Source organism: Bradyrhizobium sp. MOS003, from assembly GCF_003020125.1.
In the GTDB taxonomy this organism is placed as follows: domain Bacteria; phylum Pseudomonadota; class Alphaproteobacteria; order Rhizobiales; family Xanthobacteraceae; genus Bradyrhizobium.
This window is the reverse complement of record NZ_PYFW01000006.1, coordinates 1-57,671: the sequence shown is the minus strand read 5'-3', so window position 1 is coordinate 57,671 and position 57,671 is coordinate 1. Positions and strand designations below refer to the sequence as shown.

The following is a 57,671-nucleotide window of genomic DNA, read 5'->3' as shown; positions in this document are numbered from 1 at the left end:
AATATGTCCGCGCTCGCGTGCCGGTGCCGGGATCGCTGATCTGGCGGGCGCTGCGCCGCTTCCACGCGCCCAGCCGCGCTGTGATGGCGGCGACGCCCGCGCTTGCCTGCGAACTGACCGAGCGCGGTTTCGGTAACGTCGTGCTGTGGCCGCGCGGTGTCGACACCCATCTGTTCCACCCCCGCGCCATCGACCTCTGCCTGCCGGCGCCGGTGTTCCTGTCGGTCGGCCGCGTTGCGGTGGAGAAGAATCTCGAGGCCTTCCTCGATCTGGATCTGCCCGGGACCAAAGTGATCGTCGGCGATGGCCCCGCGCGCGCCTCGCTCGAAGAGGCCTATCCCGACGCGATCTTCCTCGGCGAGAAGCACGGGGAGGAACTGGCCGACATCTATGCGGCGGCCGATGTGTTCGTATTCCCGAGCAAGACCGACACGTTCGGCCTGGTGCTGCTCGAAGCGCTCGCGAGCGGCCTGCCGGTCGCGGCCTTTCCGGTGAAGGGCCCCCGCGACGTGATCGGCGATGCGCCGGTCGGCGCGCTGGATCACGACCTCCGCACCGCCTGCTTTGCGGCGCTCGACGTCCCCCGGCAGGACTGCGTCGAATTCGCCGCCAGTTACACCTGGGAGGCCTCGGCCCGGGTTTTCGTGGACAGCATTCTGGCGGTTGGCGCGGTGTTGCCGGGCCGGAATGGGACGGAACAGCCACGCTTCGTCGCCTGATCTCGCGGAGGTGTCTTGCCCGGGCCTCACCGGCCGCGATAAGGTCTGACATGACCGAACAGCTCCTCCCGATCGGCCCAGCCGACATCGACGCCGCAGCGCGCGTGATCGCGCCCTACGCCATCCGCACCCCGCTGTTGTCCTTTCCCGTGCTCAACGAGCGCGTCGGTGCAAAAGTGTTCCTGAAGCCGGAGATGCTCCAGCGCACCGGCTCTTTCAAGTTCCGCGGCGCCTTCAACAAGGTCGCCTCGATCCCGCAGGACAAGCGCGCCGGCGGTGTCGTCGCGTTCTCCTCCGGCAACCACGCCCAGGGCGTGGCGGCGGCGGCCAAGATCCTCGACATGCAGGCAACTATCGTGATGCCTGCGGATGCGCCGTTGTCGAAGCGCGAGCGCACCAAATCCTACGGCGCCGAGGTCGTGCTCTATGATCGCGACAAGGACGACCGCGAGGCGATCTCGCGCGGCATCGCCGAGAAGCGCGGCGCGACGCTGGTGCGGCCCTATGACGATCCCTTCGTGATCGCAGGCCAGGGCACCGCCGGCCGCGAGATCGCGGAAGACATGGCGGCGCTGGGTCTCAGCCCCGACATCGTGGTGGCTCCAGCCTCGGGCGGCGGCCTGATTGCAGGCGTGGCGACGGCGGTGAAGGCGCGCTTTCCGCTGGCCGAGATCGTGGTGGCCGAACCCGAGGCGTTCGACGATCACGGCATTTCGCTGAGCGCAGGCCATCGCGAGCCGCACGGGCCAGCGGGCCGCACCATCTGCGATGCGCTGATGGCCCTGATCCCCGGCGAGATGACCTTTGCGATCAACAGCAAGCTGCTCGCGCGCGGCGTCACGGCGTCGGACAAGGAAGTCGGCGCGGCCGTCGCGTTCGCCTATCGCGAGCTGAAGCTCGTGGTGGAGCCGGGCGGCGCCGTGGGCCTCGCCGCGCTGCTGGCCGGCCGGCTCGATGTCGCCGGCAAGAACGTCGTCATCGTGCTCTCCGGCGGCAATGTCGATGCGGATCTGTTCGCCGAGCTGGTCGCCTAGCCGTCATTCCGGGGCTCGCGAAGCGAGAGCCCGGAATCCACTTCTCCGCCGTCTCCGCCGCACAATGGAATCCGGGCCTGCGCCTCACGGCGCATCCCGGAATGACGATCTTCGAGGGTCGACATGAAGAAGGGGCAAAGCGTTTCCGCTCTGCCCCTTCTTGTGTCTGCTGATCTTGTGGATCGCACTTGCGGCTTGCTCGGTGCAACCTCTCCCGCTTGCGGGGGAGGTCGGCGCGAAGCGCCGGGTGGGGGCTCGTTCCTCATCGGGAGTGTCCCGTTGCGGAGAGACCCTCTCCCCAGCCCTCCCCCGCAAGCGGGGGAGGGAGCGCACCTTCTTCGTGGCATCAGCGCATGAAGCCGCCGCGGTGATTGCCGCCATTGTTGTTGCCCTGCGACTGGTTCATCGACTGGCGGAAGTTGTTGTTGCCGCCGTTGTTGACGACCCGGTTGGTCGTGTTGAACTGCGGGCCGCTGTTCTGCACCTTGTTCACCTGGGTGTTGTTGATCTTCGCACCGTTGTTGACGCGGATCGGGTTGTTCTGCGTCTGAACGGTCACCGGCTTCGCATCGACGTTCGAGCCGCCCTTGCCGACATTCACCGGCATGCTCACGATCTTGCCAGGCCTGCCATTGGTGGTGCCGGCATTGTTGTTGCCGCCATTCTGGTTGTTGTTGGTCGCCGGCAGCGTCACGATCTTGCCGATGCCGCCATTGCCGTTGGTCGTGTTGGTCGGCGCAGGCAGCGTGACGATCTTGCCCGGGGTCTGCGACGGCGTGCCGTTTTGCTGGTTCTGCTGGTTGTTGCCAGCCGGCAGGTTGACGATCTGGCCGCCATTGCCGAGCTTGCCGATGACGCTGCCGTCGACCGGCTTCTGCACGATCGGCAGATTGCCGCCCATCTGCGAACCACCATTACCCTGCTGCAGCGGCATGTACTTGGGCTGGCCGAGATTGCCGATCTTGAAGCTTGGAGCAATGTTCTGCGGGGCCAGGAACTTGGTCGCCTGCATCAGGGGGATCTGCTTGGGCTGCACCTGGAGCTTCAGCGCCATCTGCGCATACGGGCTGTTGCCGTAGCTGTCATAGAAGGTCTTGTAGCCGAACGGTGAGTTCACGAGCACCGCCTTGTGCCAGGCCTGCGAGAGCAGGATGTTGTTGAGCAGCCAGCGGACGTGGTCGCACAGCGGGTCGTGCGGATACATCCGGATGAACTCCTGATAATATTCCGGCCGGCCCTCGGACACGACGTAATCATAGGCCTGGCGCGTCGAGCGGCTCGGCAGGTTGGAGGCCATCTGCACCACAGGCGCATTCACCGGCGCGCGGTTGGCCGCGACCGCGGTGTCGCCGAAGAAGGTGAAGTCCGAGGTGAGCGAGGAGCTCTCCCACGGGATCTGCGCGCCGCTGGTGGACTGGTTCACCTGCAGGCGGACGCGCTTGAACAGCTGCTCGATCGGCACGTTGGGTTCGCGCGCCACGTTCAGGAAGGCTTGCGTGTAGGGGCTGTGGCCGCCAGTGCCGTCGAGCGCCTCGGCGCCCGGCGCGGTCGAGTAGCCGACGATCGAGCCGTTCGGCGCATCGACGATGGCGAGGCCGCGGCCGGCGTCGTTGACGTCAGGGAACGGGTTGTTGCGGCAGGCATCGAGAATGACGATGCGCATGCGGCTCGGAATCGTCTCCAGCGTCGACATCACGTCGACCAGACGCACCGAATTGTTGACGAGCTCGGTCTGGCTCGACACCTTGGCGTCGACGGGAACGAGATAGTTCTCGCCGGCGAGCTGCACGCCGTGACCGGCGTAATAGACCATCGCCACCGTGTTCGGGCCGCGCGCAGACACCTTGGCGGAGAAGTCCTGCACCACGCGCAGCATGTCGTTCTGGGTCAGGTCGGTTGCAGCAACCACCTCGAAACCGGCGGAGTTCAGGAACTTCGCCATCGACTCGGCATCATTGTCCGGATTGGCGAGCTGCGGTGCGTTCTGGTAGTTCGAATTGCCGATCACCAGCGCCACCCGCTGCTCCGGGCCTTGCAACGCGGTGGGGGCCGGCTGGACCGGGGCGACTTGCGCGGAAACAGGGCCGCAGGCGAAGCCGAACAGGCTTCCCACGAGGCCGGCTGTCATCAGCAAAGGCTTTAGGCGGAACATGGCGTGCTCCTTTGGCACTGATCTCGATGCGAGATTGGTTGCCGGGGAGCCTCGCCGCGTTCGAGCGCGACGTCCGTGATCCCCCTCACCCTGGTGTCTTGCGTGATCTGAGTCACGCCCGGAACCTGCTATGGTTAGCGATCGATAAGGGGAACTGCCGTCTCATGTTGAAATCGATCGATCCGATCCTGACACCCGACCTGCTCTGGCTGCTCGCCTCCATGGGCCACGGCGACGATCTCGTGGTCGTCGACGCCAACCACCCGGCCACGCACATCGCCCGCTCCACGTCGTCGCAGCGCCTGATCCAGCTGCCGGGCATGACGATGGAGACGGCCGTCCGCGCCATCATGTCGGTCTACCCGCTCGACGATTTCGATCCCGACCCGGTGCGCGTGATGGCGCCGGTCGACGATCCCGACCGCGTGCCCGACGTGCAGCGCGCGGTGCTGGCCGAGATCGAACGCGCCAGCGGCAGCCCGGTCAGTCCCGGCAAGCTCTCGCGTGCGGATTTCTATCGCGCGGCGGCGATGGGTTTTGGCATGGTGCAGGTCGGCGACATCAGAGGCTACGGCTGCTTACTGATCAGGAAGGGCGTGATCAGCTAGGCGGATTGCCGCATCAGTTCCGAGGGCCAGCCAACCCGGACGAGAAGGCCCTCGGGGCCGTTGATGCCGACTTCATACATGCCCCATTCGCGGTGACGCAGCACGCCGCCGGGCCGGATGATGAGGTCGTCCACGCGCGCCGCAATGGCCTCGACCTCGGGCGTGCGAATGAAGATGCCGAACGGATTGTGCTCCGGCACGCGCCACGGGCCATTGCCGGCCTGCGTGAGATGCACCTCGCATCCCCGGCCCCTCACGATGACGTAGCCGTCATCGCCGCCGGTACGCGCGAAGCCGAGCCGTGCCCAGAATGGGATCGCTGCTGAAAGATCGTTGCAGGGAACGATGGCGAAGGCGCCGACGTGTGGCGTTGCAGGCATTCGTTGACTCCGGCATATGCACGCGTCCGCGCCGCGTTCACGCTGCACGTTGCAAGTCCTATCAAGAGCGACCGCTCGGCAAAAGCGGCGAAACGTCCCGCACTCGAAATTGAATGGCGCGCCGGGAACTGACTGTCTATGGTCCCTCCATGTCCCGCTCTATGTGTCTATTCGTTGCCGTCATCCTCTCGCTGCTGCCGGCCGTCGCATCCGCTGACCCCGTTCAAAAGCGCCCCAAGCAGGCCTTTCATGGCTACGGCTTCCTGCCGGGCTATCGTCAACCGCTGAGCAACAGCATTCCGCTCTACAAGCAGAAGGAAGCGATGCGGCGCATGTCGCGCAGCGACCGCCGCCACTGGTACATCGATCCGGTTCCGCAATATTACGGCTGGGACGGCGAGTGGCGCTATTTCGGGCGCCCCGGCTTCAACGGCGGCCGCTACAACGGCGGCAGCTTTGGTCCGTGTTGGACGCGCACGCCGATCGGCGCGGTGTGGAATTGCGGGTGACGGGGCGCTGACCGCGCCGTCGGCACGGTGAAGAGAAAGCCTACGCCGTATTTCGGTGTCGTGCCCCGGACGCAGCGCAGCGCTTCTTCAGCGGTGCGCTGCTGAGCCGTGGTGCATGTTGCAGAGGAGTACGCCGCCCGCCGGGTCCCGGCTCTGCGCAGCAACGCCAAGGGCGTTGCAGCGCGTCCGGGACACGAGAGCGAATGCGCAGCACCCCCTTACGAGAAGAACGCGATCTTCTCGGCCTGGGTCATGCGGCGGATCGGGGCGAGGGGATCGTTGGCCGGCGCGCGGGGCTTTTGCAGGATCCCGCTGGCCAGGATGGTGGCGCCGAGCGAGGTCTCGGACAGGGAAGCAGACAAGGGCGAGGGCATCGGCAGCGTCGCAGTCGGGCCTGCGCCGAATGATGCTGCGGCCGTCATGGCCTGGGCCGGCTGCTCCATCACCTCGGCGGCGGCCTCCGCGATGGCGTCGGTGAGGCGCGCAAGCGAGTCCATCGCAATTGGCGCGTCGGCAGCGGGCTCCTCGGCAGTTGCTGCGACGACCGGCTGTGCTGCGATCGGTTCGGGAAGCTCCGCAGCAATGGGTGCCGGGCCCTCCGCCACCATCGGCTCCGCAATGGCCGTTTCCATCTCGACCGGCGCGATGATCTCGTCGAACTCAGGATCGGGCGCGGCCATCTCGAGCGCGATGGCCTCGAGCACGGCGTCGTCCTCGGCTTGCGCGGCAGCGTCGAGCGCGAACGCGTCGGCGGCTTCCGCGAAGGCGGCGGGCTCCGTGGCCGGCTCATCAAACGAGACGGCTTCGGGCGCGACGTCTTCCGGCGCGACTTGGTCCAGCGCTGTGCTCTCGACAGCGATCTGGCTCTCTGCCGCAATCTCCGGCGCGACGACGGCGTCCATTGCCTGCTCGGGCTCGGCGACCCCTTCGCTGGCGAGGGCCGCTTCAGGCTCGGCAGCCGCGGCGAGATCCTGCGGCGGCTCCGTAAAAGCCACGGGTGTTTCGCTCACCATCGCCGCGGGCGCGGTCTCGACAGGCGGAGCTTCGGCGGGAGACGCCGACTGCGGCGTTGCGCCGCCGTCGGTCTGCTCGACCCGATCCCTCAACAGATCGAATGCGGCCTTGAGCTCGACGCGGGGGTCGATGATCGAAATCTGTCCGCAGGCGGCCTCGATCGAGGCGAGCTGCGAATCAATGAGGTCGCAGATCCGCCCGTCGGCGCCGATCTCGCGCCAGCGCCAGGAGATCTCCTTGATGATGCGCACGCCGCGCGGGATCGCGGCGAGGCTCGCCTCGATCGCGGTGGGATCGAAGGCGGCGATGGCGCTCGTCTCGGCCTCGTGGATCGCGCGGCGGATCTCGACCAGGGCTTCGGGCAGACGATCTTCGACGACTGGTTGCCGCTGCGCCGCAAGGGTTTCTTCGATTTTCGCGACCGCATCGAGCACCATGCTCGTGTCGGCGTTGCGGTTGCGCCTGGCATATTCGCCGAGGAACCAGCGGCCGCGCGCCGTCTCCATGAAGGCTTCGCGGATCGCGTCGTAATCCTGCTCGTTCGGCTCGGCCGCGCGGGCAGACATGGGCGAAAGGGCGAATGCTTCGTTGGCCATTGTGATCTCGTCGCGCAAATCACCGCGCGTTACAGTAACGATCATCACGATATCGACCGAATCGCAATTGGTTTGATGGCACCCGAATCACAAATCCCCACGCCAGCATCGGCGAAACGGCGATTCGCCGTCAGCCTCGCCCTGTTCTATTCGGCCGTCTTCGCGGTCTCGGGCACGCATCTGCCGTTCTTCCCGGTGTGGCTGAAGGCGATCGGCGTCGACGCGGCCTGGATCGGCCTCATCAACGCGCTGCCGGCGATCACGCGCTTCACGACGCTGCCGCAAGTGACCGCCTTTGCCGAAAAGCGACATGCGATTCGCGCCGGCATGATGGTGTCGGTGCTGGCGACCGCGATCGGCTTTACCGCGGTAGGCTTGCAGCAGCAGCCGCTGGCGTTGTTCCTGATCTACGCGGTGACCTGCATGATGTGGACGCCGACGATGCCGCTGACGGATGCCTATGCGCTGCGCGGCGTCGCCCGCTATGGGCTCGATTACGGACCCTTGCGGCTGTGGGGCTCGGCGGCCTTCGCCGCCGGCTCGCTCGCCTGCGGCTATCTCGTCGACCACATCGCCGCGCGCGATCTGATCTGGGTCATCGTCGCATGGGCCGTCGTTGCGGTTGCAGCCGGCCTGCTGCTTCGGCCGCTGGACGATGTCAGGCGCAAGGCGACGGAGAGGCATGCCGGCCAGGCGCTGCTGCGCGATGCCGGGTTCTGGGCCGTCATCGTCTCGGCGGCGCTGATTCAGGGCAGCCACGTCGCCTACTACACCTTCTCGGCCATCAACTGGCAGCTCCATGGCATCAGCGGGCTGACGATCGCGGGCCTGTGGACACTGGGCGTGATCGCCGAGATCGTGGTGTTCGCGCTGTCGCCGCGCTTTTCGCTGCATCCGTCCACCATGATCGCGATCGGAGGGCTCAGCGCCGTGCTGCGCTGGATCGTCACGGCCAATGAGCCGCCGCTCGCGCTGCTCGCGATCGTGCAACTCGGCCACGGCCTCAGCTTCGGCATGACCGTCGTCGGCACCATGAATCTCCTGGTGCAGCGCGTGCCTTCGCATCAGATCGCGCGGGGGCAGGGTTACCTTGCCGCGTGCAGCGGACTGCTCAGCGCCGCAACCTCGATCGCATCGGGCGCTATCTATGCCCGTATCGGCGATGGCGTGTATTACGTCATGGCTGCGATGGCCGCGGCCGGCGCGCTTCTGATCTGGTCGGCGCGGCACCGGCTCACGGCTCAGCCCCAGAGCGAAGCGTCCGGCGGATAGACCAGGCTGTCGTCATAACGCAGGGCGTGGTCGCGGTCGCGTGCCAGCAGCAGCGGCCCATCGAGATCGACGAAGCGCGCCTCCGGCGTCACCAGCATCGCAGGCGCCATCGACAGTGAGGTCGCGACCATGCAACCGATCATGATCTCGAAGCCGAGCGCCTGCGCCGCGTCCGCCATCGCCAACGCCTCGGTGAGGCCGCCGGTCTTGTCGAGCTTGATGTTCACGGCGTCGTAGCGTTCGCGCAAGGCAGCAAGCGAAGACCGGTCGTGGACGCTCTCGTCGGCGCAGACCGTCAGCGGGCGCCTGATCCGCGCCAGCACCTCGTCCTTGCCTGCCGGCAACGGCTGCTCGACCAGCGTGACGCCGACGGCGGCGCAGGCGGCAAGATTGTGCTCCAGATTGGCCTCGGTCCAGGCCTCGTTGGCATCCACGATCAGTTCGGATTCGGGCGCGGCCTTGCGCACCGCCATGATCCGTTCCGGATCGCCCTCGCCGCCGAGCTTGATCTTGAGCAGGGGGCGGTGCGCAGACCTTGCGGTCGCGGCAGCCATCGCGTCGGGGGTCCCTAACGAGATCGTGTACGCCGTGGTGCGCTCACCGGGTACCGGCCGGTCGAGCAGGTTCCAGGCCCGTAGGCCCGCCGCCTTGGCCTCCAAATCGATCAGGGCGCAGTCCAGCGCGTTGCGGGCCGCTCCGGGCGCCATGGCGGTCTGGAGGGCTTGCCGCGTCAGGCCGTCCGCCATGGCCTGCTGCATGGCCTGGATGGCGGCAAGCGTCGCCTCGGGCGTCTCGCCGTAGCGGGGGTAGGGCACGCATTCGCCGCGGCCGGTCAGCCCGTCCCGGCTGACCTCGGCCACGACTGTCACGGCCTCGGTTTTGGCCCCCCGGCTGATGGTGAAGCTGCCGGCGATCGGGAAGCGCTCGATTCGCGCCGCCAGGGAAGCAAATTTCATGGAAGTCATTTTGAACTCTGGCGAAATCTGAACCTGCTAGTTACCTCTAGCAACTAACATTAACCACTTGGGGATACCTTCTCTGGGTAAGGGCGCGTGCGCAACACTCTGATTTTCTCCGCCCCGTACGGGAGCGGGACATCTTGAATAGCGATCCGAAGCTGGAACGGATTGCCAAGGGCAATGCGCTGGCACTTTGCGCCACCGGAACCTGGACCGCGAGCTTCGCGCCGGTCCTGGAGCGGATGGTGGCCGACGCCGAGAAGCTCGCGGGCGGCCAGCAAAGCATCTTCATCGACGTCTCCGAAGTCGCCAAGCTCGACACATTCGGCGCCTGGCTGATCGAGCGGCTGCGCCGCAGCCTGACGCAAGGCGCCGTCGAGGCGCAGATCGCGGGTCTCTCGGCGAACTATTCGAGCCTCGTTGACGAGGTGCGCCGGGTCCGGGCGAACCCCGTGATCGACGGCAGCACGATCACCATCACCGGCATGCTCGAGCAGATCGGCCGCGCCGTGGCCGGCGTCGCCGGCACGGTCGCGGGCCTGGTCGACATGCTCGGCGCGGTGCTCGCCGCGGGCGCCCGTACCCTGATCCACCCCCGCTCGTTCCGCCTGACCTCGACCGTGCATCACATGGAGCAGGTCTGCTGGCGCGCGGTGCCGATCGTGGTGCTGATCACTTTCCTGATCGGCTGCATCATCGCGCAACAGGGCATCTTCCATTTCCGCCGCTTCGGAGCCGATCTCTTCGTCGTCGACATGCTCGGCGTGCTGGTGCTGCGTGAGATCGGCGTGCTGCTGGTCGCCATCATGGTCGCGGGCCGTTCGGGCAGCGCCTACACCGCCGAGCTCGGCTCGATGAAGATGCGCGAGGAGATCGACGCGCTCCGCACCATGGGCTTCGACCCGATCGAGGTGCTGGTGTTGCCGCGCATGCTGGCCCTGGTGCTGGCGCTGCCGATCCTGGCCTTCCTCGGCGCGATGGCCGCGCTCTATGGCGGCGGCCTCGTCGCCTGGCTCTATGGCGGCGTGCAGCCCGAGGCTTTCCTGCTGCGGCTCCGCGACGCGATCTCGATCGACCATTTCATCGTCGGCATCGTCAAGGCGCCGGTGATGGCTGCGGTGATCGGCATCGTCGCCTGCGTCGAGGGGCTTGCCGTGCAGGGCAGCGCGGAATCGCTCGGGCAGCATACGACGTCGTCCGTCGTGAAAGGCATCTTCTTCGTCATCGTGATGGACGGCGTGTTCGCCATCTTCTTCGCCGCGATCGGGATGTGACGATGGCGAAAGAAATTCAAAGCGAAATCCAGAACCCCATTATCCGCGTCCGCGACATCACCGTGCAGTTCGGCGCGACGCGCGTGCTCGACGGCCTCAACCTCGACGTCAAGCGCGGCGAGATCTTGGGATTCGTCGGTCCCTCGGGCGCGGGCAAATCGGTGCTGACGCGCACCATCATCGGCCTCGTGCCGAAGCTCGCAGGCTCCATCGAAGTGTTCGGCGTGGACCTCGATTCCTCCAACACGTCGCAGCGCCGCAATGTGGAGCGGCGCTGGGGCGTGCTGTTCCAGCAAGGCGCGCTGTTCTCTTCCCTCACGGTGCGGCAGAACATCCAGTTTCCGATGCGCGAGTATCTGCGCGTGTCGCAGCGGCTGATGGACGAGATCACCATCGCCAAGCTCACCATGGTAGGCCTCAAGCCTGAGGTCGCCGATCGCTTCCCGTCCGAACTCTCGGGCGGCATGATCAAGCGCGTTGCGCTGGCGCGTGCGCTCTCGCTCGATCCCGACCTCGTGTTCCTGGACGAGCCGACCTCAGGCCTCGATCCGATCGGCGCCGGCGATTTCGACGAACTGGTCAGAACGCTCCAGCGCACTTTGGGGCTGACCGTTTTCATGGTAACCCACGACCTCGACAGCCTTTACACAGCATGTGATCGCATCGCCGTTTTAGGGAACGGTAAGATCATAGCGGCAGGGTCGATCGCCGACATGCAGGCCTCGCAGCATCCCTGGCTGAAGCAATATTTCCATGGCAAGCGCGCCCGCGCGGTCATGGGTTGAGTGGCTGGGATGAGCAGCTGTGATGAGTAGCCGGAGCACCTGATGGAAACGCGGGCAAACTACGTCTTGATCGGGTCGTTCACGCTGGCGGTGATCGCCGCGGCGATCGGCTTCGTGCTGTGGTTCCAGTCGCTGCACACCACCAAGCAGCGCAGCCCCTTGCGCGTCGTGTTCGAGGGCCCGGCCGCGGGCCTGCGCAACGGCGGCAGCGTCAATTTCAACGGCATCCGGGTCGGCGAGGTGGTCTCAGTGAAGCTGGACAACCCGCGGCGGGTTGTCGCACTCGCCATGATCGAGAACAACGCCCCGATCCGGAAAGACACCCTGGTCGGCCTCGAATTCCAGGGCCTGACCGGCGTCGCCGCGATCTCGCTCAAGGGCGGTGAAGAGGCGGCGGCCCCGCCGCCGCTCGACCAGGACGGCATCCCGACGCTGACCGCCGACCCCAACAAGCTGCAGGACGTCACCGAGGCGATCCGCGGCACGCTGCAGAACATCAACAAGATCGTCGCCGACAATCAGGAATCGGTGAAGAACTCGCTGAAGAACCTCGAGACCTTCACCAATTCGCTCGCCCGCAATTCCGAGAAGATCGACGGCGTGATGGCCAAGGTCGACGGCGTCATGCTCAAGGCCGACAATCTCATGCTCGGCCTCAACACGCTGGCCGGCGGCAAGGACGGCGGCGAGCTGTTCCAGGCGGTGAAGTCGATCCGCGAACTCGCCGACGATTTCGACAAGCGCTCCGGCGCGTTGATGGCCGACGGCCGTCGTACCCTGGGCGACATCAGCCGCGCCGTGAACAATTTCGACCGCAACCCCACCCGCGTCCTGTTCGGCGCCAGCAACAGCAGCGCCCCACCGCCTGCACCGCCGCCCGAGCCGCCGAAGCCGGCGCCGGGTCCGGCGCCTAGGCGGCAGTAGGTGTGTCGTTCGCGTCTCTCTCCTGCGTCATTGCGAGCGAAGCGAAGCAATCCAGACCGTCTCAGCAAGAGCAGTCTGGATTGCTTCGTCGCTTCGCTCCCCGCAATGACGAGCTTGTGGAGATTGCGCAATTCGTCAATGCGCAGTGACCTGCTGGCGTCGTCTGGTAGTCCGGATGGAGCGAAGCGCAATCCGGTCTCTGTCCCGCATTCCGCGGCGCTCCATGCGGGCTACGATCGTTCCTCGAAATGACGAGCTCAAACAAAAACGGAGGCCGTGAGGCCTCCGTTTCCTAATTCGTCATTCGCTATCTGCGCCTCACCCCAGCCGACCCGCTGCATGCGCGAGCAGCGTGTACACCAGACCCGTTTCCGAAGTCAGGTGATTACGCAGCTCCTGCGGACCGCGGCCGTCGCGAGCGACTTCGTCGAGCAGGCGCTCGAACTCGGCGACGTAGCGGTCGACCGTGCCCTTGAAGTTGCGGTCGGCGCGGTACTTGCGGGCGACCTCGTCGAAGGCCTTCTGGCCGGCGGGCGTGTAGAGGCGCTTGGTGAAGGCCTTGTTCTCGCCGCGCTGGTAGCGGTCCCACATCTCGGCGGCGAGGTTGCGGTCCATCAGCCGGCCGATGTCGAGCGACAGCGATTCCAGCGGATTGCTGCTGCCTTGCGGAGCCTGCGGTTGCGGAGCCGGGGCAGCCTGGCGGCCACGCGGAGCCTCACGGCCGGTCGGGGCGCCCTGATTGGCGTCGGTCCGGTTGAGCAGGTCCGACAGCCAGCCGTCACGGCCCTGGTCGTTGCCGGCAGGCGCGACCGGCGGCGCTTCGGTGCGGCGCGCGGCCGGCACGCCGAGGTCCGGCGGCGGGAGCGTCGAAGCGCTGCCGGTGTCGCGCATGCGGGTTTCGGTGGCGCGGCCGCCTGCACTTGCCATGACCGGCTCTTCCTGGCGTTGGACGGCGACGGACGCGCGGCCCGTCGTGGTGACGTCGAGGCCGCGGCCATGCTGGGCCACGATGCGATTGAGCTCGGCGAGGGCCTCGATCTGGTCGACGATCACCTTGCGCATCTGCGCCGTGCTCTCGGCGGCCTCCTGCGGCATCTCGAGCACGCCGCGGCGCAGCTCGTTGCGGGTGGCTTCGAGCTCGTTGTGCATCTCGAAGGCCATCTGCTTCATGCTGGAGACGAGGTTGGTGAACTTCTCGGTCGACTGCTTGAACATCGCGTCCGCTTCGTCGGTGGTGGAGCGGTAGATGTCGTGCATGGCCTCGATGGTCTGGCGGTGCTCCTCCTCGGAGGCCACGCGCACCGCCTCGAACTGGCGGGTGATCGCGGCCGAGCCTGCGCCGGCGGTCTCGGCGACGACGCGCGCGATGTCGCGGGCGCGCTCTTCGGCTGCGGCCAGCGATTCATCGAGCAGGCCGGTGAAGCGCGACAGCCGCTGGTCGAGATCGGCCGTGCGCAGGTCGATCGTGGTGACGAGCGATTCCAGCGCCTGCTTGCGCTCGGCGAGCGAGGCGGTGGTGTTCTTGTTGCTCTGCTCGACGACCTGCGCGGCTTCGACCAGCGCCTTGCCGTGCGCGTCGAACTGGGTCGACAGTTCGCCGAGATCCTGCAGCGCCTTCGTGGTCTTGCTGTTGAAGACGTTGAGCTGCTCTTCCAGGTTCTGCGTCGCCGCGCCGTTGCGCGAGGTGACGTCGTTCATCGCCGAGACGAAGTCGGCAACACGCGTCACCAGCGCCCGCTCGAGCGAGTTGAGGTTGTCGTGCGCACCGGTCAGCACCTCCTGAAGCAGGATGTTGCCTTCGCGCAGACGCTCGAACAGCGCCACCGTGTCGGTGCGCAGGATCTTGCTTGTCTCCTGCATCTCGGTGACGGCCGCGATCGAGACCTGGCGCGACTGGTCGATCGCCGAACGCGAGGCCTGCTCCAGGTCCTTGAGGGACTTGCTTACCGCCGTCGTGGCGATCTCGCTCGCCGCGTTGATGGTGCGCGCGACTTCCGATCCGTTGCCCATCATGGTCTGCGAGAACGCGTGTCCGCGCGTCTCGATCGACTTCAGCGCGTCCGAGGTGACGCGGTCGATGTCGAGCGTCAGCTGGCTGGTCTTGGAGCCGATCGCGTCGACCAGGGAGCCGCGCTTGGCGTCGATCATGTTCGACAGGCGGTCGGCCTGCTGCTGCACGTAGGTGACGATCTCGTCGGTCTTGCCGGTCATGGCCTGGCCGAAGCTGGAGCTGGCGGCGAGCACCGAGCGCTCGACGTCGGCGGAGCTCGTCTTGACCCGCGAGCTAGCCTCGTTGGAGGCGGTGATCAGCGCGTTCTGGGCGTTGAGCGCGCTGGTTTGGATGTCGTTGGTCGCGTTCGCGGTGGCTGCGCTCAGCGTGCGTTCGATCTCGGTCGAGATCGTGCGGATCTGGCTCGCGGCGTCCGCCGAGGTCGAGGTCAGCGAGATCTGGGCCTCACGCGCGCTGCCGAGGATGGTCGAGGCGGTGTCGGCGCCGACCGCGGTCAGCGTGCGCTCGATGTCCGTGGTCAGCGACTTGATCTGGCTGGCCGCGTCGGTCGACGCGGAGATCAGCGTGCCCTGGGCCTCGCGCACGCCGCTGGTGAGCGCCTCGATGGTGGCGCCGCCGGCGGTTGCCAGTGCGCGCTGCATCTCGGCCGCGAGCGAACGAACCTGGCTGGTCTGTTCGGCCGAAACCGTGAGCAGGGTGCTCTGGGCGTCGCGGGCGCTGGTGGTGATCGTCTCGGCGGTCGATTGGCCGACCTGGGAGAGCGAACGATGCACTTCGGCCGCGAGCGACTTGACCTGGTTGGCCGCCTCGGAAGACGCCGTGACCAGCATGTTCTGGGCCTCGCGCGCGCCGGCGGTGATGGTCTCGGCGGTCGAGGTGCCGGCCATCGAGAGCGAGCGCTGCACGTCGGCGGTGAGCGACTTGACCTGGGCCGCCGCATCCGAGGAGCCGGCAACCAGGGTGTTCTGAGCCTCGCGCGCGCCGCTGGTGAGGATCTCGGCGGTCGAGGTGCCGGCCATCGTGAGCGAACGCTGCACGTCGGAGGAGAGCGCCTTGATCTGGTTGGCGGTCTCGCTCGAGGCCGCGATCAACGCACTCTGCGCGTCGCGGGCGCCGGCGGTGATCGATTCCGCCGTGGTGGTGCCGGCCAGCGACAGCGAGCGCTGCACGTCGGCGGTGAGCGTCTTGACGTGGTTGGCCGCATCCGACGACGCCGTGACGAGAGTGGTCTGCACCTCGCGGGCGCCGGCCAGGATCGAGGCTGCCGTCGCCGAACCGGCTGCGGACAGCGTGCGCTCGACGTCGGCGGCGAGCCCCTTGATCTGGTTCGAGGCCTCGCCCGAAGCCGTGACCAGGGTCGACTGCGCTTCGCGGGCACTGGTCAGGATCGAGTTTGCCGCACCGGTGCCGACCGCGGTCAGCGCCTGCTCGACTTCGGCGGAGGTCATCTTGAGCTGGGCGTTGACGTCGGAGGAGACCGTCATCATCGACTGCTGGGCAGTGCGCGCACCGGTCTGGATCGTCTCGCTGGTGTTGACGACGAGGTTGGTGAGCGAGCGCTCGGCATCCTCGACATGCGAGCGGATCGCCGTCGAGATCATCTCGGCGCGGGACATCATATCCTCGCTGGCCTGGCGGCCGCTGCTTTCGATGCGGCCGGCGACGGCCTCGACGCGCGAGCCGAGCAGGTCCTCGAACTGCGCCACGCGCACGTCGATGTCGCTCGCGACCGAGCCGACCCTGGTCTCGATGACCTGATGGATCTCCTGGAAGCGCGCCGTGACCGTGTCGGTCAGGTGCGTGCTGCGGCCGTCGATGATCTCGGTGACGCCGGTGATACGACGGTCGACCGCCTCGATCGCCTGCGCGGTGCCGTCCGTGAGGGTGGAGGTCAGCAGCGTCAGGCGGGTGTCGATCGACTGCACCGCCTGCGAGGCGCCGTTCGTGACCGCGGTGGTCAGGTAGGTGAGACGGGAGTCGATGGATTCGAGCGCCTGTGTCGCGCCGCCGGTGAGCGTCGTGGTGAGGTGGGTCAGCCGCGTATCGATCGACTGGATGGCCTGCGAGGCGCCGTCGGTCAGCGAACTCGTGAGGTTATTGAGGCGCGCATCGATGGTTTCGATGGCCTGCGATGCACCGCCGGTCAGCGACGTCGTGAGGTGGGTGAGACGGGAGTCGATCGACTGGATCGCCTGCGCGGCACCGTCCGTCAGCGAGGTCGCGAGCGTGTTGATGCGCCCGTCGATGGTCTCGGTGACCGACTTCGCGCGGGTGTCGAACGACTGTTCCAGCGCGGCGACGCGGCCGACGAGCTGTTCGTCGAAGGTCTTGATGTGGCCATCGATCGTGCCGTCGAGGCTGGCGATCTTGCCGTTCAGCGAGGTGTCGAAATTGCTGACGCGTTCGCCGATCGTGGTCTCGAACTGCACCAGGCGCTGGTCGAGAATGGCGGTGATCTCGCCGCCGTTGGCGGTGAAGCGGGTGTCGAAATTGTCGACATAGGTCTTCAGCGAGTCGTGGATGTCCTGCGTGCGCTGGCCCATGCGCTCGACGATCTCGCCGCCGAAGGTCTTCACGGTGCGGTCGAACTCGGAGATGTGGCGCGTGATCAGGGCGCCCAGCGTACCGCTGTCGCGGGCGAACTTCTCGACCAGCTCGGTGCCCTGGTTCCGCACCAGCTCGTCGAAGGCGCTCATCTGCAGCGACAGCGAATCGTGTGCGGTCTCGGTCTGGCTGACGACCTTGGCGACGAGGGTGTTGACGGTGGCGTCGAGCGCCTCGCTCGCCTTGTCGCCGCTCGTCAGGATCTGGCCGGCGAGGCGGTTGCCGGCGTCGTCGATCTTGGCGGAGAGGTCGTTGGAGCGCAGCTCGAGCTCGAGCAGCAGCGAGTCCGAGGAATTCTTCAGGCTGTCGTGCACCTGCTCGGTGCGCTCGGAGATGCCGTCGACGATCGCGGCGGAGCGCTGCTCGAACTCGCCGGTGATGCGGTCGATGCGCTCGTTGAGCATCTCGTGGACGCGGTCGGCGAGGTCGACGAACTCGTCGTGGACGTGGCCGGTCTTGAAGTTGAGGCTGGTGGTCAGCCGCTCGCTGGCGTCGAGCACGGCGCGCGTGGTCTCGTTGCTGGCTTCCTCGAGACGGTCGAGCAGGTCGCCGCCGCGCTCGCCGAGCGCCAGGATCATGTTGTCGCCGGCATTGCTCAGCGCGCCGGTGATGTGGGCGCCACGCTCTTCCAGCGCGCCGGTGATGGACTTGGCGACTTCGTCGACGCGCGAGGCGATCGCATCCGAGATCAGCGCGATGTCGTGGCGCAGATCGATCTGCACGCCGGAGATGGCGCTGCGGACCTGCTCGGCCTGGCCGACCAGATTGTCGCGCTGATGGGCGATGTCCTGCAGCAGGGCGCGGATGCGCACCTCGTTGTCGGAATAGGCGCGTTCGAGCGCGGCGACCTCGTTGGCGACCAGCGTCTCGAGTTCGCCGGCGCGCGCGATGGCGCGCTCGATGCCGTCGCCCATCGCCGCGACCTCGCGGCGGATGGCCTGGCCGACCGTGACCATGGAATCGGAGGCCGAGCCTTCAGGCTCGGAGAAGCGGATCGCGACCTGGGCCATCGCCTGCGCGACCGAGCTCATCTGCTGGCCGCGCCAGACCAGGCTCGCCAGGAAGTAGAACAGCATGATGGGCGCGAAGAACATGGTGACGAGGCCGGCGATGGCCAGCACGCCGCCGCTCTGGCCCATGGCGGCCTGGATCGAGGGCAGGAAGCCGACGGTCAGCGCGGCACAAGCCGCGAGCCAGATGACGGTGAAGATCGTCGCGCCGGTGTAGATGCTGCGGGCAGGGCGACCCGTCTGCAACGCCTGGAGCAACTGGCCGATGGTCTCGCGGTCGTCATTGGCGGCGCGGCGCGAAGCGCGCGGCTCTTCGACCGGGTCGAACACATTTGCCCGTTCGTTGGCGGCAGGACGCGGCTCGAAGCTCGGCTCGTCGAAGATCGGGGGCGGCGGCGCCATCGAAGGCGCGGTTTCGTTACGCATCGCGGCGTTGCGGCTGGTGTCGGCAGCCGTGTCGCTGATGTTCAAGGCTTCCTGGATCGCAGAAAGCGCAACTTCTGTGGGGTCTTTGACCTTTTTCGGAGTGTTCGCCATGTTCAGTCCGAGCCCTCGTTACTTGTACGCGTCCCCCCGCGAGCCCTGCGCGCTGCGCAAGCCCACAGACCGGATCATGCCGCTTGCGCGGGTCTCCGAGCCGTCCCCACCCGGACGGCTTGTCCGCCAATTTCCGAAACATCCTATTGGCAGAGCGTCGCGAATGAAATGCCTGCGATTAAGACAATCTTAATCATCGTTAACAGGATCGCGCCGTAACGCCTTAGCAATAAATGCAATTCTCCACCGGACTCGGCCGATTGCGGCAACTTTTCGTCAATAAACCGGCAGATTTGCGTTTGGGACCCCAAACATTTCGTTAACCATTTCCATGCTTGGGTGGGGCGAACTTACCGCCGAACCGGCGGAACCGTCGCGCGATGCCGGGGCCTGCGCCATGACGCCTGAACTGCAACGGATGGACTGGATGCCCTCGCCCCCGCTTGCGCCCATCGACAGCCCGCTCGACCTCGACCATCTCTTCCGAATGACGCTCGGCGACGCCGAGCTGGAACAGGAAGTGCTGGCCATGTTTGCCGAGCAGGCGGTCCGCCTGGTAGCAACGATGGCGGCGGTGCCGGCCGAGGCGGGCGCACTGGCCCACAAGCTCAAGGGCTCGGCCCGCGGGATCGGCGCTTTCGCGGTGGCGGATGCCGCCGCAAGCCTGGAGATCGCGATCCAGACCGGCCATGACCAGCGCCACGCCTTCGCCGCGTTGAAAGAGGCGGTGACCGAGGCCCGCGCCGCCATCGAGGCGATCCTGAAGGCCTGAGGCCGCGCTGCCGAGCCGGACCGTAGCGTCTTGTTTTGACGCGTTTTCTTCCCGCAAAGCGGGATTCAGTTCGCCTTAAAACCCTATGGCGCCGGCCTGATCGACCCGTTATAGGACAGCCCGGACCCTCCTTCATTCCCAGCACCGCGGCAGCACGAGCACACATGGCCAAGATTCACTTTGTCGACCACAAGGGCGAAACCCGCACGGTAGAAGTCGAGAACGGCGCAACCGTGATGGAAGCCGCGATCCGCAACAGCATTCCCGGCATCGAGGCCGAATGCGGCGGCGCCTGCGCCTGCGCAACCTGCCACGTCTATGTCGACGAAGCCTGGCGCGAGAAGGTCGGCAGCCCGACGCCGATGGAAGAGGACATGCTCGACTTCGGCTTCGACGTGCGCCCGAACTCGCGCCTGTCCTGCCAGATCAAGGTCTCCGACGAGCTCGACGGTCTCGTCGTGGCGACGCCGGAACGCCAAGCCTGATCCTTGCAAGCCTGATCCTTGCAAGCCTGATCTTGCAAGCTTGATCCCTTGCAGGTCTGATCGTCGCAGACTTGCCTCTTCTGGACTGAATTAGATGTTCGGCGTCGCGACCTCGACGCCGCGCTTGTGCCAGGGTCTGAGCTTCTCGACGATCTCCGCGCTGAGCGGTGCTGGCCGCCGCGTCGCCTCGTCGAGCATGACGCCGACCGACATCGCCGAGGCGATGCACTTTCCTTGCGAGAACACGACCTGCTCGAAGGTCACCGACGTCCGTCCGAGCTTCACCACCCCGAGGCCGAGTTCGATCGTGTTCGGCCAGTGCAGCTCGGCGCGGAAATGGATGTCGAGCCGCACCATGATCCAGGCGAGCCCTGGCGGCGTCAGTCCGTACTCGGGCAGCTTCATCAGCGTGACGCGGCCGGTCTCGAAATAGGTGGCGTAGACCGCGTTGTTGACGTGATGGTTCGGATCGAGATCGCCGAAGCGGACGTTGTCGCTGAGGCGGAAGGGATAGTCCTCCAGGCGCGGCGTCGTATCGAGGCGGCTTGGTGCGTTCACCGATTGATCTCCGTCATATCCTTGCTCGTTACAGCCCAGTTATTCTGACCCGGCAAGTGGGCGCGGCTGCGGGGCGCTCCCGCTTTTATGCCTTCCCTGATCCATCCCCGTTGGCTAGACAGGCAGGGTCACCTCTGCCCGCGGGGCGCCGTCCAACCGATAACGACCGATAAAGAGACGACATGAGCGATGTGATCAAAACCGATGTGCTGATTATTGGCGCCGGCCCCTGCGGTCTGTTCGCCGCTTTCGAGCTTGGCCTTCTCGACATGAAGACGCATTTCGTCGACATCCTCGACAAGGTCGGCGGGCAGTGCGCCGAGCTCTATCCGGAAAAGCCGATCTACGACATTCCCGGCATTCCTCAGGTTTCGGGGCAGGGCCTCACCGACGCGCTGATGGAGCAGATCAAGCCGTTCCATCCGACCTTCCATCTCGGCGAGATGATCGAGACGGTCGAGAAGATCGGCGATCCCCTGTTTCGCTGCACGACCGATGCGGGCAAGGTGTTCGAATGCAAGGTGCTGGTGATCGCGGCCGGCGGCGGCTCGTTCCAGCCCAAGCGTCCGCCGGTGCCGGGCATCGAGGCCTATGAAGGCACTTCGGTCCATTACGCCGTGCGCAAGATGGAGGCGTTCCGCGACAAGAACGTGCTGGTCGTCGGCGGCGGCGATTCCGCGCTCGACTGGACGCTCAACCTGCATCCGATCGCGAAGCGCATTACGCTGTTGCACCGGCGCGACGAGTTTCGCGCGGCGCCCCACAGCGTCGAGCAGATGCGCGCGCTGGTTGCCGGTGGCAAGATGGATCTCCGGCTCGGCCAGGTCACCGCGCTCTCCGGCGCCGAAGGCAAGCTCACCGGTGCCACCATCAAGGGCAACGACAACAGCGTGACGGACATTGCCTGCGATACCATGCTGCCGTTCTTCGGGCTGACCATGAAGCTTGGTCCGGTCGCCAATTGGGGCATTGCGCTGGAGAACAATCTGGTGCCGGTCGAGACGTCCGCGTTCGAGACCAATGTTCCCGGCATCTTCGCGATCGGCGACATCAACACCTATCCCGGAAAGATCAAGCTGATCCTGTGCGGCTTCCACGAGGGCGCGCTGATGTCGCAAAAAGCCCATCGCTACGTCTATCCGGAGAAGCGGCTCGTGTTCCAGTACACGACCTCGTCCTCCAGCCTGCAAAAGAAGCTCGGTGTCAACTGACGGCGGCGCGCCGTGAGGGCAATGCCCCATGTTTCTGGTGCTGGAACCGTTCGCGAAATCGCCGTAGTCTGCGGCCATTCCGGTCGTGGAATAACAAGGTGATCTAATGCGGAATTTTTCCAGCTCTCGGCTGCTTCCCTTTCTCGCGCTTGCATTGTCGCTCGCGATGGTGACGCCGTCTGCGGCGCAAACCGCCGAGCCCACCGCGGCGGGCCTCTGGCAGAAGGTCGAAGACGGGAAGACGGTCGGATGGTTTCTCTTCATCGACCACAACGGCATCTTCGAAGGCGTGATTGCAAAGACCTTTCCGAGGCCCGGCGACGATCCGAACGAGATCTGCGCCAAGTGCACCGACGATCGCAAGAACGCGCCGGTGCTCGGCATCTCCTTCGTCCGCAACATGAAGCGCGAGGGATTGAAGTACGAAGGCGGCAACGTTCTCAATCCGCGCGACGGCCAGATCTGGAAGGCCAACATGAAGGTCAGTCCTGACGGCCAGACCTTGACCCTGCGCGGCTATCTCGGCATCTCGCTGCTCGGCAAGGACGAGACCTGGACGCGCCTGCCCGACACCAACATCGCCCAGGTCGATCCCGCCATCGTCGCGAAATACTTGCCCGCGCAGGCCCCGGCCACCAAGCCGCCGGCACCCGCGGCGAAGAAGGGCGGCGGCATGATGATGGCGCCGGCGCCCAAGCAGTAAGGGCCTCTGCCGATCAACTTGGCCGCCTGATCGGCCGTAGCTTCACGCATCGTCATCCTCGGGAAGGCGGAACGTCGGCGCCGGCCATCTCCGCCGAAAGACCAATGCGCCGCGGACGGGCTCCAGTAGTTGCCCGGAATGCACGCTGGCGCCGGATTTGCATAGCTATCCGCAGAGCTGCTGGGGGAATGAGTCGCTGCCTCCGCGCCTTTCGCGAAAGTTGCGGAAGGCGGGCAGTGCGCATTGTCCCGCGCGGCAATCATGTCGACCCGCGGAGACGATATGCGACTTCCAAGATCGCGACCTTCAAGATTGTACGCGGCGCCGTTACTGGGTCTCGCCGCGTTCGTGACGACATCGGCGCTGGCGCGTGATGACGGACGCTACGCCAACTCGCCGTTAAAGCCCTGGTTCGAGAGCCTCCACAGCGAATACGGGCAATGCTGCTCGGATGCGGACGGCTATGTCGTCGCCGACGTCGATTGGGAGTCCAGCCAGGGGCGCTACCGCGTGCATCTCGACAATGAGTGGGTCGTGGTGCCCGACGGTGCCGTCATCACCGAGCCGAACAAGATCGGCCGCACCATGGTGTGGAAGCACTATATCGACGGCCACCCGCGGGTGCGTTGCTTCATGCCGGGCAGCATGACCTGAAACGCTGACGGCGCCCGCATCAGATGCAGGCGCCACAAGCGATGCGAAAGGGCTCAGTGCGATTCGCTGCCCGAACCGGCGCTCGCGAGCCGCTTTACGCGCGGCGACAGCACCGAAACCTGCGCGGGCGAGGCGGGCATGCCGGCGACGATCATCGAGGGCGCGCTCGACTGCTCCTCGACACCGGCGCCGCCGAGCACCTGCACCTGTGTCGCCGAGATCGGCAATGACTTCACTTCGTAAGTGGGTAGTTCACTGGCGAAAGCACCGGTCGAGCCCGCAATCACGGCGCTGGTGACGGCAATCATTGTGAGAACGCGCATTGGAAAATCTCCGTTGAAGATGTCAATCGGAGGTTTGGTCGTGATCGTGGAGCAGCAGGTTCGCTCGTATATGGACATTCGTGTGTCCGCAAACGAACCGATTGATTGCGTGATGCGACAGCACGAAACGATGACGAAGTCTTCGTCACGACTGTTTCCGGACGGTTTCGCTAAGTCACCGGCGCCGGATTGAACAGCGTCAGATCGTTGTGGATGCCCCAGCGGTCCGACCATGGCTTGATCCGGCCGGAGGCGACATCGAGGATGAGGCGGAACAGGTCCCAGCCGGTCTCCTCGATGGTCTTCTCGCCGGTCGCGATGCGGCCGGCATCGAAGTCGATCAGGTCCTTCCAGCGGCGGGCGAGCTCGGTGCGGGTCGCGACCTTGATCACGGGCGCGGCCGCAAGGCCGTAGGGCGTGCCGCGGCCGGTGGTGAACACTTGCAGCGTCATGCCGGAGGCGAGCTGGAGCGTACCGCAGATGAAGTCGGAGGCCGGCGTTGCCGCGAACAGCATGCCCTTTTGCGTCGCCTTCTCGCCGGGCGCGAGCACGCCGGTGATCGCGGACGAGCCGGACTTGACGATCGAGCCCAGCGACTTCTCGACGATGTTGGCGAGGCCGCCCTTCTTGTTGCCGGGCGTGGTGTTGGCGCTGCGGTCGGCGCCGCCGCGGGCCAGATAAGAATCGTACCAGGCCATCTCGCGCACCAGCGCGCGGCCGACGTCCTCGTTGATGGCGCGGCGCGTGAGCAGCTGGATCGCATCGCGCACCTCGGTCACTTCCGAGAACATCACGGTGGCGCCGGCGCGCACCAGGAGGTCGGCGGCAAAGCCGACGGCGGGATTGGCGGTGACGCCCGAGAAAGCGTCGCTGCCGCCGCATTGCAGGCCGATGACGAGATCGGAGGCCGGGCAGGTCTCGCGGGTGCGCTTGTTGAGGATTTTCAGGCGGGCTTCCGCCTGCGTCATGATCGCATCGACGATGGCGCCAAAGCCGTCGAAGGCTTCGTCCTGCATTCGCACGATGGCGTCGCTGACGCCTTCCGGCACCAGGCGCTCGGGTGCGAGCTTTTCGCATCCGAGGCTGATGACCAGAATCTCGCCGCCGAAATTCGGATTGAGCGCGATGTTCTGCAACGTGCGGATCGGCACCACAGCGTCCGGCGCGTTGATCGCGACGCCGCAGCCATAGGCGTGCGTCAGCGGTACGACGTCGTCGACGTTCGGGTACTTCGGTAATAGCTCCGCGCGGATGCGCTTGACCGCATATTCCATCGTGCCCTTGACGCATTGCACCGAGGAGGAGATACCGAGGATGTTCTTGGTGCCGACCGAGCCGTCCGAATTGCGAAAGCCTTCGAAGGTGAAGCCTGAGAGCGGCGGCAGCGGCGCGGGGACCGCGGTCGAGATCTCGAGCTTGTCGAGGTCGGGGGCCTCCGGCATGCGGATGCGGGCTTCGTCGACCCATTCGCCGGCCAGGATCGGGGAGAGCGCGTAGCCGATGATCTCGCCATAGCGGATGATCGGCGCGCCTTCCGCGATGTCGACCAGCGCCGTCTTGTGTCCCTGCGGCACGAAGGCGCGCAGCGTCAGTCCGCTGGCAAAGCGCGAGCCAGCGGGAAGCCCGAAATCATTGACCACGATCGCGACATTGTCGCGCTCGTTGAGCTTGATGTAGCGGGGCTGCTCTTTCGCCGCGACGTCCTGGTCCATTTGCGCTTGCCTCCGAAGCCGTAGGGTGGGCAAAGGCGCAACGCGCCGTGCCCACCATGCTTCATACCGAACGTCAGCGGTGGGCACGCTTCGCTTTGCCCACCCTACGATGTCAGCCTGTCAGCCGGGAAACGTATAAGCCGTCTTCACCGTGGTGTAGAACTCGCGCGCGTACGAGCCCTGCTCGCGGGCGCCGTAGCTCGAGCCCTTCCGGCCGCCGAACGGCACGTGATAGTCGACGCCGGCGGTCGGCAGATTGACCATCACCATGCCGGACTCGCTATTGCGCTTGTAGTGCGATGCGTATTTCAGGCTCGACGTGCAGATGCCCGAGGCGAGGCCGAACTCGGTATCGTTGGAGATCGCCAGCGCTTCTTCGTAGTTCTTGGCGCGGATGACGGCGGCAACGGGTCCGAAGATCTCCTCACGCGCGATGCGCATGTTGTTGTTGGCTTCGGTGAACAGCGCCGGCTGCAGGTAGTGGCCGGGCGTCTCGCGCTTGAGCAGCTCGCCACCGAAGGCGAGCTTGGCGCCCTCGTCCTGGCCGATCTTGATGTAGCGCAGGTCCTGGTCGAGCTGGCTCTGGTCCACGACCGGTCCGATATGCACGCCGGCCTTGAGCGCGTCGTCGACCGACAGGCCGTTCAGGCGCTCGGCCATCGCCGCGACGAAACGGTCGTGGATGCCTTCGGTGACGATCAGGCGGGACGAGGCGGTGCAGCGCTGGCCCGTCGAGAAATAGGAGCCGTTGACGGCGACCTCGACGGCGGTCTTGAGGTCGGCGTCGTCGAGCACGATCAGCGGATTCTTGCCGCCCATCTCCAGCTGGAACTTCTTCATCGGGTTCGACAGCACGCAGGCCTGCGCGATCTTGCGGCCGGTCTGCACCGAGCCGGTGAAGGAGATCGCGGCCACGTCCGGGTGCTCGAGCAGCGTCTGGCCGACCACCGAACCGGAGCCGACCACGAGGTTGAAGACGCCGGCGGGAATGCCGGACTTGGCGATGATCTCGGAGAGCGCATGCGCGCAGCCGGGCACCAGCTCGGCCGGCTTGAACACCACGGTGTTGCCGTAACAGAGCGCGGGCGCGATCTTCCAGGCCGGGATCGCGATCGGGAAATTCCAGGGGGTGATCATGCCGACGACGCCCATCGGCTCACGCGTGAGCTCGACGTCGATCCCCGGACGCACGGAGGCGCCTTTTTCACCGATCAGCCGCAGCGCTTCGCCTGCGAAGAACGCAAAGATCTGGCCAGCACGGGCGACCTCGCCGACTCCCTCGGGGAGTGTCTTGCCTTCCTCGCGCGCGAGCAGGCGGCCGAGCTCTTCCTTGCGGGCGAGGATCTCGAGGGAAATCTTGTTCAGCACGTCGAAGCGCGCCTGCGGCGTCGACTGCGCCCAGGCCGGGAAGGCGGCCTTGGCTGCGGCAATCGCCTTCTCGGTCTGCGCCTTGTCGGCCTTGGCGTATTCGCCGACGACGTCGTTGGTGTTGGAGGGGTTGATGTTCCTGGTGACGCCGGAGCCGTCGACCCATTCGCCGCCGATGAAGTTCTTCAGGATCGCAGTCATGTATTCCTCCAGAGTTTCTTAGCGAACGAGGCAGGGACGCTTGTCGTCGAAGGTCCAGCCCGGGATCAGGTCCTGCATCGCAATAGCGTCATCGCGGGCGCCAAGTCCATGCTTCTTGTAGAGCTGATGCGCTGCCTCGATAGCCTCCCTGTCGATCTCGACGCCGAGACCCGGCCTGTCCGGGACCGCAATCTTGCCGCCCTTGATCGGAAGTGGCTCCCTGGTGAGGGCCTGGCCGTCCTGCCAGATCCAGTGGGTGTCGATCGCGGTGACCTTGCCAGGGGCGGCGGCGCCGACATGGGTGAACATGGCCAGCGAAATGTCGAAATGATTGTTGGAGTGCGAGCCCCAGGTCAGGCCGTTGTCACGGCAGGTCTGGGCCACCCGCACCGAGCCCTGCATGGTCCAGAAATGGGGATCGGCGAGCGGAATGTCCACCGCGCCGAGACGCAACGCATGGGAGAGCTGCCGCCAATCGGTCGCGATCATGTTGGTCGCGGTTGGCAGGCCCGTGGCGCGGCGGAACTCGGCCATGATCTCTCGGCCGGAGAAGCCGGCCTCGGCGCCGCAGGGGTCCTCGGCATAGGCGAGGATGCCGCGCATGTCCTTGCAGAGGCTGATCGCCTCGTCGAGCGACCAGGCACCGTTGGGGTCAAGCGTCACGCGGGCGTTCGGAAAACGCTTTGCGATGGCGGTGACGGCCTCGATCTCCTGCTCGCCGCGAAGCACGCCGCCCTTCAGCTTGAAGTCGGCGAAGCCGTAATGGTCGTGGGTGGCCTCGGCGAGCCGCACCACGGTCTCCGGCGTCATGGCCTCCTGATGGCGAAAGTTGAACCATTCGGGTTTGCCGGGCTCGCCGCTGACGTAGTTCATCTTGCTCTTGCGCCGGTCGCCGACGAAGAAGAGATAGCCGAGCGTCTCGACGCTGCTGCGCTGCTGGCCCTCGCCGAGCAGCGCGGCAACGGGCAGGTTGAGATGCTGGCCGAGCAAATCGAGCAGAGCGGACTCGATCGCCGTGACCGCGTGGATCATGACGCGAAGATCAAACGTTTGCTTGCCGCGGCCGGCGGCATCGCGGTCGGCGAAAGCGGAGCGGACGTCGGCGAGGATGTTGTTCATCGCGCCCACGGCCTTGCCGATCACGAGATCGCGCGCGTCCTGCAGCGTCTGCCAGATCTTCTGTCCGCCCGGGACCTCGCCGACGCCGGTGTGACCGGCATTGTCGGTGAGGATGACGATGTTGCGAGTGAAGAACGGCGCGTGCGCGCCGCTGAGATTGAGGAGCATGCTGTCGCGGCCCGCGACCGGGATCACCTGCATCGCCGTGACGACAGGTGCGCCGGAAATCTCGGTCAGGGCCATCGTTCTCTCCTCGCTGTTGTCGTCCTTATTCTGCCGCTTGTTGTGTCGATCGGATGGCGGGCAGATTCTTCACCAGCGCGGTCACCTCGGCGATCTCCTTCTCGGTGAGTTCGGTGAGGGGCGGGCGGACCGGGCCGGAATCGCGGCCGATCACCTTCATGCCGGCCTTGATGATCGAGACGGCATAGCCCTTCTTGCGATTGCGGATCGCGATCAGCGGCAGGATGAAGTCCTTCAGCCCGGCCTGGATCGTGGCATGGTCGCGCTTGCGCACCGCGGCGTAGAAGTTGGTGGCGAATTCCGGCACGAAGTTGAACACCGCCGAGGAATAGGTCGTCACGCCCATGTCGAGATAGGGCAGCGCGAAGGTCTCCGCGGTCGGCAGGCCGCCGATATAGGTCAGGCGATCGCCGAGCTTGGTGTAGACGCGGGTCATCAGCTCGATGTCGCCGATGCCGTCCTTGTAGCCGACGAGATTCGGGCAGCGCTCGGCGAGCCGCGCGAGCGTGTCGGGCTGCAGGATCGCGTTGTCGCGATTATAGACGATGACGCCGATCTTCACGGCGGCGCAGACCGCCTCGACATGGGCGGCAAGGCCGTCCTGCTCGGCATGGGTGAGATAGGGCGGCAGCAGCAGCAGGCCGTCGGCGCCGGCCTTCTCCGCACCAACGGCGATCTCGCGGGCGATCGCGGTGCCGTAGCCGGTACCGGCGAGCACGGGCACGCGGCCTTTGGTCTCGTCGACCGCGATCCTGACGACTTCAGGGACCTCGGTCGGCGTCAGCGAGAAGAACTCGCCGGTGCCGCCGGCGGCGAACAGGCCGGCGACATCATAGCCGCACAGCCAGTCCATGTTGGCGCGATAGGTTGCCTCGTCGAAGGAGTAATCAGCCTTGAAGGGCGTGACGGGGAAGGAGAGGAGGCCCGATCCGATCTTCTGGGCCATTTCCTGCGGGGTCATCTTGCTCACGGGCGCTGCTCCGTCATCGCGTGCTGTGGAGGACGCCACCGACATCTGCGCGTCCATGCGCCGTGGTTTAGGAGACCGTTCGATGCGGGTCCAAGCCAAACCCTATATCGACCGATGCGAAATCAGCATCAATCTTCCGTTGGCTCCGCCGAGGCCAGCTCGCCGGCGATTTTGACGAGCGCCGACAGCAGCGGATTCTCGTCGTCGCGGCGCCAGACCATGAACAGCTCGACGGGGACGCGCGTGCGCAGCTTCAGCGGGCGCAGGCGCACGTCGGAGATCTTCAGGCTTGCCGCCGCCGCCGGCACGATGGCAAGGCCGAGGCCGGCGCGCACCATGGCGAGGATCGAGTGGATCTGGCTGAGATGCTGGACATAGCGCGGCAGCACGTCGGCGCGGGTGAACAGCGCCACCAGGAGATCGTGGAAGTAGCGGCTCTCATAGGGCGAATACATCACGAAGGGCTGGTCGTCGAAATCCTTGATGGTGATGCTGTCCGCGTTCGCGAGCGGATGCTTCTTCGGGATCGCGGCAAGCAGCGGCTCGGCGACGACGCGGCGGCTGGCGAGCTCGGGGCGCGCGATCGGCGGCCTGAGCAGGCCGGCGTCGATTTGGCCCGAGGTCAGCGCCTCGAACTGGTCACCCGACACCATCTCCTTCAGCGAGAAGTCGACCTCCGGCAGCTTGGCGCGGCAGGCCGCGACGAGCTCGGGCAGGAAGCCATAAGCCGCGGCCGCGGTGAAGCCGATCTTCAGCGAGCCGGTCTTGCCGAGCGCGATGCGGCGGGCGACCTGCGAGGCGCTTTCGGCGAGCTTGAGGATGCGCCGCGCCTCCGGCAGGAAGCTGCGCCCCGCCGGTGTGAGGCGCACCGAGCGGCTGGTGCGCTCCAGCAAGGGCGCATCGATGATGTGCTCGAGCACCTGGATCTGCCGGGACAGTGGCGGCTGGGTCATGTTCAGCCGCGTCGCGGCGCGGCCGAAATGCAATTCCTCCGCCACCGTGACGAAACAGCGGAGCTGATTGAGGTCGAACATCGATACATGCCTTAGATGGATAAGGCGTTTCCCCGGCACTTCTAGCATCGATCATCCCCAAAACAAAGACGGCGGCTTTTGGGCCGCCGTTGAGTTGCCTGGTCAACTCCCATCGGGAGTCCTCAGGAGGAACGTTTGAGCGTCACCCGCTCGATCTCGCAGACGACCACCAAGGCGAGTCGTAGAGGTCCACGCGGCGAGGTGTCCAAGTTCAAGGCAGCATTGATTGATGCCGTTTTTGGATCGATGGAGCGAAGGCCGGGGGAGATCCGCGATTGCGCGGCAGCGCGTAGCCCGCATGGGCAAAGCGGTATTTGTCCCGGATGTCGCGACGATCCCGTCGTCTTCGCTACTGCTGCGCGCCGCCCGGCAGCGGCGCGAGCAGCCCGCGCGTAACGCCCGGCGGCACCGCATCGAGCCCGAGCACGGTGCTTGCGGCCGGCAGCGCCGCGTCCGCCATCGCCGCATGCCCTTCCGCGCTCGGATGCACCGCGCCGCCATAGACTGCCGAGAGCACGCCCCAGGTGGCGTCGTGGATGTCGGTCGGCTGGCTCGCCGCCGGTAACCCTTGCGGATAGGTCATCGCGGCGAAATAGCTGTCATTGGCGTCGCGGATCCAGCGCGCGCGGGGCAGATAGGCGCGATATTCCGAGGCGCCGCGGCCGCACAGCATCGGCTGGCTCGCCGCGCTCACGATGTCGGGATTGAAGCTCTGGCCGTTTTCGGCAAAGCAGCTGCGGTCGAATTCGGGGTCGTTGCCCGAATGGGCGCAGAAGCCGTGATCGGCGAATGCCGCCTGGTGAGCGTCGACGAAGGTCATGCGGTCGGCTTCGGGATCGCGGCACAGCGCGCCGCGGGTGCAGGTGGCGAGCCCCTTCAACTGCGGAAGGAACTCGGTGTCGACGAAGGTCGAGACGCGCGCCAGGCGCTGCGGATCGGCGTTGAAGGCCGGATGGATGTCGAAGCCGGCCTTGCCGCCGCGGCAGGGCACGCCGCCGTCTGCCAGCGCCGGGTTGGCGTAGGAGACATAGACGACGTGCGAGAGGTCGCCGCCGACCAGCGGCTTGAGCGCCTCGCGCAGCTTGACGAACTTCTGCGGCAGTTCGCGCGCCAGCGCGTCGCGGGAATCGTCGACGGTCGCCATCACGCCGGAGCGGCGGAACAGCGCGCGCTCGGTTGCGGTCTCGACGATCACGTCGGCGACGAGACCGGAGAAATAGACGTCATTGGCGCCGACCGACAGCAGCACGAGGTCGAGCGTGCGGTCGGGCTGGCGCTTCTTGGCCGCGGTGAGCGCCTCGCGCAACTCGGCGACTTGCGCATTCACGCTGGTGTTGCAGACACCGGTCTTGCCGGGCGGGCATTCGCGGGCACGCTGCGAGCCGAGCAAGCCGTCGCCGATGCTGGCGCCGGTGCAGGCGAGCGGAAGATAAGTCACGGCGATGTGGGTGTAACGCACCGCGAGCGCCAGCGCGGTGCGGGTCTGGTAGCTGTAGAGCGAGCGGTGGCACGGCGAGTTGAACCAGAGCGCGCTGTAACGCTGCCAGTTGGCGAGCGTATCCGGCGCCTCGCAGGCACGGCCGCCCTTGAAGCCGTGGCGGCTCGGCCGGTAGTACTGCGCGCCGGCGGTGCCCAGATAGGAGCGGAAGCAAAAGCCTTCGTCCGACAGCGCCAGCGGCCGGTCCGGATTGCCTTCGCCGGAGGCGATGCTGTCCCCGAGGCCGGCGACGAAGATGTCGCGGACCTGGATCTCGGTCTGGACACGCTGGGTCGGATCGGAGCCGGAGGAGACGTCGACGGTCGCGACCGTCTGCTTGCCGTAGCGAACGCGCAGATTGATCGGCTCGGCACAGTCGAAGGTCGATTGCTGAGGCCCGTCGCCGTCGTCGAACGACCATGCGCAGGTGGCGCCGACCGGCACCGCGCCGACGAGGCGCACGGTGACGGGATGGTCGATCGGGGTCAGGTAGTTTTCCTTGGTATTGTCACGGGTGCAGGGCTGGTTGACCCGGCCCTGCAGGTCGATGCAGAGCCGGTTGACCATGTTGCGGGCCCAGCCGCGGCCCTCGCTCTGGAGCTCGAGCGATTGCTCGGCGGCCAGGATGCTGCGGTTGCGGGCGTTCTCGACATGGAGCAGGAAGTCGCGCTCCTCGCGGAACAGCCGGAAGCGGTTGCGCACCTCCCAATTGATCTGCAGGGCGCCGGAATCCTGAGCGCTGGCGCGCTCCGGCGGCATGGCAATCAGAGTCCCGGCAAGCAGCAGGGCGCTTGCGGAGAGGGTGCGAAGGAATGAGGGGATCATGGCCCGCGTCTTCAACGGCAAAGTTGAGGCGGAAATAAGAGAGCATTGCTCTGCCGCCCGCAACCCCTCCGGATTCAGATCGTGACCTACCGCTTGTTGGCCTGCCGGAGCGCCCGCTCGCGTTCCATTGTCGCCACCTGCTTTGGCAGATTGGCCTGCGCGCAGGCCTCCGCCAGCCGCCGCCGCTCCTGCCAGGGCTCGACCACGTTCATCCAGAGCTCGCGCGCGCCCATGATGGAAATGGCGAGGCCGAACGGGATCATGAAATAGAGGATGCGGAACACCAGCAGCGTCGCCAGAAGCTGCTCGCGGCCGAATTCGGGTAGCGCCAGCAGCATAGCGGCATCGAACACGCCGATCGAGCCGGGGGCGTGGCTGGCGAAGCCGAGAAGCGTCGCCAGGATGAACACCACGGCCAGTGACATGAAGTCGATCGGCGGGTTGGCCGGCATCAGCAGGTACATCGCCGTGGCACAGAAGCCGAGATCGACCACTCCGATCAGGATCTGCACCAACGTCAGCGGCGCCGACGGCAGCACCACCTTCCAGCCCTTCTGGCCGAGCTCGCGCCGCTTCTCGCCCATCGTGAGCCAGACCAGATAGGCGCCGATCGAGGCGAGCCCGCCAAGCGCGATCAGCCGGTTGATCGAGGAGGGGAGCTGATCCATCGAGGACGCCGCATCCGGATGGATGGCCATGCCGATCGACAGCACGAAGATGTTACCGAGCCAGAAGGTCAGGCCCGACAGGAAGCAGATCTTGGCGACGTCGATCGCATTCAGCCCATAGTCCGAATAGATCCGGAAGCGGATCGCGCCCCCGGTGAAGACCGTGGCGCCGATGTTGTGGCCGATCGAATAGGACGTGAAGCTGGAGAGCGCCGCAATGCGGTACGGCACGTGCTTCTTGCCGATCGTTCGCAGTGCAAAAAAGTCGTAGAAGGTGAGCGTACAGAACGCGAAGAACACGCAGATCGCCGCCAGCCCGATGCTCCCGCGGGGAATCTCGGTCAACGCGGTCAGGATCACCCCGGTATCGATGCCCTTGAGGGTTCGCACCAGCGAGGTGATCGCGAAGGCGATGATGAAGATGCTCGCGGCGACTCCAAGCCGTCGCCAGCCGATCCATCTCTTGAACCCGCGCTTCAGCGCTGGCAGCAGTCCGTGCATTCATCCTCCCGGCGGGGGGCAAAGACCGTCCGGGCCAGGCATTGGCCGGTCGGGTGCGATCATGGCCAAAGGCAGGCATCGATCGCTAGGCATGATCCAGATCATTTAAGGCATAAACAGCGGCTTGTGCAGCCCTTGACAACAATAGGTTCTGCGCCGGACCGGTCCCTTTGTCATACGTGGTTCACATCGCTGGCGCGTTGAGCATATGAGTCGTGAGCCTGGTCCGGCTCGCGCTTGACGTATGTCGATACGATCTTCGACCCCGCCGCCATCCGCATTGTTCCAGCGCAAGTCATACGGGTCTTTTTGGAACGCCGATGCCGCGCGCTCGTTGGGCCCCCATCAGCAACCGGACACGGCGGAACAAGCGGCTTTTCGAGCAAGCCGCTGCCTTCGTGTTCCAGAAATCGGAAGAGGATGGAACGATGGGACTGTTCACAAAAGACATCAAGACCATGAATGACCTGTTCGTGCACCAGCTCCAGGACATCTATTACGCCGAGCAGCAGCTGACCAAGGCGCTGCCGAAGATGGCCAGCAAGGCCACCGATCCGCAGCTGAAACAGGGCTTTTTGACGCACCTTGAGGAGACGAAACAGCACGTCGCGCGGCTCGAGCAGGTCTTCAAGATGCACGGCGTCGCCGCGAAGGCGGTCGACTGTCCGGCGATCGATGGCATCATCGAGGAAGCCGAGGAGACCGCCGGCGAAGTCGCCGACAAGGCGGTGCTCGACGCCGCCCTGATCAACGCGGCGCAGGCCGCCGAACATTACGAGATCGTGCGTTATGGCAGCCTGATCGCCTGGGCCAAGCAACTCGGCCGCAACGACTGCGCCAGCGTGCTCGCCAAGACGCTGGAGGAGGAGAAGGCAACCGACCAGAAGCTGACCGCGCTTGCCGAGAGCAAGGTGAATCTGCGCGCGGCGAGCTGATGAAGGTGTCGTGATCGAAGCGCCGCGCGGTCATCCGCGCGGCGTTTCCCTGACCACGGGAGCCGTCCATCATGATCGGTCTCGGTGTTCCCGAGCGGGATGAACAATCCGATTGAATGGACAAAGCTTCCGTTCACCATTGCTGCAGCTGGCGCGTAGCCAGTTACCACCTGGCCATTTTTGTCAGGTCATGTGCGGGTCCATCAGAGGCCCGCAATGCATCAAATTCTCTACTGTTTCACCGACGAGCACAATTGGCGGCTGGTCGCGCTTGGCGGCGCGGTGTGTCTGCTCGCCAGCGCGGCGGCGATCAGCCTGTTCCACCGGGCGCGGGCAACAAAGGGCGTCGGACGCCTGACCTGGCTCGGCCTCGACGCGGCCGTCAGCGGCTGCGGCATCTGGGCGACGCATTTCATCGCGATGCTCGCCTACGGACCGGGCGGCGCCGGTGCCTACAACATTCCAGTGACGATCCTGTCGTTGATCTTTGCGATCTCCGTGACCTTCGTAGGGCTGAGCATCGCCGTGTCGTCCTCGCGGGCGGCCTGGATCGTCCTCGGCGGCGCCATCGTCGGCAGTGGTGTCGCGGCGATGCATTACACTGGCATGGCGGCGCTGGAGATACCGGCGCGCGTGGACTGGATCGGAAGCACGGTCGCCGTCTCGGTGCTATCAGGTATCGTCTTTGCGGCCCTTGCATTGCTGGTGGCCGCGCGGCGCGACGACCTCGTCCATGCCCTGACGGCGACGGTCCTGCTGACGGTTGCCATCGTCGCGCACCATTTCACCGCCATGGGCGCGGTGGTGCTGACGCCGGATCCGACGCTCGCGATCGGTGGCCTCTCGATTCCGCCCGCTTCGCTGTCCTTCCTCACCGCCAGCGCCGCGGTTGCGATCATCGCGATCGCGCTCGTGGCTGCGCTGCTCGACCGCCGCGCCAAGGGGGAACTGGGCGCCCAGCAGATGGTGCTGGATACGGCGCTCGAGAACATGTCGCAGGGTCTTTGCATGTTCGATGCGGACGGCAAGATCATGCTGTTCAACGAGCGCTATGCGGCGATGCTTCGTCGCACCGACATCGCGCTGACCGGCCGCCTGCTGGTCGACGTGCTCAGGGAGGAGCAGGCCAAGGGCGAGTGGCAGGGCGACGCCGATGAATTCTTCGCCCGCCTCGTCGCCGACGCGCGCGAGGGCCGCACCACGACGGAGGTCGTCAACCGGTTCGGCCGTTCCATCCGGGTGGTCAACCAGCCGATGCAGGGCGGCGGCTGGGTCGCGACTTTCGAGGACATCACCGAATGGCTGGAGGCGCAGGCCAAGATCTCGCACATGGCGCGCCATGACGCACTGACCGGCCTGCCGAACCGCGTGCTGTTCCACGAGCAGCTCGAGCAGGGACTGCGCCGGACCAGGTCGGGCGATCAGCTCGCGGTGCTTTGTCTCGATCTCGATCACTTCAAGGACATCAACGATTCGCTCGGCCATCCCATTGGCGATGCGCTGCTGAACGAGGTCGGCCACAGGCTGTCGGCCACCGTCGGCGAGAGCGACACCGTGGCCCGACTGGGCGGCGACGAGTTTGCCGTGGTCCAGATCGGTCGTTCCGAAGAGACCGCCGCGAGATCGCTTGCCGGCCGGCTCGTCGAGGTGATCTCGGCGCCCTACGAGATCGACGACCATCAGATCGTGATCGGCGTCTCGATCGGCATCTCGCTGTCGCCGCAGGACGGCAGCGATCCGAGCGAACTGCTGAAGAATGCCGACCTCGCACTCTACCGCGCCAAGGCGGACGGCCGCGGCACCTATCGGTTCTTCGAGACCGGCATGGATGCGCGCGCGCAGGCGCGGCGCCTCCTGGAAATGGACCTGCGCGCGGCGCTGCAGCGCGACGAGTTCGAGGCCTATTACCAGCCGATCCGCGACGTCGCCAGCGGCCGCGTCGTCGCCTTCGAGGCGCTACTGCGCTGGAATCATCCGCAGCGCGGCCTGATCGCACCCATCGACTTCATTCCGCTGGCCGAGGAAACCGGACTGATCCTCCAGCTCGGCGAATTCGTGCTGCGCTCGGCCTGCACGGATGCCGTCACCTGGCCGGACGATGTCGACCTCGCCGTCAATTTGTCGCCGGTGCAGTTCAAGAATCCGAACCTGATCGCCTCCGTGATCGCAGCGCTCGCCGCCTCAGGACTGGATGCGCACCGTCTCGAGCTCGAGATCACCGAATCCGTGCTGCTCCAGAACAGCGAGGCGACGCTGACCACGCTGCATGAGCTGCGCGCCATGGGCGTGCGCATCTCGCTCGACGATTTCGGTACCGGCTATTCGTCGCTGAGCTATCTGCGCAGCTTCCCGTTCGACAAGATCAAGATCGACCGCTCCTTCGTGTCGGAGCTGGCGACGCGCGAGGATTCCATGGCGATCATCCGCGCCGTGACCGGGCTCGGCCGCAGCCTCGGCATCGTCACCACCGCGGAAGGCGTCGAGAACGACGCGCAGCTCGAGCTGCTCAGACGCGAGGGCTGCACCCAGGCGCAGGGCTATCTGTTCAGCAAGCCGCGTCCCGCCTCCGACGTGGCAGTGATGCTGAACCGGCCGCGGCTGCTGGCGTCTGCGTGAGGTTCAGCCGCGGCGCAGGGCGAAATGGGCGCCGCAGAATGCCATGACGGCGCCGAGACACAGCGCGGCGAGCCCGGCCAGCACGCCCGAGACCGTCGGGACCGGGCTCGGCGCCGAAGCCACCTGGCCCGCACCCGCGAGCAGCAGCACGCCGACCGCGATCAGGAACTGCCGCATCCGTTGCGGGATCTGGCCGGAGACTGCGCTCTGCATCAGCGTCGCCGTGAAATAGCCGCCGGAGAAGCCGACCGAGGCGATCAGCCACCACGCGATCGCCGCGCCGGCGGGGATGAACTCGTGCGTGTCGGAGCGCCAGAGACCGCCGAGGTCGAGCCCGTAGCGCGCGCCCAGCATGTGCACCGCAAGCGCGAGCAGCACGCCTGATATCATTGCGGCGCCGAGAATCAGGCGGCGCGGAAAAAAGGTCGTCTCAACCATGCCCCGCTTGTAGGATGGGCGAGGGCGATCGCGCAAGCGGATCGCAGGCGGGATGGCGGACGGGATCGATTGTCGGGATGCAGGGTTCGGAAGCTGAGACCGCGTCGGTCACGAGTTACGCCTACAAGGCGTCGCTGATCGGCTCGGCGCATCGCTTCGAGCTGACGGAGCAGGGGCTGTCCTGGCACATCGGCGGCCGATCTGGCCTGTGGCCTTACGATGAGATCGGCGCGATCCGGCTGTCGTTCCGCCCGGTGTCGATGCAGCAGCACCGCTTTCGCGCCGATGTCACTCACACCAGCGGCCGCCGCATCGCGATCCTGTCGACGAGCTGGCAAACCGCGGCGCTGATGGCGCCGCAGGACAACGGCTTTCGGGCCTTCATCCTCGCGCTGCACGCGAGGATGGCGAAGGCGGGCAGCCGCGCAACGCTGACGGCGGGGCTCGGCCGCACGGCCTATGCGGCAATGCTGGCGTTCCTGGCGGTGCTGACGGTGGCAATGGTCGGCCTGTTGATCCGGGCGCTTGTCAGCGGCGAGTTCGCCGGCGCGCTGTTCATCATCGGCTTTGCCGCGCTGTTCGCCTGGCAGGTCGGCGGCTTCGTCCGGCGCAACCAGCCGCAGAGCTATCGCTTCGATCAGGTGCCGAAGGGGTTGCTGCCATAGAGCGTTTTCGAGCGAAGTGGAAAGCGGTTCGCGTGAAGAAAACGCGTCAAGATAAGAATCGAGAGCCCCGTTCCGATTCCATCGGAACGCGGCTCTAGACCGATCGCTACGGCCAATCGCTACTCGGTCGAGTCGAAATCCTCTTCCTTGGTGCCGAGCAGCGACACGATCGTGCGCAGGCCCGAGTCGAGCTGCTCGAAGGTCGGGGGCGCGAGAGCGAGGCGCACCGCGTTCGGTGCATGGCCGTGGGCGATCGCAAAGGTGGAGGACGGCGTCAGCGCGATGCCGCGCCGGGCCGCAGCCGCGACGAAGGTCTGCGAGCGCCAGTGTGGCGGCAGGGTCAGCCAGAGATGGTACGAGCGGGTGTCGGCGGCGATCTGGTAGCCGGCGAGCAGCCTTGCCGCGGTCTGCTGCCTGCGCGCCGCGTCGATGCGTTTCAGCCGCGTCAGCTCGGCGACGGTGCCGTCGGCCATCAGCCGTTGTCCGGAGGCGAGCGCATGGCCCGAGGCGATCCAGCCGCCGGTGCGGACCGCGCTCATCACGCTCTCGCGCAAGCGAGGCGGCGCCACGAGGATGCCGAGCGCAAGGCCCGGCGCGACCTTCTTGGACAGGCTGTCGATCACGATGCAGCGGTCCGGCCCGAGTGCAGCCAGCGGCGTGTCGTCGGCGAGGAAGCCGTAGACGGCGTCCTCGATGATGGTGAGATCGAGCTTCTCGGCGACCCGCATGATGTCGGCGCGCCGCGTCGCGTTCATGGTGACGCCGAGCGGGTTCTGGATGATGGGCTGCAGATACAGCGCCGACAGATGCGCCTCGCGATGCGCTTTCTGGATCGCATCGGGACGCGCGCCGAACTCGTCCATGGGAATCGGGACCAGCGTGATGCCGAGCCGCGCCGCGATGCTCTTGACGTAAGGATAGGTCAGCGCCTCGACGCCGCAACGGCCGCCGGTGGGGACGAGTGCCGCGAGCGCGGCGGCGAGCGATTGCTTGCCGTTGGCGGTGAAGACGATCTGCTCGGCTTGCGGCGCGAAATCCTTGCGCGCGAGATAGGCGGCAGCCGCATTGCGCGCGCTCTTGGTGCCGGTGCTGGTCGAGACGCGCAGCGCGGATTCCAGCGCGTCGACGCGCTCCAGCCCCGCGAGGCTCTTGGCGATCATCGCCCATTGCTGCGGCAATAGCGGATAATTGACCTCGAAATCGATCCGCGCATCGCGCGGCTCGCTCAACGCTTCGACCTCGCGCCTGATGTCGCCCGAGATGAAGGTACCGCGGCCGACCTCGCCGACGACGAGCCCGCGGCGGAGCAACTCCGTATAAACCCGGCTCGCGGTCGAGACCGCGATGCCACGGTCGTAGGCAAAATTGCGCTGCGGCGGCAGCCGGTCGCCGGGTCTTAACGTGCCCTTAGAGATATCCGAGGCAATGGCATCGGCAAGCTTCACGTACTCGAACTTGGACATTATTGCACCGAGAGCAATGTTTCACTTGCTCCGAGTAGTGTACTGGAGCATTTAAGTTCCATCAAGGTCCACGATTGAGCCGAGGAGAGCGAGAGCAATCCGACGGCAAATGAGGTGCAAGCGCTCACGCGTCTGCGCCAACGGCATTCGCGTCGCCGCGCGGGACCAAAAGCCGGAGAAGAAACATGACCACGATCTCGCAAACTGCCGGGCGGAATTTACGCCCATCCTCGACGGGCGGATTTTTCAGCACGCTCGCCCAGGGCGCCTATGCGCTCTTCAACAGCCTCGAGCGCCGTTCGGCCGTCAAGACATTGAGCGACCTCGACGACCGCGCCCTGCGCGACATCGGGATCACGCGCAGCCAGATCGAGGACGCCGTCTACGGGCAGGTCAAGGCCGAGCTGACGCGGTATCTGTAAATTCATTCGGCCGTGTCCCGGACGCGCTGCAACGCTCTTGCGTTGCTGCGCAGAGCCGGGACCCAGCAAGCCACGGCACGTGCTGCAACATGGGCCCCGGCTCTGCAGCGCACCGCTGAAGAAGCGCTGCGCTGCGTCCGGGGCACGAGACCTGAATTTTTGCGAACAGCTGCATCAACACCGTCATTGCGAGCGCAGCGAACCAATCCAGAATCCCTCCGCGGAAAGACTCTGGATTGGTTCGCTGCGCTCGCAATGACGTGGTGATGGGCTCGCTCCTTCAATCCGCATCTCGCTCCGCAGACACAGATTTGCATCCCCGCGGCGCATTTCGCCCGAGCTTTGCTTGATCTCTTCGCCCTCCATTGAAGAGGGCGCAGGGAAGACCGGGCGCCGGCTGGCACCCGCGGTCCACTGTGCGATTTCTGCGTTACAAAAAGTTGCACAGCGGCATACAGGTGTAGCCAGGACAGCCCGGCCTTCCCTGCGCAGTGGCTTTACGGCTTATGTCGTGATCTCCCCGGGGAGCGTTGCGCTATTGCCCCCGTCGCCTTGCGGATGGCTGACGCATGCGTCCGGTTGGACGACATACATCACCACAAGACTTGGCGCACAGACCCCGGGCGCCAGGACCACACGATTTTGCCGTACGCCGATCACACCGGTCGTGTGCGCGACGGCCTTGCTCACGGTTGCCCGCCCTGCAAAAACTCTTCGCGCCGATGCGATCTGCGTCCACCGCCGCCCGGCCCGCGTTCGTGACGATCGCGATACGCCCTCTTCCTTGGGCCGGGTTGAGGCGACACATACGCCGTTTCCGAATTTCGGTAAAGTGGAATATTTTTGACCGAGCGAGTTGACCTGCGGCTTGGTGTTTTGCCCGTCGGGGAACGCAAGGTCTGGTAGCTCTCGTGTCCGCGCTGCAACGCCCTTCGCGTTGCTGCGGCAGAGCCGGGACCCAGGAGGCCACGCGATCCGCCTAAGCATGGGCCCCGGCTCTGCAGCGCGCCGCTGAAGTAGCGCTGCGCTGCGTCCGGGGCACGAGAGCGGAGTTTCCGACGCACAACTGCATCGTCACACTCGCAATGACGGGGATAGGTCGGAGCCTAGTGCCTGACCACCAGCACCGAGCACTTCGCGTAGCGCACCACATGGCCGGCATTGGAGCCGAGGAAATAGGTGCGCATCGCCGGCCGGTGCGAGGTCATCACGATCAGATCGGCCTTCATGTGCACGGCTTCCTCCAGGATCTCGTGGTAGATGCCGCCCTGGCGGACCACGCTGGAGATGCGGCTCGGATCGATGCCGGATTCGCGCGCGACGATGGCAAGCGCCTCTTCCGAGGTCTGACGCTGCTGCTCGTCGAAATCGGCCGGCACGTATTCGGCCAGCATCACCGGCGTCATCGGCAGCACGTTGAGCAGCCGCACGACTGCGTTCCAGGTCTGCGACAGCGTGGCCGCGGTCGCGATCGCCGGCTTGGCGAGGTCGGTGTCGGCGAGGTCGATGGGCACGAGGATGGACTTGAACATCTGCGCCTCCAAATCTTCATTCCCCCGGATCGAGCTGGATCAACCGGTAGAGGCCGAACCCGCTCGGCTCATCCCGATTGTTAGCAGCTTATCGTAGCGGCTCATCTTAGCAGCTTGGGGCTGGTGAACAGCACCAGTTTGCCGCGGCGGTAGGCCACGTCACCCCAATCCTTGACGTCAAAGTCGAAGATCGCAAGCCCCGCGGTGGGTAGATTGTCGGCGAGCGCCCTGGCGCCATCCGGATCGCCGCCGCCCATCAGCATCAGGGCCGCTTCGTGCATGCCGGGATTATGGGCGACCAGCAGCAACTGCTTCGGGTCGGCCGGGGCGGTCGCAGTGCGAATGGAGTCCAGGATCTGCGCGGGATCGGCGCCGTAGAGTTCCGGCAGGATCTCGACCTGCGGTGTCGGTACGCGGTCCTTCATCGCCTCCCAGGCGGTGTCCCAGGTCTGCCGGGCCCGCACGGCGTGCGACACCAGCACGGTATCGGGGAAGGGAGGATGGGTGGCGATCCAATCGCCGATCCGGGCGGCATCCTTATGGCCGCGGTCGTCGAGGCGGCGATCCTGGTCACGGCCGCTCGGCGCGTCGGTCTCGGTCTTCGCGTGACGCAGCAACATCAAACGGCGCATGGCATTCTCGAATCGTTCCACGTCCAGAATAATCTGCAGGCGCCGGTCGAGGACAAGGTGACGGGCGCCCGGTTGGCATTAAGCGCGATGAGACTAGAACGAATCGTCATCGCGCTTAAGGTTGTTATTTCGAGCATGATCTTTTCGGAAAACCGCTGCACACTTTTCCGGATCATGCTCTAAGAAACGACATGAGCGAGACTTTCACAAGCGTGTCCCAGGAAGAAGCCGGCCTTCGCGACCGTGTCCGGCTGTCGTTCGATCTCGACGTGGACATCTGCGTCATCGGGGCCGGGCTTGCCGGGCTCTCCATCGCGCTGGAGGCGGCCCGACTCGGGGCCAGTGTCGCGGTGCTCGAAGGCCGTCATATCGGCTGGAACGCCTCCGGCAACCAGCTCGGCACGGTGATGCCGGGCTTTGCGCTGCCGCTCGCCGACCTCATCGAGCGCATCGGCTTCGAGGACGCGCGTGAATTGTGGTCGCTGTCGAAGGAGGGCGCCGAGCTCGTCCGCGCCAACGTTACGGAAGCGAACATGCCGGGGATCGCTCCTGATAACGGCGTGCTGGAGGTCTCCCACGTCGATGCCGGCGACCGCCTGATCAGCCGGTTGCAGATGCTGAACGAGGATTTCGACACCGAGGTCGAGGGCTGGCAGGTCGATCGCGTCCGCGAGGTGCTCAGGACCGATCGCTATTTCCACGGCGTATATTATCCTAGGGCGTTCCAGGTCGACGGCCGCAAATACGTGCACGGCCTTGCCGCGCTGGCGCGGCGTGCCGGCGCCCGCATCTTCGAGGACACGCCGGTCGTCAGCATCGATCATTCCGGCATCCGCAAGCGCATTGTGACGCCCTCGGCACGGCTGCGCGCCAGCCATATCGTGCTCGCGGGCAACATCCATCTCGGCGCGCCGTTGCGGCGGCTGTCGGAGACGCTGCTGCCGGTCTGGCGCTATGCCGGCATCACCGCGCCGCTGGGCGAGCGCGTGCACGAGATCATCGCCTTCAAGGGATCGGTGATGGATTCCGACGGTGTCGACCATTTCCGCATCGTCGACGGCGACCGGCTGATGTGGGAGAGCCCGGAGACCACCTGGGCCGCGCGTCCGCAGCGCTTTGCGGGCAGCGTCAGGCGCCGGATCCGCACGATCTTTCCCGAACTCGGCAACGTCGAGGTCACCGAGATGTTCGGCGGCGTCACCGGCCAGACCGTGCACGGCATGCCGCAGATCGGCCAGTTGCGCAAAGGCCTGTGGGTGGCGAGCGGGTTCGGCCGTCAGGGCATGAACACCTCGGCCATGGCCGGGCAGATGATCGCGCGCAGCATCCTGTGGGGTGACGAGCGCTGGAAGCTGTTCTCGCCGTTCGAATTGGTCTGGGCAGGGGGCACCACCGGGCGGGTCGCAGGCCAAATTGTCGGGATCTGGGGCAGGGCGAGTTCCGCCGCCGCAGGCTCGCTCGCCCGCTACCGGGAACGCGCCAGGGCCAAGGACCGCCAGCGCGAGGCGCGCCTCGCCGAAGCCAATCGGGCCGCCGGCACGGGTCCGCGCCGTCCCCCGCCTGGCGTCAGGCCGCGGCCCGCCCCACCGCCGAAACCCGCGTCCCAAGAGGCACACCAGGTCGCGGAACCGGCGTCGCATGATGGCGCTGCCTCCCAATAAGTTGAGAGAAATTCCGCCTGGACGTGTAACGTTTGCCGTTAGACCCCGTATCTCAGGGCGTGGACTCGTCCCGCAAGGAGAATGAGATGTTTGACCGCCGCTTCCTGTTGACGACTGCCGCCGGCCTGTTCGGCCTTGGAGCTTTCCGCTGGCTGAGAGGGACGCCTGCCGAGGCCGGCGAGAAAGGCGCGGAAAAGTTCGAGATCACGAAGACCGAGGCCGAATGGCGCGCCCAGCTGACGCCGCAGCAATATGAGATCCTGCGCAACCACGGCACCGAGCGGCCGGGCTCCAGCCCGCTGCTGAAAGAGCACCGCAAGGGCACCTTCGCCTGCGCCGGCTGCGACCTGCCGCTGTTCGCCTCCGAGACCAAATTCGAGAGCGGCACCGGCTGGCCGAGCTTCTACCAGCCGATCGAGGGCAATGTGGGCAAGACCGAGGACCGTACCTTCGGCATGCTCCGCACCGAGGTGCATTGCCGCCGCTGCGGCGGCCATCTCGGCCACGTCTTCGACGACGGTCCGAAGCCGACCGGATTGCGCTATTGCATCGACGGTTTCGGGCTGGTTTTCCGCCCGGCGGCGGCGTCCGCGACGTAGGTTTTCGACCTCCGAATACGACGATATGGCCCGGCAATTGTTGCCGGTCCCGGCAATTGTGCCCCGGTCATCGGACCGGGGCTTTTTCATTAAGTGATTGATTTCCCGAGAATACCCGCATTGGCATAGCCTTTGCGACTGTCTCCTCCGACTGCGGCCTAGGTCGACCGGCCGCCGAGATCGGATTTGGAGACAAAGTTATGGGTATCTTCGATGCAATGAACACCTCGGTGGGTGGCCTGCAGGCGCAGTCCTACGCGCTGCAGAACATTTCCGGCAACATCGCGAACTCATCCACCACCGGTTACAAGGGCATCGGCACCAGCTTCGTCGACCTCATTCCCGACTCCTCGGTTCCGAGCAAGCAGGTCGCGGGCGGCGTGACGGCCAACGCCAAGGCCACCATCACCACGCAGGGCACGATCTCGGGCTCCACCGTCGCCACCAACATGGCGATCACCGGCGACGGCTTCTTCTCGATACAGAAGGCGAGCGGCGTCGTCGACAACGTGCCTGTGTTCACCGGGGTCACCTATTACACGCGGCGCGGCGACTTCCAGCTCAATGCCAACGGCAATCTGGTCAACGGCGCCGGCTATTATTTGATGGGCGTCACGGTCGACCCGAAGACCGGCAATCCGACCGGCAGCGTGGCGAACGTCCTGCAATTCCAGAACAACTTCATTCCGGCGCAGGCGACCACCTCGATCCAGTACGCGGCCAACCTGCCGACCCAGCCGAACACGGTGGCGAAAACGACCGCCTCGACCGGCACGCTGCTGGCGGCCGGCGGGCTGAACCCGTCCGATTTCTCCGCCAACCCGTTGCCGGTCGGTACCCCGCCGGCGCCCTATGCCAACGCACTGGTCTCGGGCGCGGCTGCAACCGGCAACATCCGTTCGCCCTACTCGTCCACGTCTGCCACGGGCACGGTTGCCCTCCAGAACAATTCGTCCGCGGTGGCTTCGACCACCACGTCGCTCGACAATGCGGTCGGCACGCATCTCGCCTCCAGCATTCTGACCGCGCTGAGCGGGCAGACGCTGACCATCAACGGCAACACGATCACGTTCAACGGCGGCACGACGGTCTCGACCGTCGGCAACAATACCACGATCGGGCTCGGCGCGGGCACGACGGCGACCGTGGCGGACATCCTGAACGGAATCCAGACCGCCGGCGGCGCCGGCGTCACCGCCTCGCTCTCCGCCAGCGGCAACATCGTGATCTCCAGCGGCACCGGCACCGACGTGGCCGTCGGCAGCGGTACGGCCGCCACCGCGCTCGGCATCAGCAGCGTGACCCGCGGCGGCAACGTGCTGTCCTCACCTGCAATCTCCGGTGCAACGGTGCTGAGTGGCAGCGCGACCGCCGGCGGCGCCCAGGTGCTCTCATCCGGCTTCGCCGCCGGCGATACCATCACGGTCGACGGTCAGACGCTGACCTTCATGGCCTCGGGTGCCTCGGGTGCCAACCAGATCAACATCACCGACAACATCACGACCCTGCTCGGCAAGATCGATGCCCTCGCAGGCGCTTCGGGGTCGTCGGTCAGCAGCGGCGGCGTCATCACGCTGAACACCGGCACCGTCTCCAACCTGTCGGTGTCCAGCTCCAACAGCGCGGCCTTCGCCGCACTCGGCTTCACCTCGACCATCACCAAGAACCGCGACGGCGGCGGCACCGCCGGCACCGGCGGTGTGATCGGCAACGACATCGCGACCTTCACCAAGGAATCGATCAGCGGCGGTGCGGTGACTGCCTACAACGCCGCCGGTACGCCGGTGAACCTGCAATTGCGCTGGGCCAAGACCGACAGCGCCTCGCTCGGCGCGGGTCATTCGGACAGCTGGAACCTGTTCTACCAGACCGACCCGAACGCGACCGGAACGACCGTCGGCTGGGTCAATACCGGCCAGACCTTCACCTTTGCCGCCGACGGCTCGCTGACCTCGCCGAGCGGCTCGGGCATCACCATCAACAATGTCAGCGTCAGCGGCCAGTCGCTCGGTTCCGTCGCCTTCAACATCTCCACGGGCGGACTGACGCAATATGCCAGCACCAGCGGCGCGGTGACCATCAACACGATCACCCAGAACGGTTATGCCGCCGGTCAGCTGCGGTCGGTCGCCGTCAACAACAGCGGCATCGTGGTCGGCACGTTCTCGAACGGCCAGAACCTCAACCTCGCTCAGGTTCAGTTGTCGCATTTCAACGGCACCAATTATCTGAAGGCGCTCGATGGCGGTGCCTATGCCGCAACCGAACAGTCGGGCCCCGCCATCGATGGCGCTTCGGGCACCATCAGCGGCTCGTCGCTGGAAGGCTCGAACACCGACATCGCCGACGAGTTCACCAAGCTGATCGTGACCCAGCAGGCCTACTCGGCCAACACCAAGGTGATCACGACCGCGAATTCGATGGTGCAGGACCTCTTGAACGTATTGCGCTGATCGGCGCGTAACGTAACCAAAGGCGGCTAGTCAACATGGGTTTGAGTTCAGCCCTCGCCAGTGCGATGAGCGGTCTGCGTGCCAACCAGGCCGCGCTCTCGATCGTCTCCTCGAACGTCGCGAATTCGCAGACGCCGGGTTACGTCGTCCAGACGCCGAACCAGATCGAGGTCACCACCGGCGATTTCGGCTCGACGGCGATGACGACCGGCGTCAGCCGGGAGCTCGACACCTATGTCTTGAACCAGCTGCGCACCGAGACCGGCGGCAGCGGCTACGCCGACCAGATGGCCAGCATCCTGAAACAGCTTCAGAATGTCTATGGCACGCCCGGCAACAGCGGCACGCTCGAAACCGCGCTGAACAAGTTCACCACGGCGCTGCAGGCGCTGTCGACCAGTTCGGGCGCGTCGTCGGCGCAAACCGTTGCGCTCGGCGCGGCGCAGGCGCTGGCGACCCAGCTTAACGTCACCACCAAGGGCATCCAGTCCCTGCGCTCCAACGTCGAGCAGGATCTCGGCAATTCGGCGCAAGCGGCCAACGTCGCCATGCAGCAGGTCGCCGACATCAACACCAAGCTGCAGGGCCTGTCGGCCAACGACCCCTCGGCCGCGACGCTGATGGACCAGCGCGACCAGGCCATCAACACGCTGTCGAAATATGTCGACGTCCGCGTCACCACCGACGGATCGAACCAGGCCAACATCTATACCACGACGGGCATCCAGCTCGTCGGTGCCGGGCTCGCCTCGCAATTCACCTTTGCCTCGGCCGGCGCGCTGTCGGCGACCTCGCTCTACAACATCGATCCGGCCAAGTCCGGCGTCGGCGCGTTCAACATCGTGCTGCCGAACGGCTCGAAGGTCGACGTCGTCGCCAACAGCGTGGTCTCCTCGGGCCAGATCGCGGCCGATCTGAAGCTGCGCGACCAGACGCTGGTGCAGGCGCAGGATCAGATCGATCAGCTCGCCGCCACGATGTCGAGCGCGCTGTCGGACAAGACCACCGCCGGCACCACCGTGTCGGGTCCGCCGGCCGGCTTCGACCTCGACCTTGCCGGTGCGCAGCCGGGCAACACCGCAACTTTCACCTACACCGACACTGCGACCAATACCCAGCGCCAGGTCACGCTGGTCAACGTCACGGATCCTACGGCGCTGCCGCTGCAATATGCGACCAACGCCAACCCGATGCGGATCGGCGTGAATTTCTCCGGCGGCATGGGCGCGATCGCCGCGGCCCTCAACACGGCGCTCCCTACGTCGCACCTGACATTCTCCGCCGCCCCGTCGCCGGCGACCGCCACGACGCTGCGGATCACCGACGACAATAGCGGCCTCGCCAAGGTGAATTCGTCCTCGATCTCCAAGACGATCTCGTCGCTGACCTCGGGCAATCCGCAGCTGCCGCTGTTCACCGACGGCGGACAGGCGCTCTACACCGGCGCGATCACCGCCTCGGGCTCGCAGATGACCGGCCTGGCCGGACGCATCGCCGTGAACACGCAGCTGGTCTCCGATCCGACCCGGATGTCGGTGTACAACACCTCGCCGGTGACGCCCGCAGGTGATACCGCGCGTTCGGATTATCTCTACTCGCAGCTCACCTCGGCGGTGTTCTCCTATTCGCCATCGAGCGGCCTCGGTTCGCCGGGCCAGCCCTTCACCGGCAGCGTCTCGAACTATCTGCAGCAATTCCTCAGCGTCCAGGCCAATTCCGCGACCCAGGCCGACCAGCTCCAGCAGGGCCAGAGCGTCGTGGTCTCGACGCTGCAGGCCAAGTTCAACTCGACCTCCAGCGTCAACCTGGACTCGGAGATGTCGAACCTGATCCAGCTCCAGAACGCCTACGCCGCCAACGCCCACGTCATGTCGGTGGTGCAGAGCATGATGAATACGTTGCTCCAGGCTCAAGGGTAACAAGTAACAGGGCTCTGAAACATGTCGATCAGCAGCATCAACTACTCTTCATCGATTCTCGGCTCGCAGATACGCAATATCAATCAGCAGCTCACGGACCTGTCGACGCAGCTCTCGACCGGCAAGCTGTCGCAGAACTATTCCGGGATGGGCACCAACGAGGGCTTCGCGATCGCGGGGCGCGCGCAGCTCTCCAACATCGCCGCCTATACCGACACGATCACCAACGTCAATGTCAGCATCAACCTCGCCAACACCGCGCTGCAGTCGCTGACCAAGATCCGCAGCACGGTGCAGACGGGTGCGGCCAATACCGCGCAGGATCTCAACGTCAACGGCCAGACCATCGCGCAGAACACCGCCGCCGCCCAGTTCGGCTCGATGATCGGCGTGCTCAACACCCAGACCGGCAACCGCTATCTTTTCTCCGGAACCGCCGTCAGCACGCAGCCGGTCGCAGATGCCGGCGACATCATCAACGGCACCACGACGCAGGCGGGGTTCAAGACCGTGATGGCGGAGCGCCAGTCCGCCGACCTCGGCGCCAACGGCATGGGGCGCCTGGTGCAGACGCAGCCGACGCCGAGCTCGATCCAGGTGTCGGAAGACGCCGCCGGCTCGCCGTTCGGGCTCAAGCTCAAGGCGGTGTCCTCGACCTTGACGGGCGCGACCATCACCGGCCCGAGCGGCTCGCCGGTGTCGTTTTCGGTCGATCTCAACGGCGTCAATCCGAACAATGGCGACAAGCTGAGCGTGCAGTTCACGCTGCCGGACGGCTCGACCGAGCAGATCGACCTGACGGCGTCGACGGCGACGCCGACGCCGCTCGGTAGCTTCGCGATCGACGCCAGCACCCCCGTCAATCCGACCAACACCGCCAACAACCTCAACACCGCGCTGAACACCGCGATCACGAAGCTCGCCAACACCTCGCTGGTCGCGGCATCCGCGATCGTCGCCGGCGACAATTTCTTCAACACCGCAAGCTCGGCGATCGGCACGGCCAAGACCAACCAGGCGGCGCCGCCTGCGCCGATCAGCGGTGCAACGGCGCTGTCGGGCGCGAGCCCCTCGGACTCGATCTCGCCCGGTTTCGTCGCGGGCGACACCATCACCGTCAACGGCACCACGCTCACCTTCGTGGCGTCGGGCGCGACCGGCAACCAGCTCAACGTCACCGACAGCATCCAGAATCTGCTCGGCAAGATCGACCAGATCACGGGAACGTCGAAGCCCTCGACGGTCCACGGCGGTTCGATCACGATCAACACCGACGATGCGGCGAGTTTGAACATCACGAGTTCGAATACCGGCGCTCTCGGTTCGCTCGGCTACAGCGCGACGCCCGTGACCGCCACCCAGCCGCCGCTGCGCGTCGGATCCTCGCCCGCGAGCTCGGCGACGACGCTGGTCAACGGCTCGGCCAACACGGTGAAATGGTACCTCGGCAATGACGGGCCCGGCTCGCCGCGTTCGACCGCGATGGCGCGCGTCGACGATTCCGTCTCGGTGCAGTACGGCGCCCAGGCGAACGAGGACGCAATCCGCCGCCAGCTGCAGGCGACCGCGGTGTTCGGGACGTTCTCCACCTCGCCGACCGGGCAGTATTCCGGCGGGCAGGTCGCCGCGCTAAGCCTGCGCACCACCCAGGCACTGACCCAGCAGCCCGGCCAGCAGCGCATCGAGGACATTCAGACCGACATCGCGATGGCCCAGAACACGATGAAGGATGCGAGCACGCGCCAGACCCAGGCCAAGGCGCAGCTCCAGAGCATCATCGACCAGGCGGAATCGGCCTCGCCCGACCAGGTGGCGAGCCAGCTGCTGGCGCTCCAGAACGCGCTCCAGGCGTCCTATCAGGTGACCTCGAACCTGGCGCAGCTCTCGCTCGTCAAGTTCCTGTAAGGACGCGTTAAGGCGCCGTTAACCATGCCTCTTTACCTCTTGGTGAGGATTGGAGCGGGGCGGAGCCGTCGATGTCGGACAAGATGCAATTGGTGGTGGCAACGCCGTGCTTCGGCGGGCAGGTGTCGAGCATCTATGCGAGCTCGATCTTCGCGCTGCAGCGTGCCGTGCACGGCATGTCCAACCTCGAGCTCAAGGTGCTGCTGCGGGACGGCGATGCGCTGATCACCCGCGCGCGGGCCAATTTGGTCGCGCTGTTTCTGGACGATCCCAAGGCGACGCATTTCCTGTTCATCGACGCCGATATCGGCTTCAAGCCGGAGCAGGTGTTTCGGCTGATCGAATGCGGGGCGGACGTCGTCGCCGGCTGCTATCCGATCAAGCGCGTCAATTGGGACAAGGCCGCGCGGGCGATCCAGTCCGGCCGCACTGACGTGCCGGCCGCCTCGCTCGACTACGTGCTCGAGATCGAGGACCCCGACCGCATCGTCGTCGTCAACGGCTTCACCCGCGTGCGCTATGCCGGCACCGGCTTCCTGATGATCCGGCGCCAGGCGCTGGAGGCGATGTGCCGCCATCCGGACTATGCAGCCTTGCAGTTCTTCCGCGAGCATTCGCACGACACGCTTGCCGCGAGCCAGAACCGGTTTGCGCTGTTCGAATGCATGATCGACCCGGCGACCGGCACCTATCTTTCCGAGGACTTCGCCTTCTGCAAGCGCTGGACCGGCATCGGCGGCGAGATCTGGGCCGACATCCAGAGCTCGCTCGATCACGTCGGGCCGTCGGTGTTCCACGGCGACATCGCCTCGCAATTCGCGCCGGCGGCTGCGGCCGATGCGGCGTAAGCCTTCCGGGATGAGCGCCGGCGCATCCCGTCTGTCAGGTCAGGAGCCCGTCTCCGACGGCGGCTCGCGTTATCGCCTGCGCGATCTCTTCACACCATTGGACACGCTGCTCGTCTCCGGCGGCGATCCGCGGCTGGCGCTCGACGTCAGGGATCGCGTCAACGGCTATGGCTGTGCGGCTTCGCCGGAGCCGGAGATCTGGAACTTCGCCTCCTCGACCGCATCGGCGATCTCGCAAGCGGCTTACGACCGTGCGGCGTTGGCGCGCGAAGAGCTGATGCACAAATGCCTGTTCGACGAGGTCGAGATCGCCTTCGACGCGCGCTGCGAGGACATGCGGGACGAGCTGCGCGGCCATCTCCAGCTCTCTGCGCGCGTCGACATCGTGTTCTCGCCCTCCGGCACGGACTCTCAGCTCCACGCCTTGTTCCTGGCGCGTGTGTTGCTCGGGGCGCCGCCGGTGACGATCGTGGTCGGCGCCGACCAGACCGGAAGCGGGACGATCCATACCGCTCGCGGGCACCATTTCAGCTCGATGACGGCGAGCGGGCTTGCGGTTCGCAAGGACGGTGCGGTCGCAGGGCTTGCCGGCGCCAGTGTAGCGTTGCCGCTGCTCGGGGCCGGGAATGCGATGCGCGCGGACATCGATGCCGCGGTGCTGGATGCGATCGAGGCCATGATCGCGCAAGGCGCGCCCGTGCTGCTCCAGATTATGGATGCATCGAAGCTAGGCTGGCGCGCACCGAGCGCGGCCTGTCTCGACGAGATCGCGCGGCGCTGGCCGCGCAAGGTCCAGATCGTCGTCGACGCCTGCCAGGCCCGGCTCGGCCGCCGACGGCTGCGCTCCTATCTCGACCGCGGCTACATGGTGCTGATGTCAGGCTCGAAATTCTTCGGCGGGCCTGCCTTCAGCGGCGCGGTGCTGGTGCCGAAGGGCCTTTCGCGGTCGCTCGACCGGGTCGAGAGGATCGCCCCCGGCATCTTCGATTATGCCGGCCGTTGCGATTGGCCGATGGCCTGGACGGCGCTGCGTTCGCGCTTCGAACGCCGTCCGAACTTCGGTCAATGGCTGCGCTGGGAAGCGGCGCTGGCCGAGATTGGCCGCTACTACGCCGTACCCGGGCCTTTCCGCGCCGGGGTGCTCGCCGAGCTTGCCGCCGGCATCGACAGCATGATCGCGCTGTCGCCGTCGCTTCGCCCCGTCCCATCCGCTATCGGGACCGCCGGCGCGGATGACGAGGAATTTGCAAAAACCACGATCTTTCCGTTCATCCTGCTGCGCGACGGCAAGCCGGTCTCTATCGCCGAGACTGGGGCGGTGCATCGGGCGCTGGCGTGCGACATGAGCGAGGCGATCGGCGGCAGCGCTGCGGACCGGCAGGTCGCCTTGCAGTGCTGCCTGGTCGGCCAGCCGGTTCGGCTGGAGCCGCAGGACGAGGCGCCGCAGGCCGTGCTGCGCCTCTGCGTCGGCGCACGGCACGTGACCGAGGCCTGGTCGCCTGACGTCGCGCAGGCGCAACGCAACGTGCAGGACATTCTCGATCGCATCGCCCATGTGCTGGTAAAGATCGAGCTGCTGCTCGACCGTGGCGCGGTCGCGGCGGTGCCGGTAAACTCCGCGCACGAGGTGTGAGATGCAGCATCCGGTTTCCGCGCCGCTTCGCATGACCGCAGCGAACTATGCCGATCGCATCGGCTTCGCGCAGCTGACCCGCCAGGCCTTCGAAGGTGTCGACCTGCATCCGCTGCGCGACCAACTGCTGACGCGGATCGCGGCGGGGACGGCGCTCGCGGGGGAAGGGCTGGATCTGTCGTTGATCACCCAGCTTCTCGGCGACAAGGATCAGGGGCTTGCGATCCAGTCGGAGGTGCTGGCCTTCCACCAATTGTTTCGCACGCCGAGCGCTGCTCCAAAGCCGGGCTTGCGCGTGCTCGCGCTTGCAGCCGACATCGACATGGGCGGCAACACGCCGATCGATTTTCTGCTCGAAGGCTCCGACATCGAGCTGTTGACGCTCTACGTGGTCAAGGGCGTCGGTCTGCCAAAGGATTTGCCCGAGCACGACGTCGCCATCGTGATCGCATCGGATTCCGAGGAATGCCGCGAGGCGCTCGCTGCGATCGAGAAGGTCGCGCTGCATTGGCCGCGGCCACTGCTCAATCTTCCCGATCGCATCGGCAACCTCGATCGCGACAAGCTGCACCGGCTGCTCGCCGGCGTGCCGGGTCTCGACATTCCCGCGACGATTCACGCAACGCGCGCGCAACTGTCCGATCTTTCGCGAGGGCAGATCGCCTGCCGGGACATCGCGGGTGAACTGTGCTTTCCGATGATCGCGCGGCCGCGCGGCTCGCATGCCGGCGTCGGACTCGCGAAGCTCGACGATGCCGCGGCGATCGCCGCCTATCTTGCCGAGCGTGACGAGCAGGATTTCTTCGTCGCGCGCTTCGTCGACTATTCGAGCCCCGACGGGCTCTACCGCAAATATCGTCTCGCGATGGTCGACGGCAAACCCTACGCCTGTCACATGGCGATCGCCGATCGCTGGGACATCTGGTATCTCAACGCCTACATGGCGTTCAGCGAGGAAAAGCGCGCGGAAGAGGCGATCTTCATGCGCGACTTCGACCACGCCTTCGCGGCGCGCCACGGAAGCGCGCTCGACGAGATGAGCCGGCGCGTCGGCCTCGATTATTTCATCGTCGATTGCGCCGAAAACCAGAACAACGAGCTGCTGGTTTTCGAAGCCGACAACACCGCCGTCGTGCACAACATGGATTCGCCGGACGTGTTTCCGTACAAGCCGCCGCAGATGCGCAAGATCTTCGCGGCGTTCTCGGCGATGCTGTCGCGGCACGCAGGAGCAGGCGAGGGGAGTGCAGCATGAACGAGATCATCCGCAACGCGCAGAGCTCCGTCGCGCGCACCTCGCTCGATCCGCAGGACTGGAGCGAATTTCGCGCGCTCGCCCATCGCATGCTCGACGATGCGATCGACGGCATCGCCAACGTTCGGTCGCGCCCGGTCTGGCAGCCGATCCCCGATGCGACCCGCGCGGCCTTTAGGGCGGACGTGCCGCACGAGGCGAGCGAGCTCGCCGAGGTCTATCGCGAATTCGTCGAGCATGTGGCGCCCTATGCGACCGGCAACGTCCATCCGGGCTTCATGGGCTGGGTGCATGGCGGCGGCACCGCGGTCGGCATGATCGCGGAGATGCTCGCGGCCGGTCTCAACGCCAATCTCGGCGGACGCGACCACATGCCGATCGAGGTCGAGCGCCAGATCGTCGACTGGATGCGCCGCTTGTTCGCGTTTCCGGACAGCGCGAGCGGCATCTTCGTCACGGGCACGTCGATGGCCAATCTGATGGCGGTGCTGGTGGCGCGTAACGCTGCGCTCGGCATGCTGGCGCGGCAGCACGGCATCGGCAATGACGGCGCGGTGCTGACGGCCTATACGTCGCAGGCCGCGCATGGCTGCGTCTCCAGGGCAATGGACATTGCCGGGCTCGGCACCGATGCGCTGCGCAAGATCGGCGTCGATGCCGATCATCGCATCGACGTCGCCGCGCTGCGTGCGCAGATCACCGTCGATCGCGAGGTCGGTTTCAAGCCGTTCCTGGTCGTCGCGTCTGCCGGTACGGTGGACATTGGTGCGATCGACGACCTCGAGGCGATCGCGGAGCTGTGCCGCGAGGAGGGCATCTGGTTTCACGTCGACGGTGCTTTCGGCGCGCTCGCGATCTTCTCGCCCGAGCTCGCGCCGCTGCTCGGCGGCATCGAGCGCGCGGATTCCATCGCGCTCGACTTTCACAAATGGGGACAGGTGCCCTACGACGCCGGCTTCCTGCTGGTGCGCGACGGCGAGCAGCATCGGCAGGCCTTTGCGCAGCCCGCGGCCTATTTGCGCCGCGAGGCGAGGGGGCTCGCGGCGGGCGCGGTCTGGCCCTGCGATCTCGGCCCCGATCTGTCGCGCGGCTTCCGTGCATTGAAGACGTGGTTCACGCTGAAGACGTTCGGCATCGACCGGCTCGGTGCGACGATCACGCGAAGCTGCGCGCTGGCGAAATATCTGGAGGCCCGCGTCCTGGCCGAACCGCGGCTGGAATTGCTGGCGCCCGTCAATCTCAACATCGTCTGCTTCCGCTACCGGGCCGATGATGCGGTCAATCGCGAGATCGTCGCCGACATCCAGGAGTCCGGAATGGCGGCGCCCTCGAGCACGACGCTGGGCGGCAGGTTTGCGATCCGCGCCGCGATCGTCAATCACCGCACCGGGGAGGCGGACATCGATACGCTGGTCGGAGCCGTGCTGGAGTTCGGCGGCCGGCGGTGCGGCGACGGAATGATCGAGGTCGAGGCGCCGCCGCTCGCAGCGCAATAGCCCCGGTGCATGGTTGAAACGACAACGGCCCCGGAGGCGATCCGGGGCCGTTGTCGTTTCGGGGGGGCGCGCGCGGCTCGCGCGAACGCGCGTGTCAGGCGGCGGAGCTCACGTCGTCCTTGGCCGCTTCCGTCAGGGGATGGGTGGCCTCGAATTGGCTGCGCAACTTCTCTTCATAGGCGATCAGCTTGCGGGCGTCCTTCAGCGCCCGGTAGAGGTCGCCGTTCAGGATGTTGTTGTTGATGCCCTCGATGATCGGCCAAGCGCTCGGCACCGCGGTGACGATGTCGCGCACCAGGTTGAAGTAGGTGCCGTGCTGGCTCTGCGGATCCGGCGAGATGTACATGAGCTGGACCGCCAGATAGACGAGCTTCGCAGGCGAATCCGCGGTCTCCGGCGTGAGGATGTCGCGCTCGCGCAGGATCGGCACGTTGTCGCCGTCGATCAGGAGGCGGGCGCGCTGGTCCGTATTGGTAATCACGCAGTTACCGACGATGATGCGTTCGTGCGGTCTGAGCTCGACCTTGAGGGCCATTGCCTGTTCTCCATCAACGCTTTCGTAACCGAGCGTTCGTTGCGGCCTGTGAAGCGGTGATTCTCGCTCGCAACTAGTTAACGAGCTGTAAATTCCCGCTGTTGGCGCCAAAAAGTGCAATGTTTTCAGAGGCGCGTCCGTGTGGCGGCGCAGCGATGCGCGTCGTTTCCGGGGCCCGAATCAGGCGCGGCCCGGCGAAAGCGCGAGTTTCATTTCATGTTTCGTTAGAGGTCTCGGCGCCACGGTCCGCCGGTCGCTGGGTCACTCTCGATCCAAGCAGACGAGTAACAGTAGCGTCGTTTACCAGAAAGGTAACAGAGTTATGTCAGGCATCGTCCTCTCCGCATCGGTTCGTCAGAACCTGCTCTCCCTCCAGTCCACCGCTGATCTTCTCGCCACCACGCAGAACCGTCTGTCGACCGGCAAGAGCGTCAACTCGGCCCTGGACAATCCCACCAACTTCTTCACCGCCCAGTCGCTCGACAACCGCGCCAGCGACATCAACAACCTGCTCGACGGCATCGCCAACGGCGTGCAGGTGCTGCAGGCTGCCAACACCGGCATCACCTCGCTGCAGAAGCTGATCGACTCCGCGAAGTCGATCGCCAACCAGGCGCTGCAGACCACGGTCGGTTACTCCACCAAGTCCAACGTCTCCGCGACCATCTCGGGTGCGACGGCGGCCGACCTGCGCGGCACGACCTCGTACGCCAGTGCGACTGCGAGCAGCAACGTGCTGTTCAGCGGCGCGGCCGGCGGCACCACCGCGGCGAGCGGCACCACGACCCTCGGCGCCACCATCGGCTCCTTCACCGGCACCACCGCAACGACCGGCGCCGGCGGCACCACGGCCCTGACCGGCACCATCACCCTGATCGCCACCAACGGCACCACCGCGACCGGCCTTGCCGGCGTGGCCCAGCCGGCTGACGGCGACACGCTGACGGTGAACGGCAAGACCATCACCTTCCGCAGCGGCACGGCTCCGGCGACCACCGCCGTTCCGACCGGCTCGGGCGTCAGCGGCAACCTCGTCACCGACGGCAACGGCAACAGCACCGTCTATCTCGGCACCGCCGGCACGCCGGCTGCGACCGTGAACGACCTGTTGAGCGCGATCGACCTCGCCAGCGGCGTCAAGACGGTGTCCATCAGTTCGGGTGCTGCGACCTTGGCCACGAGCGCCGGCCAGACCGCCTCGAGCGTTGCTGCAAGCGCCGTCACGCTGAAGAGCTCGACGGGTGCGGACCTGAACGTCACCGGCAAGGCCGATCTGCTCAATGCGCTCGGCCTGACCTCTGCCGTCGGCGGCGGCAACGCTACCGTCAGCGCCAGCCGCACCTCTAGCTCGGCTTCGCTGGGCGCGACGATTGCGGACGGCTCGACGCTGAACGTCGACGGTCACGTCATCACGTTCAAGAACGCCCCGATCCCGGGTTCGACCGGTGCTCC

The 57,671-nt window shown here is 65.9% G+C and carries 46 protein-coding genes (1 of these 46 running past the window's edge); 27 read left to right on the top strand and 19 right to left on the bottom strand.

Features of this window, described 5'->3' with window-relative positions; all coding sequences use genetic code 11:
* Together C7G42_RS24505 and C7G42_RS24500 are read left to right on the top strand one after the other, a co-directional pair.
* A protein-coding gene (locus C7G42_RS24505) for a glycosyltransferase family 4 protein (protein ID WP_106951515.1) crosses the window boundary here: on the top strand, positions 1 to 719 show its 3' portion. 325 nt of this gene lie to the left of the window's left edge; the window shows 719 of its 1,044 coding nt (coding positions 326-1,044); the start codon falls outside the window, past its left edge; its stop codon occupies positions 717 to 719.
* A gap of 50 nt (positions 720 to 769) precedes the next feature.
* Entirely contained in the window at positions 770 to 1,753 is a 984-nt protein-coding gene (locus C7G42_RS24500) for a threonine/serine dehydratase family protein (RefSeq protein WP_106951514.1), read from the top strand.
* A gap of 346 nt (positions 1,754 to 2,099) precedes the next feature.
* Here the strand turns inward: C7G42_RS24500 and C7G42_RS24490 are convergent, their stop codons facing one another.
* A complete protein-coding gene (locus tag C7G42_RS24490) occupies positions 2,100 to 3,905 on the bottom strand; it encodes a caspase family protein (RefSeq protein ID WP_199581115.1) in 1,806 nt (601 codons plus the stop codon).
* A 164-nt stretch (positions 3,906 to 4,069) separates the two neighbouring features.
* On the opposite strand from C7G42_RS24490, the gene C7G42_RS24485 reads away from it, so the two are divergent.
* Positions 4,070 to 4,513 carry an RbsD/FucU family protein gene (locus tag C7G42_RS24485; RefSeq protein ID WP_106951512.1) on the top strand — a complete coding sequence of 148 codons (444 nt, stop codon included), beginning with the start codon at positions 4,070 to 4,072 and terminating at the stop codon, positions 4,511 to 4,513.
* Here C7G42_RS24485 and C7G42_RS24480 read toward each other — a convergent pair.
* Complete coding sequence (locus C7G42_RS24480; RefSeq protein ID WP_106951511.1) at positions 4,510 to 4,893, bottom strand: VOC family protein; 384 nt, start codon at positions 4,891 to 4,893, stop codon at positions 4,510 to 4,512. The genes C7G42_RS24485 and C7G42_RS24480 overlap by 4 nt on opposite strands.
* A 113-nt stretch (positions 4,894 to 5,006) precedes the next feature.
* On the opposite strand from C7G42_RS24480, the gene C7G42_RS24475 reads away from it, so the two are divergent.
* Positions 5,007 to 5,402 carry a hypothetical protein gene (locus C7G42_RS24475; protein WP_245427932.1) on the top strand — a complete coding sequence of 132 codons (396 nt, stop codon included), beginning with the start codon at positions 5,007 to 5,009 and terminating at the stop codon, positions 5,400 to 5,402.
* Between the two features lie 218 nt (positions 5,403 to 5,620).
* Here C7G42_RS24475 and C7G42_RS24470 read toward each other — a convergent pair whose 3' ends face one another.
* On the bottom strand, positions 5,621 to 7,012 hold the full coding sequence (locus C7G42_RS24470; protein WP_199581138.1) for a hypothetical protein: 1,392 nt from the start codon (positions 7,010 to 7,012) through the stop codon (positions 5,621 to 5,623).
* 75 nt (positions 7,013 to 7,087) lie between these two features.
* Here C7G42_RS24470 and C7G42_RS24465 point away from each other — a divergent pair, with 75 nt between their 5' ends.
* Entirely contained in the window at positions 7,088 to 8,284 is a 1,197-nt protein-coding gene (locus C7G42_RS24465; protein ID WP_106951509.1) for an MFS transporter, read from the top strand.
* Here C7G42_RS24465 and dgcA read toward each other — a convergent pair.
* Positions 8,254 to 9,249, bottom strand: coding sequence for an N-acetyl-D-Glu racemase DgcA (gene dgcA / locus C7G42_RS24460; RefSeq protein WP_106951508.1), 996 nt, complete (start codon positions 9,247 to 9,249; stop codon positions 8,254 to 8,256). The genes C7G42_RS24465 and dgcA overlap by 31 nt on opposite strands.
* A 134-nt stretch (positions 9,250 to 9,383) precedes the next feature.
* Between dgcA and C7G42_RS24455 the strand changes: the two genes are divergently transcribed.
* From C7G42_RS24455 to C7G42_RS24445, 3 genes are read left to right on the top strand one after another with little or no spacing between them, the layout of a single operon-like run.
* Positions 9,384 to 10,517 (top strand): MlaE family ABC transporter permease, encoded by a 1,134-nt coding sequence (locus C7G42_RS24455; protein ID WP_106951507.1) that lies wholly within the window; start codon positions 9,384 to 9,386, stop codon positions 10,515 to 10,517.
* A 2-nt stretch (positions 10,518 to 10,519) separates the two neighbouring features.
* The gene (locus tag C7G42_RS24450; RefSeq protein ID WP_199581114.1) at positions 10,520 to 11,302 is read left to right on the top strand and encodes an ABC transporter ATP-binding protein; all 783 of its coding nucleotides are present in this window, start codon (positions 10,520 to 10,522) and stop codon (positions 11,300 to 11,302) included.
* Between the two features lie 42 nt (positions 11,303 to 11,344).
* The gene (locus C7G42_RS24445) at positions 11,345 to 12,226 is read left to right on the top strand and encodes an MlaD family protein (protein ID WP_106951505.1); all 882 of its coding nucleotides are present in this window, start codon (positions 11,345 to 11,347) and stop codon (positions 12,224 to 12,226) included.
* 318 nt (positions 12,227 to 12,544) lie between these two features.
* On the opposite strand, the gene C7G42_RS24440 is transcribed toward C7G42_RS24445, so the two are convergent.
* Entirely contained in the window at positions 12,545 to 18,388 is a 5,844-nt protein-coding gene (locus C7G42_RS24440; RefSeq protein ID WP_106951504.1) for an apolipoprotein A-IV repeat region-like domain-containing protein, read from the bottom strand.
* Between the two features lie 397 nt (positions 18,389 to 18,785).
* Here C7G42_RS24440 and C7G42_RS24435 point away from each other — a divergent pair, with 397 nt between their 5' ends.
* Entirely contained in the window at positions 18,786 to 19,160 is a 375-nt protein-coding gene (locus C7G42_RS24435; RefSeq protein ID WP_106951735.1) for an Hpt domain-containing protein, read from the top strand.
* A 164-nt stretch (positions 19,161 to 19,324) separates the two neighbouring features.
* Positions 19,325 to 19,645: a 2Fe-2S iron-sulfur cluster-binding protein gene (locus tag C7G42_RS24430; protein WP_027560383.1), complete on the top strand. Its 321-nt coding sequence runs from the start codon at positions 19,325 to 19,327 to the stop codon at positions 19,643 to 19,645.
* Positions 19,646 to 19,735: 90 nt separating this feature from the next.
* On the opposite strand, the gene C7G42_RS24425 is transcribed toward C7G42_RS24430, so the two are convergent.
* Complete coding sequence (locus tag C7G42_RS24425) at positions 19,736 to 20,203, bottom strand: acyl-CoA thioesterase (protein ID WP_106951503.1); 468 nt, start codon at positions 20,201 to 20,203, stop codon at positions 19,736 to 19,738.
* Positions 20,204 to 20,385: 182 nt separating this feature from the next.
* Between C7G42_RS24425 and C7G42_RS24420 the strand changes: the two genes are divergently transcribed.
* The 3 genes from C7G42_RS24420 (at position 20,386) to C7G42_RS24410 (ending at position 22,771) form a co-directional block, all read left to right on the top strand.
* A complete protein-coding gene (locus C7G42_RS24420) occupies positions 20,386 to 21,414 on the top strand; it encodes an NAD(P)/FAD-dependent oxidoreductase (RefSeq protein ID WP_106951502.1) in 1,029 nt (342 codons plus the stop codon).
* A gap of 106 nt (positions 21,415 to 21,520) precedes the next feature.
* Positions 21,521 to 22,117 (top strand): DUF2147 domain-containing protein, encoded by a 597-nt coding sequence (locus C7G42_RS24415; protein ID WP_106951501.1) that lies wholly within the window; start codon positions 21,521 to 21,523, stop codon positions 22,115 to 22,117.
* A gap of 282 nt (positions 22,118 to 22,399) precedes the next feature.
* Positions 22,400 to 22,771 carry a hypothetical protein gene (locus C7G42_RS24410; RefSeq protein WP_106951734.1) on the top strand — a complete coding sequence of 124 codons (372 nt, stop codon included), beginning with the start codon at positions 22,400 to 22,402 and terminating at the stop codon, positions 22,769 to 22,771.
* Positions 22,772 to 22,824: 53 nt separating this feature from the next.
* Here the strand turns inward: C7G42_RS24410 and C7G42_RS24405 are convergent, their stop codons facing one another.
* The 8 genes from C7G42_RS24405 to C7G42_RS24370 form a co-directional block, all read right to left on the bottom strand.
* Positions 22,825 to 23,094: a hypothetical protein gene (locus C7G42_RS24405; RefSeq protein WP_199581113.1), complete on the bottom strand. Its 270-nt coding sequence runs from the start codon at positions 23,092 to 23,094 to the stop codon at positions 22,825 to 22,827.
* Between the two features lie 170 nt (positions 23,095 to 23,264).
* The gene (gene garD / locus C7G42_RS24400; RefSeq protein ID WP_106951499.1) at positions 23,265 to 24,806 is read right to left on the bottom strand and encodes a galactarate dehydratase; all 1,542 of its coding nucleotides are present in this window, start codon (positions 24,804 to 24,806) and stop codon (positions 23,265 to 23,267) included.
* Positions 24,807 to 24,926: 120 nt separating this feature from the next.
* Entirely contained in the window at positions 24,927 to 26,375 is a 1,449-nt protein-coding gene (locus C7G42_RS24395) for an aldehyde dehydrogenase family protein (RefSeq protein ID WP_106951498.1), read from the bottom strand.
* An 18-nt stretch (positions 26,376 to 26,393) separates the two neighbouring features.
* Positions 26,394 to 27,737, bottom strand: a complete 1,344-nt coding sequence (gene gudD, locus C7G42_RS24390) for a glucarate dehydratase (protein ID WP_106951497.1) — start codon at positions 27,735 to 27,737, stop codon at positions 26,394 to 26,396.
* Positions 27,738 to 27,762: 25 nt separating this feature from the next.
* Positions 27,763 to 28,707 (bottom strand): 5-dehydro-4-deoxyglucarate dehydratase, encoded by a 945-nt coding sequence (gene kdgD / locus C7G42_RS24385; RefSeq protein WP_106951733.1) that lies wholly within the window; start codon positions 28,705 to 28,707, stop codon positions 27,763 to 27,765.
* 128 nt (positions 28,708 to 28,835) lie between these two features.
* Complete coding sequence (locus C7G42_RS24380; RefSeq protein ID WP_106951496.1) at positions 28,836 to 29,741, bottom strand: LysR family transcriptional regulator; 906 nt, start codon at positions 29,739 to 29,741, stop codon at positions 28,836 to 28,838.
* Between the two features lie 349 nt (positions 29,742 to 30,090).
* The gene (locus C7G42_RS24375; protein WP_106951495.1) at positions 30,091 to 32,043 is read right to left on the bottom strand and encodes an SGNH/GDSL hydrolase family protein; all 1,953 of its coding nucleotides are present in this window, start codon (positions 32,041 to 32,043) and stop codon (positions 30,091 to 30,093) included.
* An 86-nt stretch (positions 32,044 to 32,129) separates the two neighbouring features.
* Positions 32,130 to 33,212: a lysylphosphatidylglycerol synthase transmembrane domain-containing protein gene (locus tag C7G42_RS24370; protein WP_106951494.1), complete on the bottom strand. Its 1,083-nt coding sequence runs from the start codon at positions 33,210 to 33,212 to the stop codon at positions 32,130 to 32,132.
* A 428-nt stretch (positions 33,213 to 33,640) separates the two neighbouring features.
* On the opposite strand from C7G42_RS24370, the gene C7G42_RS24365 reads away from it, so the two are divergent.
* On the top strand, positions 33,641 to 34,147 hold the full coding sequence (locus C7G42_RS24365; protein WP_106951732.1) for a YciE/YciF ferroxidase family protein: 507 nt from the start codon (positions 33,641 to 33,643) through the stop codon (positions 34,145 to 34,147).
* 216 nt (positions 34,148 to 34,363) lie between these two features.
* Entirely contained in the window at positions 34,364 to 36,763 is a 2,400-nt protein-coding gene (locus tag C7G42_RS24360) for a bifunctional diguanylate cyclase/phosphodiesterase (RefSeq protein WP_106951493.1), read from the top strand.
* A gap of 3 nt (positions 36,764 to 36,766) precedes the next feature.
* Here C7G42_RS24360 and C7G42_RS24355 read toward each other — a convergent pair whose 3' ends face one another.
* Positions 36,767 to 37,201, bottom strand: coding sequence for a hypothetical protein (locus C7G42_RS24355; protein WP_106951492.1), 435 nt, complete (start codon positions 37,199 to 37,201; stop codon positions 36,767 to 36,769).
* A 77-nt stretch (positions 37,202 to 37,278) separates the two neighbouring features.
* On the opposite strand from C7G42_RS24355, the gene C7G42_RS24350 reads away from it, so the two are divergent.
* Entirely contained in the window at positions 37,279 to 37,866 is a 588-nt protein-coding gene (locus C7G42_RS24350) for a hypothetical protein (protein WP_106951731.1), read from the top strand.
* Positions 37,867 to 37,985: 119 nt separating this feature from the next.
* Here the strand turns inward: C7G42_RS24350 and C7G42_RS24345 are convergent, their stop codons facing one another.
* Positions 37,986 to 39,329: an aminotransferase-like domain-containing protein gene (locus tag C7G42_RS24345; protein WP_106951491.1), complete on the bottom strand. Its 1,344-nt coding sequence runs from the start codon at positions 39,327 to 39,329 to the stop codon at positions 37,986 to 37,988.
* 185 nt (positions 39,330 to 39,514) lie between these two features.
* On the opposite strand from C7G42_RS24345, the gene C7G42_RS24340 reads away from it, so the two are divergent.
* Positions 39,515 to 39,751: a DUF1127 domain-containing protein gene (locus C7G42_RS24340; protein WP_106951490.1), complete on the top strand. Its 237-nt coding sequence runs from the start codon at positions 39,515 to 39,517 to the stop codon at positions 39,749 to 39,751.
* A 1,106-nt stretch (positions 39,752 to 40,857) separates the two neighbouring features.
* Here the strand turns inward: C7G42_RS24340 and C7G42_RS24315 are convergent.
* Together C7G42_RS24315 and C7G42_RS24310 are read right to left on the bottom strand one after the other, a co-directional pair.
* Positions 40,858 to 41,283 (bottom strand): universal stress protein, encoded by a 426-nt coding sequence (locus C7G42_RS24315; RefSeq protein ID WP_106951730.1) that lies wholly within the window; start codon positions 41,281 to 41,283, stop codon positions 40,858 to 40,860.
* A 101-nt stretch (positions 41,284 to 41,384) separates the two neighbouring features.
* A complete protein-coding gene (locus C7G42_RS24310) occupies positions 41,385 to 41,915 on the bottom strand; it encodes a SixA phosphatase family protein (protein WP_166475595.1) in 531 nt (176 codons plus the stop codon).
* A 191-nt stretch (positions 41,916 to 42,106) separates the two neighbouring features.
* On the opposite strand from C7G42_RS24310, the gene C7G42_RS24305 reads away from it, so the two are divergent.
* From C7G42_RS24305 to C7G42_RS24265, 9 genes are all read left to right on the top strand, one after another.
* A complete protein-coding gene (locus C7G42_RS24305) occupies positions 42,107 to 43,576 on the top strand; it encodes an NAD(P)/FAD-dependent oxidoreductase (RefSeq protein ID WP_106951487.1) in 1,470 nt (489 codons plus the stop codon).
* 86 nt (positions 43,577 to 43,662) lie between these two features.
* Positions 43,663 to 44,175: a peptide-methionine (R)-S-oxide reductase MsrB gene (msrB, locus tag C7G42_RS24300; protein WP_106951729.1), complete on the top strand. Its 513-nt coding sequence runs from the start codon at positions 43,663 to 43,665 to the stop codon at positions 44,173 to 44,175.
* 200 nt (positions 44,176 to 44,375) lie between these two features.
* Entirely contained in the window at positions 44,376 to 46,628 is a 2,253-nt protein-coding gene (locus C7G42_RS24295; RefSeq protein WP_106951486.1) for a flagellar hook-basal body complex protein, read from the top strand.
* Between the two features lie 35 nt (positions 46,629 to 46,663).
* On the top strand, positions 46,664 to 48,547 hold the full coding sequence (gene flgK, locus C7G42_RS24290) for a flagellar hook-associated protein FlgK (protein ID WP_106951485.1): 1,884 nt from the start codon (positions 46,664 to 46,666) through the stop codon (positions 48,545 to 48,547).
* Positions 48,548 to 48,568: 21 nt separating this feature from the next.
* Positions 48,569 to 50,452 carry a flagellar protein gene (locus tag C7G42_RS24285; protein ID WP_106951484.1) on the top strand — a complete coding sequence of 628 codons (1,884 nt, stop codon included), beginning with the start codon at positions 48,569 to 48,571 and terminating at the stop codon, positions 50,450 to 50,452.
* A gap of 71 nt (positions 50,453 to 50,523) precedes the next feature.
* Positions 50,524 to 51,300: a methylenetetrahydrofolate reductase gene (locus C7G42_RS24280; protein WP_106951483.1), complete on the top strand. Its 777-nt coding sequence runs from the start codon at positions 50,524 to 50,526 to the stop codon at positions 51,298 to 51,300.
* Positions 51,290 to 52,933: a hypothetical protein gene (locus C7G42_RS24275; RefSeq protein WP_199581112.1), complete on the top strand. Its 1,644-nt coding sequence runs from the start codon at positions 51,290 to 51,292 to the stop codon at positions 52,931 to 52,933. Before C7G42_RS24280 ends, C7G42_RS24275 begins: the two co-directional genes overlap by 11 nt.
* 1 nt (position 52,934) lies before the next feature.
* Entirely contained in the window at positions 52,935 to 54,188 is a 1,254-nt protein-coding gene (locus tag C7G42_RS24270; protein WP_106951481.1) for an ATP-grasp domain-containing protein, read from the top strand.
* Positions 54,185 to 55,684: a pyridoxal phosphate-dependent decarboxylase family protein gene (locus tag C7G42_RS24265; protein ID WP_106951480.1), complete on the top strand. Its 1,500-nt coding sequence runs from the start codon at positions 54,185 to 54,187 to the stop codon at positions 55,682 to 55,684. Before C7G42_RS24270 ends, C7G42_RS24265 begins: the two co-directional genes overlap by 4 nt.
* 94 nt (positions 55,685 to 55,778) lie before the next feature.
* Here C7G42_RS24265 and flbT read toward each other — a convergent pair whose 3' ends face one another.
* Entirely contained in the window at positions 55,779 to 56,219 is a 441-nt protein-coding gene (gene flbT / locus C7G42_RS24260; RefSeq protein WP_094972350.1) for a flagellar biosynthesis repressor FlbT, read from the bottom strand.
* Between the two features lie 322 nt (positions 56,220 to 56,541).
* Here flbT and C7G42_RS24255 point away from each other — a divergent pair.
* Positions 56,542 to 57,671 (top strand): DUF1522 domain-containing protein (locus tag C7G42_RS24255; RefSeq protein ID WP_147250282.1); only part of this gene is annotated, 1,130 nt, incomplete at its 3' end.

Bases quoted from the DNA above. Each gene is read 5' to 3' on its own strand.
- C7G42_RS24470 (WP_199581138.1), bottom strand. From the start codon at position 7,012: ATGGCCAACGAAGCATTCGCCCTTTCGCCCATGTCTGCCCGCGCGGCC.
- C7G42_RS24430 (WP_027560383.1), top strand. From the start codon at position 19,325: ATGGCCAAGATTCACTTTGTCGACCACAAGGGCGAAACCCGCACGGTA.
- C7G42_RS24465 (WP_106951509.1), top strand. From the start codon at position 7,088: ATGGCACCCGAATCACAAATCCCCACGCCAGCATCGGCGAAACGGCGA.
- C7G42_RS24365 (WP_106951732.1), top strand. From the start codon at position 33,641: ATGGGACTGTTCACAAAAGACATCAAGACCATGAATGACCTGTTCGTG.
- C7G42_RS24350 (WP_106951731.1), top strand. From the start codon at position 37,279: ATGCAGGGTTCGGAAGCTGAGACCGCGTCGGTCACGAGTTACGCCTAC.
- C7G42_RS24415 (WP_106951501.1), top strand. From the start codon at position 21,521: ATGCGGAATTTTTCCAGCTCTCGGCTGCTTCCCTTTCTCGCGCTTGCA.
- C7G42_RS24315 (WP_106951730.1), bottom strand. From the start codon at position 41,283: ATGTTCAAGTCCATCCTCGTGCCCATCGACCTCGCCGACACCGACCTC.
- C7G42_RS24450 (WP_199581114.1), top strand. From the start codon at position 10,520: ATGGCGAAAGAAATTCAAAGCGAAATCCAGAACCCCATTATCCGCGTC.
- C7G42_RS24295 (WP_106951486.1), top strand. From the start codon at position 44,376: ATGGGTATCTTCGATGCAATGAACACCTCGGTGGGTGGCCTGCAGGCG.
- C7G42_RS24480 (WP_106951511.1), bottom strand. From the start codon at position 4,893: ATGCCTGCAACGCCACACGTCGGCGCCTTCGCCATCGTTCCCTGCAAC.
- C7G42_RS24375 (WP_106951495.1), bottom strand. From the start codon at position 32,043: ATGATCCCCTCATTCCTTCGCACCCTCTCCGCAAGCGCCCTGCTGCTT.
- C7G42_RS24355 (WP_106951492.1), bottom strand. From the start codon at position 37,201: ATGGTTGAGACGACCTTTTTTCCGCGCCGCCTGATTCTCGGCGCCGCA.
- gudD (WP_106951497.1), bottom strand. From the start codon at position 27,737: ATGGCCCTGACCGAGATTTCCGGCGCACCTGTCGTCACGGCGATGCAG.
- C7G42_RS24275 (WP_199581112.1), top strand. From the start codon at position 51,290: ATGCGGCGTAAGCCTTCCGGGATGAGCGCCGGCGCATCCCGTCTGTCA.
- C7G42_RS24440 (WP_106951504.1), bottom strand. From the start codon at position 18,388: ATGGCGAACACTCCGAAAAAGGTCAAAGACCCCACAGAAGTTGCGCTT.
- C7G42_RS24475 (WP_245427932.1), top strand. From the start codon at position 5,007: ATGGCGCGCCGGGAACTGACTGTCTATGGTCCCTCCATGTCCCGCTCT.
- C7G42_RS24310 (WP_166475595.1), bottom strand. From the start codon at position 41,915: ATGCGCCGTTTGATGTTGCTGCGTCACGCGAAGACCGAGACCGACGCG.
- msrB (WP_106951729.1), top strand. From the start codon at position 43,663: ATGTTTGACCGCCGCTTCCTGTTGACGACTGCCGCCGGCCTGTTCGGC.
- C7G42_RS24500 (WP_106951514.1), top strand. From the start codon at position 770: ATGACCGAACAGCTCCTCCCGATCGGCCCAGCCGACATCGACGCCGCA.
- dgcA (WP_106951508.1), bottom strand. From the start codon at position 9,249: ATGACTTCCATGAAATTTGCTTCCCTGGCGGCGCGAATCGAGCGCTTC.
- C7G42_RS24305 (WP_106951487.1), top strand. From the start codon at position 42,107: ATGAGCGAGACTTTCACAAGCGTGTCCCAGGAAGAAGCCGGCCTTCGC.
- C7G42_RS24340 (WP_106951490.1), top strand. From the start codon at position 39,515: ATGACCACGATCTCGCAAACTGCCGGGCGGAATTTACGCCCATCCTCG.
- C7G42_RS24285 (WP_106951484.1), top strand. From the start codon at position 48,569: ATGTCGATCAGCAGCATCAACTACTCTTCATCGATTCTCGGCTCGCAG.
- C7G42_RS24265 (WP_106951480.1), top strand. From the start codon at position 54,185: ATGAACGAGATCATCCGCAACGCGCAGAGCTCCGTCGCGCGCACCTCG.
- flgK (WP_106951485.1), top strand. From the start codon at position 46,664: ATGGGTTTGAGTTCAGCCCTCGCCAGTGCGATGAGCGGTCTGCGTGCC.
- C7G42_RS24370 (WP_106951494.1), bottom strand. From the start codon at position 33,212: ATGCACGGACTGCTGCCAGCGCTGAAGCGCGGGTTCAAGAGATGGATC.
- C7G42_RS24360 (WP_106951493.1), top strand. From the start codon at position 34,364: ATGCATCAAATTCTCTACTGTTTCACCGACGAGCACAATTGGCGGCTG.
- garD (WP_106951499.1), bottom strand. From the start codon at position 24,806: ATGGACCAGGACGTCGCGGCGAAAGAGCAGCCCCGCTACATCAAGCTC.
- flbT (WP_094972350.1), bottom strand. From the start codon at position 56,219: ATGGCCCTCAAGGTCGAGCTCAGACCGCACGAACGCATCATCGTCGGT.
- C7G42_RS24270 (WP_106951481.1), top strand. From the start codon at position 52,935: ATGCAGCATCCGGTTTCCGCGCCGCTTCGCATGACCGCAGCGAACTAT.
- C7G42_RS24345 (WP_106951491.1), bottom strand. From the start codon at position 39,329: ATGTCCAAGTTCGAGTACGTGAAGCTTGCCGATGCCATTGCCTCGGAT.
- C7G42_RS24410 (WP_106951734.1), top strand. From the start codon at position 22,400: ATGCGACTTCCAAGATCGCGACCTTCAAGATTGTACGCGGCGCCGTTA.
- C7G42_RS24420 (WP_106951502.1), top strand. From the start codon at position 20,386: ATGAGCGATGTGATCAAAACCGATGTGCTGATTATTGGCGCCGGCCCC.
- C7G42_RS24490 (WP_199581115.1), bottom strand. From the start codon at position 3,905: ATGTTCCGCCTAAAGCCTTTGCTGATGACAGCCGGCCTCGTGGGAAGC.
- C7G42_RS24485 (WP_106951512.1), top strand. From the start codon at position 4,070: ATGTTGAAATCGATCGATCCGATCCTGACACCCGACCTGCTCTGGCTG.
- C7G42_RS24435 (WP_106951735.1), top strand. From the start codon at position 18,786: ATGACGCCTGAACTGCAACGGATGGACTGGATGCCCTCGCCCCCGCTT.
- C7G42_RS24395 (WP_106951498.1), bottom strand. From the start codon at position 26,375: ATGACTGCGATCCTGAAGAACTTCATCGGCGGCGAATGGGTCGACGGC.
- C7G42_RS24405 (WP_199581113.1), bottom strand. From the start codon at position 23,094: ATGCGCGTTCTCACAATGATTGCCGTCACCAGCGCCGTGATTGCGGGC.
- C7G42_RS24380 (WP_106951496.1), bottom strand. From the start codon at position 29,741: ATGTTCGACCTCAATCAGCTCCGCTGTTTCGTCACGGTGGCGGAGGAA.
- C7G42_RS24280 (WP_106951483.1), top strand. From the start codon at position 50,524: ATGTCGGACAAGATGCAATTGGTGGTGGCAACGCCGTGCTTCGGCGGG.
- C7G42_RS24445 (WP_106951505.1), top strand. From the start codon at position 11,345: ATGGAAACGCGGGCAAACTACGTCTTGATCGGGTCGTTCACGCTGGCG.